Raw genomic sequence first — 57,325 nt, 5'->3', positions numbered from 1 at the left:
TTGCCAAGGTAGCCGACGGGGTTGTCGTCGGCTCTGCACTGGTGGAACTTGTCGGCAAATATGGCGCAGATGCTCCGGCCGCGCTAAGGGAGCTGACTTCGGCTCTCGCAGATGCCGTACATTCGGCTCGCTAAGGAATAGAAATGAACTGGCTCACCCGCGTCCGCAACTCGCTCCCGTTTGGCGCAAAGCGCGAAACCAATGACAATCTGTGGGTCAAATGCCCGCAGTGTCAGGAAATGCTGTTTGCGAAGGAATTTGCGGACAATCACAAGGTTTGTCCGCGCTGCGATTATCACGGCCGTATCGGCGCGGATGAACGCCTGAACCTGCTTCTCGACATGGGCTACGACCTGCTTGAGCAGCCGGAGGTCAAGGAAGACCCGCTGAAGTTCAAGGATTCGAAGAAATACACCGACCGCCTGAAAGAAGCGCGGGCGAAGAACCCGCACCGCGATGCCTTCAGCGTCGGTTCCGGCCAGATCGAAGGCCACGATGCTGTCGTCGGCGTGCAGGATTTCCACTTCATGGGCGGTTCCATGGGCATGGCCGTGGGCACCGCATTTTGTCAGGGCGCCGAACGCGCGCTGACCCGCGGCTGCGCCTATATCGTGGTCACAGCTGCTGGCGGTGCGCGGATGCAGGAGGGCATTCTCAGCCTGATGCAGATGCCCAAGGCGACCGTGATGACACGCCGCCTGAAAGAGGCCGGCCTGCCCTATATCGTCGTTCTGACCGATCCGACTACGGGCGGCGTTACAGCCAGTTACGCAATGCTCGGCGATGTCCAGATTGCGGAACCGGGCAGCCTGATCGGCTTTGCGGGCCAGCGCGTGATCCAGGATACGATCCGCGAGAAATTGCCCGAGGGGTTCCAGCGCGCCGAATATCTGCGCAAGCACGGCATGGTCGACATGGTCGTCCACCGCCATGAACTGCGCGAAACGCTGGCGACGCTGCTCGATTATCTGCAAGGCGCGAAAGCCGCCTGACAGGCCCATGAAGGATTTCGGCAAGTCGGATCATCCGGCGGTTCAGGCCCAGCTTGACCGGCTGGCGGGTCTGTCGCTGCCCGAAGGACGCCTTGGGCTCGATACCATACGCTGCCTGCTGGACCGGCTGGGCAATCCGCACCGCAGTCTGCCGCCTGTTTTTCATGTTGCCGGGACCAACGGCAAAGGCTCCACCTGCGCTTTTCTGCGCGCCATGCTTGAGGCGGATGGCAAGCGCGTTCACATGACCACCAGCCCGCATCTGGTGCGCTATAACGAGCGTATCCGGCTGGCGGGCGAACTGATTGCCGACGATCCGCTGGCCGCGCTGCTGGAGGAAGTGTTCGATGCAGCAGAAGGGCTGAACCCGAGCTTCTTCGAAGTCACCATCGCCGCCGCCTTCCTCGCATTCAGCCGGACGCCAGCCGATGCGTGCGTGGTGGAAGTCGGCCTCGGCGGCAGGTTCGACGCAACCAACGTTCTGGAGCCGGAGGCGCTGGCGGCCTGCGGGATCGCGGCTCTCGGGATCGATCACGAGCGATTTCTGCTCGCACCGGAGGAAGGCGTGCCGCAAGTGCCGCTCGCCCGTATCGCTTTCGAGAAGGCAGGCATTACCAAGCGGGCCACATCGCTGATCACGCAGAGTTATCCTGAAGAAGCGACACTGGAAATCGAACGTGCCGCGCTCGCCGCCGGGGCGCCGCTATCCATGCGCGGCAGGGATTGGCATTCGAGCATCAGCGAAACCGCGCTGCATTACGCCGACCGGTATGGCGAGCTGGTTTTACCGTTGCCGCAGCTCCCCGGCCCGCATCAGGGGGACAATGCGGCCTTGGCAATTGCCATGCTTCGTCATCAGGACCGGGTGAACGTAGCCAGCGGCGCGTTGGCGGCGGGTATCCGAAATGCGAAATGGCCTGCCAGACTTCAATTGCTTGCACCCGGCCCGCTTTGCAGTGGCCGCAAAGTATGGCTGGACGGCGGACACAACCCGGATGCCGGCAAGGCGCTGGCTGCGCATTTTGCCGGGCAGCGGGTTCATCTGCTTCTGGGCATGATAGAAGGGAAAGACCCGCAGGCTATTCTGGGCCCTCTTGCCCCATCCATCGCAAGCGTGACTGCGGTGCCGATTTCCACTCATGAATACCAGCCAGCTGCCTCATACGGCGCGGACATCATGCAGGCCGCTTCGCTGGAAGATGCGCTCAACGCATTGCCTGACGACGGGTTGCCGGTGTTGATTGCGGGGTCGCTCTATCTTGCAGGAGACGTGCTGCGGATGAACCGGGAAAGGCCGGATTAATCGACCCTACGCGGCTTCATCGTCAGCCAGCTGATAAGCCCGACCGCCAGAAACAGCCCGATAAACAGCGCGATTTTGCCCGTAATTGACGGCATTTTGTTGCTCGCGAAAGTCCACAGTACGAACGCGCCGATTGCATAAGATGCCCCGTGCCCTCTGGCGACGACCTGCGATGTTCCGCAGCGTTCGCAATCATAGGGTTTCCCCATGCCCCAGACGAGCAGGCGCAGCGGCGCTGCCTTACCGCATTCCGGGCATTTCGGTCCCTTATTCATTGATTTTCCTGATCAGCCGCCGGGCGCAACAATACCCGCAGCCTTGCCAAGCCGCGACTGCCGCCACCATTCGACCAGGCACAGCGCGACCGCAAAGAAACCGATCAGCGTCGTCAGGATGAACACGTCAAAATATCCTTGATCCTCGATCATCTTGCCCAGCGCACCGCGACCCAACGTGCCCACCAAAAGAGTTAGTGAGGAAAGGAGCGCGTATTGCACCGCGCTATAGCCTTTTGCCACAATGCTGGAGAGATAGGCGACGAAGGCCGCACCAGCGATCCCCACAGCGATATTCTCGCCCGCGATGGCCATCATCAATTTCGCCAGCCGCGGATCGCCGCCAAGCTCAGATACAAGCCAGGTGAAGCCGCTGGCATCGCTCACCGCTTGCATCACCGCGCCGCCGCGCGCGAGGTCGGCGTAAAGCAGGTTGGTCGCAGCAGCCAGAAACGCGCCCAGCGTCAACGTCATCATCCGCCCCAAAACGGTGAGCAGATATCCGCCCAGCGCGAGGCCAATCATCAGCGCGCCGACGCCGAAGAACTTGGACGCAACCGCAACCTCATCCTTCGTGTACTGCAATTCGCCGAGGTAGAATGGATAAGCGAAGCTGCCCCATATCGCGTCGGTAATCCGGTAAGTCAGCACGAGAGCGAATACGATAACCAGCGCCCAGCCTAACCGGCCGACAAAATCGGTCAGCGGCAGAACAAGCGCTCGGTAAAGGTGATCGAGCATCCGGTCCGCTGCCGAGGTCGCAGGTGCCGCCTGCTTGAGCAGGTTGGTGCCTTTTCTCTCGATCCGTACCAGCCATGCCGCGATCAGCGATGGGATGACCACAGTCGCCACAACCACCAGCGGCCCCATGGTGGAAATGAACGCCACCGAATCCGGCCGCGCGCCCGGATCGCTGGCAAGCGAGCGGACCATGAATACGCCAACCGTAATCAGCGCCCAGCCCCACAACAGGCCGACCGCGCCGAGCGCCATGAAGCGAATGCGCGGGCTAAGCTGACCTGCCTCGCGCAGGCCATGCGGGTCGCTTTCGTTGGTTTCGATTACCGATGCGTCGGTGTCAGGCGCGAACAGGCCAGCGATACCGACAACCAGCAGGATCGCCCCCATGGTGAGGTAGACTGTCGGCCAGCTGGTCCGTTCTGCCAGAAACAGGGCGAGCGCGCCGCCGACCAGCGCCGCAATCCGGTACCCCATCTGATACACAGTCGACAGGATATCGATTGTCGCGACTTCATCGGCGATATCGACGCGCCAGGCGTCAATCACGACGTCTTGCGTGGCCGAAGCGAACGCGCCCAAACCGGCAAGCAGCGAAAACCAGCCGAGCGCCGTTTGCGGATTCAGCGTCGACAGTACGACAAGGAAAATCCCCAGCATGATCTGTGCGGTGACGATCCACTGTTTGCGTTTTCCCAGCCGCCGCAGCAGCGGAATATCCACCCGGTCAAGCGCAGGGGACCACAGGAACTTGAAGGCATAGGCAAGACCGATCAGCGAGAACACGCCCATCGTTTCCAGATCAACTTCTGCATCCGAAAGCCACGCATACAAGGTGCCCAGCAAAAGCGCATAAGGAAGGCCGGCCGCGAAACCGAACAGCAGCATGAATCCGGCCTTGCGATTGCCGAGCGCCGCCAGAACCCTGCGCCAACCCGGCTTATCGTTCGCTTGTGCTGCGGCCATGAATCCTGCGTCCTCTTTGTCTTATCGCGATTTCGTGCGACACTAGCTAGGTTCGCCGAATAGGAAAGCCAATAGAGGCAAATGCCATGAACGAGATTGGAACCAAGCCGCACAAATTCCGCCCCACCGACAGCCAGTTGGCGCTGGCCGAGGCTATCGTCAGGGAGGAAGAACGCGAATCACAAGGGGTCACCCATGTGCCAGCGTCGGTCTATACCGATCCGGATCATTGGGAGCGTGAGAAAGCCGCTCTTTTCGGCCGGCTGCCGCAGGTTATCGCGCCCTCCGCGTTGCTACCGGAAGCCGGAATGGCTGTGCCGCACGACCAGACAGGCCGCCCGCTGCTGATCACCCGCGACGCAGAGGGCAAGGCGCATGTTTTCCTGAATGTCTGCCGCCACCGCGGCACTCGGCTGGTGGAAGGCACGGAAATACAGTGCGCGAAGCGGCTGGTATGTCCGTATCACGCCTGGACCTACAAGCTGGACGGGAAGCTGCTGGCCCTTCCCCGGCCCGACACATTTCCCGGCTTCGAGAAGTCGGAACATTCGCTGATCGAATTGCCCAGCTTTGAAGCGGGCGGGCTGATCTGGTTCTCGCCCGTTGAAGGCGCTGATTTCAGCGACGCCCAAACTCTGGGCGCAGATTTCGCTGCATTCGGGATGGACGATTTGCACCTGTTCCGGCGAAAAACCCACGATGTCGCCGGCAACTGGAAACTGATCATGGATGCCTTCCTTGAAAGTTACCATGTAACGCGGCTGCACGCGAAAACGATCGGGCCGTTCTTCAAGGACGGCATAACGTCGGGCGATCATATCGGCCCGCACGCGCGCTCTGCCGTTGGCCGCAAGGAAGAACTGGACCATGTCGATCTGACTGACATGGAAGCGCTGCGGCGGGTGATCACCTTTGCCTATCAATTGTTGCCCGCCACCATCATCATCCCCAGCCCTGACTATGTGAATGTGATGGTTCTGATGCCGCAGGCGCATAACCGGACACTGGTCGAAGACTTTATGCTGATCCCGGAAAAGCCCGCGACCGAAAAGGCCCGCGATCATTGGGAACGAAGCTGGGCGCTGCTCGACGGCGGGGTCTTTGCGAGCGAGGATTTCCGTGCCGCCGAACTGGGCCAGCAGGGTCTCGAGACAGGGGCAGTGCCGCAGATTACGCTGGGCACGCTGGAAACGGGCATCCTGCGCTTCCACGAAACGGTGCAGGAAGCATTGCGCGCGGCGAATTGAACGCCTAACCGCGCGCCATGGTCAAAATCACCCCCACCCCGCCCAAATCCGAAGATTCGTCGAACAGTGGCGATCGGCCGGAAGGGCACCGGATTGCGAAGCTGCTGGCCCGTGCCGGCGTTGCCAGCCGCCGCGAGGTGGAGCGGATGATTGGCGATGGCCGCGTTGCCATCGACGGCAAGGTTCTGGAAACAGCCGCCACGATCATTCCCGATCTGAAAGGCGTGACGGTTGACGGGAAGCCAGTGGGCAAGCCCGAAGCGGCACGCCTGTTCTGTTTCCACAAGCCCCCGGGACTGCTCACTGCAGAGCGTGATTTCAGCGGCCGCGGGACGATTTACGATGCGCTTGTCAATGCGATGCCCAAGGACGCGCCGCGGGTGATGCCTGTCGGCAGGCTCGACCTCAATACCGAGGGGCTGCTGCTGATGACCAATGACGGCGAACTCAAGCGGGCGATGGAATTGCCCAGCAGCGGGATCCCGCGCACCTATCGCGCCCGCGCATTTGGTGACATCAGCCAGGCGCAGCTGGAGGACCTGATGGACGGCATCACGATCGAAGGCGTCAACTACGGCCCGATCGACGCCAATCTCGAGCGCCGGACCGGGCGTAACCAGTGGATCGAGCTGACCCTGACCGAAGGCAAGAACCGCGAAGTTCGTAATGTGCTCGAATATTTCGGTCTCGAAGTGAACCGGCTCATGCGCACGGCATATGGTCCCTTCATTCTGGGCGATATCAAACGCGGCACGGTTGCCGAGATCAAACAGTCCGACGTGGAACGTTATCGCAAGCAGCTCGCACGTGAGACCAAGCGAAAATGAGAATTATCGCTGGCGAATGGCGTGGCCGCAAAATTACCGCTCCCAAAGGGGAAACGACGCGTCCGACTGCGGATCGCACGCGCGAAACCCTGTTCAGCATGCTCACAAGCCGCCTCGGCACCTTTGAGGGTCTTTCAGTGGGCGATATGTTTGCAGGGTCTGGCGCGCTCGGGCTGGAGGCGCTTTCGCGCGGCGCGGCGCACTGCCTGTTTGTCGAACAGGAAGAACAGGCGCTCAGGACCATTCGTGCCAATATCGCAGCCTTCGGCGCCCGCGAAAAATCGGACGTCAGGGCAGCATCAGTCATGGGTCTGGGATCTGCGCGGCAACCGCTCGACCTGATCATGCTTGATCCGCCCTATGATACAGGTGCGGGCATGGTGGCCCTCGACAAGATGCAACGACAGGGCTGGATCAACGAGGCAACTTGGATCGCACTTGAAACAGGCTTGAAAGAAGACGTTTCGGTCAAGAATTTCGAGATCGATGTCGAACGCAAGGTCGGCAAGGCAAAAATCACGCTTCTGCGCCTGAGTGAAGCCTAAGCCGGCGGTAGATCATATACTGCGCCAGATGGACTTGTTCTCTTCGCAAAGCTTAACATGCTCACCGCCCTGTGACAGCGCATGAAAAAGGGCAGCCGCGCCATGGCACGACCGCCCTCTGTCTGCGACCAGCACCGAACAAAAGCCGGTGCGTGCGCGACGAACCTTCAGTCCATTTGGCTGGCAGGCTTGCCCGGCCAGTAATCTAGCGGACGGTTGCCCCATTTGAGACCCGCCGCACGCGGATTGATGCAGCCATCGGTCATTCCGTCCATGCATACTGCATAGACCTTGCCTTCGATCTTCACCTTGGTGGCCACGCCCCGGGCGTTGCGCTCAACGATTTCAGGAGATTTTGCATCGGTGCCGTGATGGTTGGCCATAGCGAAACTGCCGCTTGTCATCGTTACGCCTGCAGCCACTACTGCGAGAAAAAACTTCTTCATTTCAATACCTCTTGGGTAATTTCGTTAGATGGTGGGTCAACGGAGGCGGGCCAAATCGGTTCCGAACAGGCAAAGTCAGGGCACATCTGGACACTTGCAGTTGCGGTCCATGTTCCCTAGCTGTTCACCATTCCATGACCGACCATCTTCCCCCTTCTGCGCCCACCCGAAATGGCGATATCCCCGCCTATGCGGCACGTCTGAACCCGCCCCAGAAGGATGCTGTTCTCACCACCGAAGGTCCGGTCCTGATGCTGGCCGGTGCAGGAACCGGCAAGACCGCTGCCCTGACCGCGCGGCTGGCGCACCTGGTCGCCATGCGCAAGGCGTGGCCGAGTGAGATTCTGTGCGTCACGTTCACCAACAAGGCCGCACGCGAAATGCGCGAGCGCGTCGGGCAGCATATCGGACCGTCGGTGGAAGGTATGCCTTGGCTGGGCACCTTCCATTCAATTGCTGCGAAAATGCTGCGCCGCCATGCCGAACTGGTTGGCCTGCAAAGCAATTACACCATCATCGACACTGACGACCAGCTGCGCCTGATCAAGCAATTGATCCGCGATGCGGAGCTGGACGAGAAACGCTGGCCGCCGCGCCAGCTGGCCGGTCTGCTCGATCAATGGAAGAATCGCGGACTTAATCCCGGCGATCTCGATGCAGTCGATAACGAGGCGTATGCGAACGGACGCGGCCAGGAATTTTATCGCAAGTATCAAGACCGGTTGAAAGCGCTGAATGCGTGCGATTTCGGCGACCTGCTGCTGCATGTGCTGAACATTTTCCGCCAGCACCACGATGTGCTGGATCAGTACCGCAAACGCTTCAAATACATCCTGGTCGATGAATACCAGGACACGAACGCAGTTCAGTATCTGTGGCTGCGACTGCTTGCTCAGGAGCGCAAGAATATCTGCGTGGTCGGCGATGATGACCAGTCGATCTATTCTTGGCGCGGTGCAGAAGTTGCCAACATACTGCGTTTCGACCGCGATTTTCCCGGCGCCAAAGTGATCAAGCTGGAACAGAATTACCGCTCCACCCCTCAGATTCTGGCGGCTGCATCGGGCCTGATCGATGCCAACAGCCAGCGCCTGGGCAAGACTTTGTGGACCGAAATTCCCAACGGCGACAAAGTGCGCGTGATCGGTGTCTGGGATGCGCCAGAGGAGGCTCGCCGTGTAGGCGAAGAGATCGAGCGTCTCGAACGTGAAGGTTCGCCGCTCGACGAGATCGCAATCCTTGTTCGCGCACAATATCAGACGCGCGAATTTGAAGACCGCTTCATCCAGATCGGTCTGAATTACCGGATTATCGGCGGTTTCCGTTTCTATGAACGGGCCGAGATCCGCGATGCGCTCGCCTATCTGAGGGTGATTGCTCAGCCGGCAGACGATCTGGCATTCGAACGAATATACAATCAGCCTAAACGCGGGCTCGGCGCGAAAACGCTGGAAAAAATGTATCAATATGCGCGGGCGGCGAACTTGCCCCTGGCTGCTGCGTCGCTGCAACTCGCTGACAGCGACGAATTGCCCAAGCGTGCCGGAAACACCATCGCCGCGCTGATGCGCGAGTTCCTCCGCTGGCGCGAGATGGAACCGAATGTCACACCGTCGGAACTGCTGCGCACGGTGCTCGACGAAAGCGGCTACAGCGCCATGCTGGAGGCCGAACGTTCGACCGAAGCGGCTGGCCGGATCGAGAACCTGTCAGAGCTCGCGCGGGCGATGGAAGAATACGAAACGCTTGGCGACTTCCTCGAGCATGTCAGCCTTGTGATGGACAATGATGCCTCTCCAGACGAGGAAAAGGTTACCATCATGACGATGCACGCGGCGAAGGGGCTTGAGTTTAACAATGTGTTCCTGCCCGGCTGGGAAGAAGGTGTATTCCCTTCGCAGCGCTCCCTCGACGAAGGCGGCTTGGCCAGTCTCGAGGAAGAGCGCCGGCTCGCGTATGTTGCGATCACCCGGGCGCGCAGGCGCTGCACCATCCTGCACGCTGCCAACCGCCGCATTTACGGCCAATGGACCAGTTCGATACCCAGCCGGTTCATAGAAGAATTGCCTGACGAACATATCGATCAGGAAACCACCATGACCGGCGGCGCGTCGCTGTGGCGCGCAAACTGGTCGGAAGCAGACGATCCGTTTGCCCATGTCAGCAATGCGCGCAGCCAGACCCGCGGTCCGGGTTTCCAGCGCGCGCTTTCCAGTGGGTACAGCAAGCAGCCGGCAGTGGTTAAGGAGCCTCGCCGCAGTGCTGCCAGCTTTGCCGCCAAACCGCGTCAGGACATCGCGCTGGGCGCACGCGTGTTTCACGACAAATTCGGCTACGGCACGGTCATGTCGCAAGAAGGCAACAAGCTGGAAATCAATTTCGAACAGGCCGGGACCAAGCGGGTCATCGACAGTTTCGTGACGCTAGCGGATTGATACATGCTGCTTGCGCAGTCGCCATGCTGCGACTGGCAGGCGTGCATCACGCCCGCCAAGGCGGCAGAATTTCAATCCTGACACTGATTAAGCTGTCAGTCGAACCCTACGCTCAGGAAATCAGGTTTGGGACCATTCCACTCGCCCGCGGGTACCGGCTCGGAATCCTCGTCGCGGTAATTGCGGCGTGATTTCGGCTTATCAGTGCGATCTGCCTTGTCGCGGCGCGGCTTTCTGGGTTGCTCGTCCCGTGCCTCTTTGGGGCCTTTAGCTTCGCGATCGTCGCTGTCAGCGCTTTTTCTCGAACGTGTTTCCTTCGGAGCGCCAACATCGTCCTTCTTCGGCTTTGGCGCACGCGGCGGCTTGGGCGCTTCAGTCAGCTCTACGCGGACATCGTCCTTGCCGAAGACCTTGATCTTGCTCTTGGTCAGCTTCTCGACATTGTCGATCGCTTCTGCGTCAGCGTCTGTCACAAAGGTGAAAGCCCGGCCTTTTGCCCCTGCCCGGCCTGTGCGGCCGATGCGGTGGACGTAATCATCGGGGTGCCACGGCGTATCATAATTGAATACGTGGCTGACGCCCTTGATGTCGAGGCCGCGTGCAGCAACATCCGAGGCCACCAGAATATTGATATCGCCCGATTTGAACCCTTCGAGTTCTTTCTGACGTGTCGCCTGATCGATATCCCCGTGGATCTCGCCGCTTTTGAACCCGCTTTGCTGAAGCTGTTTGTTCAATTCGCGAACGGTCGTCTTCTTGTTCGAGAAGATGATCGCCGTATCGACATGATCGTTGCGCAGCAGCCATTCGAGCGTTTCGCGCTTCTGGCGCGGTTTGACGTTGACCCTGAACGCAGTGATATTTTCGTTCGTGTTACCGGCCCGGCTCACTTCGATCTGTTTCGGGTTAGTCAGAAACTTGTCAGCCAGCTTTTTGATAACCGGCGGCATTGTTGCCGAAAACAGCATCGTCTGGCGGGTTTCAGGCAGCTTGTCGCAGATGAATTCGATATCAGGGATGAAGCCCATGTCGAGCATCCGGTCCGCTTCGTCGATTACCAGCAGTTCGCAGCCGTTGAGCATGATCTTGCCGCGCTCGAACAGGTCCATCAATCGGCCCGGAGTTGCGATCAGGACATCGACACCTTCGTTCAGCGCCTTCAACTGGTCGCCCATCTGCACGCCGCCGATCAACAGCGCCATTTTCAGATCGTGGTTTGCACCGTACTTTTCAAAGTTTTCTGCAACTTGTGCAGCCAGTTCGCGGGTCGGCTCCAGAATGAGCGACCGCGGCATCAGTGCGCGGCGGCGGCCAGCAGCCATCACGTCGATCATCGGCAAGACGAAGCTTGCGGTTTTACCCGTACCCGTTTGGGCGATGCCAATCAGGTCCTTCATCATCAGGATGGCAGGGATAGCCTGCTCCTGAATCGGCGTAGGTTCGGTGTAGCCGGCCTCTTCGACCGCTTTTAACAACTCATCGGAAAGGCCGAGATCGGCAAATGACATAGATTATCCGGATAAACGAGGGCATGGTGCCCGTTTCCGCCAAGGCACTGTGCCCAAGCGTAAAACCGCCGCAGCCTCTGCGCGCAAGGCGGCGAAAAGTCAAGAATTGCCGCACTGGAGCGGCATGGAGCCAGAGCGGCGAGCCTGCCTAGTCAGCAACCAATTGCCGGATTCGGCTCAGTTCGCACTTCGCCCCGGTCCTCGATTGCAGCTTGTCCCGGTCGATGCAAAGCCGCCCGTCTTTGCTAGGCTCGACATAAAAGCCGGAATAGAAGTCACGCGCAGAGCACGCTTTTTCCAAATTTGCCGCAATCATGCGTTGGTCGCGCATGTATAGCATCAGCCGGTTATCGCGCGTCGGCTGAACGCCGGCGATGCTGCTCATATCAACGCATTTGCCAATCTTGCGTTCTACGACTTTTGTAGGGCGCTCACGCTGGGGCAGGTCCGCCATCAGGTTCTGACGCACGCTGGGGCTGCGCGGAGACACCCGGATGATAACCCGCTGCTGGATTCGAACCTGGCGCTGGATCGGCATCGCGCCTGCATCCTCCAGCCCGAGCCAGTCATCGCTGAATACCGGTTGGTCGCTCTGAGCCTGAGGCGTAAGCGCCTGCTGATCACCCGCAGCTTCGCCGCTGGCTGCACCAGGCAGCAAAAGCACCAATGGCGCTATCAAGACGGTCAGGCTTGGCATAAATCAGTCAGGTAACTCCCCAATCCGCCCCATGTTTGCTTACTGGCAGGGCGGTGTGTGTGCCCTCTATACCTGCGAAGCTTGAATGTTGGCTTAATTGGAAACCCAAACCATGCAAGTGGTGGTGCGCAATGTATCCGCTGTGCAATAGAGTGCAGCATGGCAGAAAAGATTCCTCACCAGTTCGATCACTTCCTGAGCGAAGCAGGTTCTGTACTCGGACCCAAGGGCCTAACCTCCAACTACGAGGACATGGAACCCTGGCTGACCGACTGGCGCGGCCGTTATTCCGGATCGGCGCTGGCAATGGCCTCTCCTGCATCCACCGCACAAGTGGCTGCACTTGTCAGGATATGCACCAGGCATGGCGTCGCGATTGTGCCGCAAGGCGGAAACAGCGGAATGTCTGGCGGCGCCACCCCTGATGAAGGCGGCAAGTCGATCATACTCAGCCTGCGCAGAATGAATGCGATTCGCGCCCTCAACGAAGAAGAACGCAGTGTGACCTGCGATGCGGGCGTGATCCTGCAGACCTTGCACGAAGCCGCAGAGACGAAGCGGCTTCGTTTCCCGTTGACGCTCGGCGGTAAGGGCTCTGCCACCATTGGCGGGCTTATTTCGACCAACGCCGGGGGCACACAGGTGTTGCGCCACGGGACCATGCGCGCGCAGGTCGCCGGACTGGAAGCGGTGCTGCCCGATGGCCAGATTTTCAATTCGCTAACCCCGCTGAAAAAGGACAATCGAGGTTTCGATCTGAAGCAGCTTTTGATCGGATCGGAAGGCACATTGGGAATTGTGACTGGGGCCACCCTGCGTTTGCTCCCCGAAATCGGCGGCCGCGCCGTCATGTGGGCGGGCCTCTCCAGCATTCTGGATGCGCGCAAATTGCTACTGCACTTCCAGGATCAGGCTAACGAACAACTCGAAGGATTCGAAGTCATTCCGCAGCACAGTTTACAGGCGGTCCTCAACCATCAACCCGAGCAGAAGGCTCCCCTGGCAGAAATGCACCCGTGGAACGCGTTGATCGAACTCGCCGCGCCAAAGGACAAGCCTGATGCTCTGCCCGATTTGGCAGAGACCATTCTGGGAAGCGCTTTGGAACTCGGTCTGATTGAAGACGCAACCATCGCAGCCAGCGAAACCCAAGCCGAACAGATGTGGCATTTGCGCGATTCGATTTCTTCTGCCGAACGCGCAATCGGGCCGGCGATGCAACACGATATTTCAGTTCCGGTGGACAAAATGGCGGACTTTGTCGCGGCCGCCCTGCCCGCGGTTCAGGAACGCTTCGCAGAGACCAAGGCTGTGGCATTCGGGCATCTTGGCGATGGCAACGTCCACTTTCATGTGATCGCCCCGCCTAACGCGGTTCCCGGGCAATGGGAAAAAGCAGAAGGCAAGAAAATCAGCAGCTTCGTCCATGATCTTGTTACCGAATGGGGCGGATCGATAAGCGCTGAACACGGTATCGGACAAATGAAACTTGCCGAACTGGAACGGCTCGGAGACCCGGTTTCGATCTCGCTCATGCAAACGATCAAGAATGCGCTTGATCCGCAGTGTCTGTTCAATCCCGGAAAACTTGTTCCGCTTGCGCGCTCGGGCACGAACCCTTAAAGCGCGCGCTTCACATGGGAGGGCGCTCGAATACTGGTCGTCCACCAGACATATGTTTTCTTGATTAGATCTACCGGAGAATGTCCATGGCGAGCGCGCCGCAGCCCCAACTGCCCCTGTTTTATAAAGACCTCATGCCGCTCAACAGCCGCGATCACGCGAACTGGAAGAGCCGTCCGATGGATTCCGCCGAGTGGCTGAAGAGTGCGCACGCAATCCCGCTGACCGTCGATGAGTTTGTTCAGGCGCAGCGCTATTTTCCGATCGTCTTTTCGTCAGGCGAAAATCCACTTCCACTGGCGCTCATGGGCCTGAATGAAGGTGTAAACGTATTTGTCGACGACAGCGGCAAGGTGACCGACCCGATTTACCTTCCTGCCTACATTCGCCGTTATCCGTTCATGCTGGCCAAGCTGAAGCCCGACAGTGAAGAACTGTCGCTTTGTTTCGACCCGACCGTTGGTGCGGTGGGCGAGTACGAAGAAGGCACAGCTCTGTTCGACAGCGAGGGCAAGCCGTCTGAAACCACTCAGGGTATTCTACAGTTCTGCGAACATTTCGAAGGCGCAGGCCAGCGCACCAAGGCTTTCGTCGACGAACTGAAAAAGCACGATTTGCTAATGGATGGCGAAATCTCGATTGCGCTGAATGATAGTCCCGACAAACCGTTCATTTATCGCGGTTTCCAGATGATCAATCAGGAAAAGTTCGCCGATCTTCGCGGTGATCTGGTTCGTGAATGGAACAAGAACGGCATGCTTGCCTTGTCGCAGGCCCACATGATGTCGCTCGACCTGATGCGTTCGATCTTTGCCCGCCAAACCGGCCAGGGCAAAGGCCCGCGATTACCGACTGCGACTGAACCCGCTGCAGGCGCCTGAGCGCACGACAAACTGATACAATTTTGAAGGTGGGCCGGGGTTGAAGAGCTTCGGCCCCCTTACTATTTGGACAGTATTCGGATGGCACTCCCCCCTCATAGCCATCCGGATGGGTACGCCACGGCGTGCCTCCTCCCTGAACCTTGGCCACCTCGTGCGATTTGCACGAGGTGGTTTTTTCTTGTCTGAAAGGCTTATTCGGCGGCGAGCGGCAGCGCGCCTGAACGGCCCAGTCGGGCAACCAGTTCGCCCAGAACCCGCACAAGTGACGCAACGACCGATGCGACTTCAGGAAGCTTGTCTGTTGTCGTAGTCAAAGAACCATCGAGATAGGTCGAACGGCAAACTTCCAGCTGTATGGCGTGAATCCCGCGTCCCGGGGACGAATGCCGATCCAGTACGTAACCGCCGGCGTAGGGGCGGTTATGGGCGACAATGGCGCCCTGATCTGCCAGGTTCTGAAGTGCGGCGGCGACAATCCGGTCGTCTGCGCTGGCCCCGAACCGGTCACCGATCACGAATTGTGCCGCGCGATCATCCTCATGCATTTTGCGCAGAGGCGGCATCGAATGAAGGTCAACCAGCAAGGCCGCGCCCCATTTGTCTCTGACCCGTTCCAGCATCTCCGCCAATGCCGAGTGGTAGGGTGAATGAATGTTGGTGATCCGCGCATCCAGTTCGGCACGCTCCATCTGACCTGTCCAGATCTCCCCTAGTCCGGGAAGACGCCGGGGCACCAAGCCCAGTCCGCTTCGTGCGCGGCGATTGGCGATTGAGTGTTTTGCGGGGCTGCTCGCACCGCCAGCAACCATTTCCCAGTCCATGTCGTCGGCGGCCCGATTGAGGTCGAGCATGGCGCGCGGGGCATGAGCCAGCAACAGCCCTGCCCCCGTCTGGCGTGCAGCCGCAGTGCCGACATGATCGATGTAACGATCTTCCAGCCGCACCTGCGAATATTCGGGACGCCTCATCCGCTGAACCAAGTTTTCTGGATAAGTACGCCCGGCGTGCGGCACGGCCACTACAACCGGAATCGGAACATCGTCGGTCATGGAAAGCGAAAATGCAGCTTTTCTCGTCCCTGGAATCACTGTTCTTCGCACCTTTCGCGCGGTTCGACTAAAAGCATCGCGGGCCGGCCAGGCCGAAACCTCGATGGTCATGTTTTCAGGTCGCTGTGCTGAACCATCAAAACATTTGTGTCAAAGCAGGCCAATTGGCCGAATGCCAAAGATTTCTTAAGCCAATTGGGCTAAACGCCCTCGAATGACGGATACATCTGCACTGCGAATCCTTTTGGCCGAGGATGAAGAAGCCATGCGCGGCTACCTTGCACGCGCTCTGGAAAAAGCCGGATACGAGGTGGTTTCCGTCGATCGCGGTACCGAGGCCGTACCGCTGCTCGAAACACAGCATTTCGACCTGCTGCTGTCGGACATCGTCATGCCTGAAATGGACGGGATCGAGCTGGCCCAGCGCTGCAACGAGGTAAGCCCTCGGACCAAAGTGATGTTCATCACTGGATTCGCCGCGGTGACGCTGAAAGCAAGCCGCGAACAGCCGACTGCCAAGGTTCTTTCGAAGCCGTTTCACCTGCGCGATCTCGTGCTGGAGGTTGAGCGCGTTTTCGAGGATGCGGCAGCCGCCAGCCTCTAACGCGAATTTATCCCTTTCACCCTCTTGCGCGGCCTGTTCGGTGCGGCTAGAGGGCGCTCCTGCTGTTTCGGCAGCATTTTGATGGTGCGGGCGTATAGCTCAGTGGTAGAGCACTGTATTGACATTGCAGGGGTCGGGAGTTCAACTCTCTCTACGCCCACCATCATCTCAAAAGGCGTCGCATGTGCGGCGCCTTTCGTGTTTTCGGCTGCCTAACCTTGCCTCTAGTGCCTCCTCTGCTAAAGCGCGGCCAACTCTTGAAAAGGTAGCAGGAAGCACATGGCGAAAATCACCGTGAAAAACCCCGTTGTCGAACTCGACGGCGACGAAATGACCAAGATCATCTGGCAGTGGATCCGCGAGCGACTGATCCTGCCATATCTTGATATCGATCTGAAATATTACGACCTCTCGATCGAAAAGCGCGACGAAACGGACGACCAGATCACGATCGATGCAGCAAATGCAATCAAGGAACACGGCGTCGGCGTAAAATGCGCGACCATCACCCCTGACGAAGCCCGCGTTGAGGAATTCAGCCTCAAGAAAATGTGGCGTTCGCCAAACGGCACGATTCGCAACATTCTGGGCGGTGTGGTTTTCCGTGAACCGATCGTAATCGACAACGTGCCGCGTCTCGTACCCGGCTGGACCGACCCGATCGTCGTGGGTCGTCACGCATTTGGTGACCAGTACCGTGCGACCGACACCCTCATCCCCGGTGCCGGCAAGCTGCGCCTCGTGTTCGAAGGTGCAGACGGCAAGAACATCGACCTCGAAGTGTTCGAATTCGAATCGAGCGGCGTCGCGATGGCGATGTACAACCTCGACGATTCGATCCGCGATTTCGCCCGCGCAAGCTTCGCCTACGGGCTTGACCGCAAATGGCCGGTCTATCTCTCGACCAAGAACACCATCCTCAAAAAATACGATGGCCGCTTCAAGGATCTGTTCCAGGAAGTGTTCGAGGCGGAATACAAGGCTGATTTCGACAAGCACGGCCTGACCTACGAGCACCGTCTGATCGACGACATGGTCGCAGCAGCTCTGAAATGGAGCGGCAAATTCGTCTGGGCCTGCAAGAACTATGACGGCGACGTTCAGTCCGACATCGTCGCGCAGGGCTTTGGCTCGCTGGGTCTGATGACCTCGGTTCTGATGACGCCCGACGGCAAGACGGTAGAGGCAGAAGCCGCCCACGGTACCGTGACGCGCCACTATCGCCAGCATCAGGAAGGCAAGGCCACTTCGACCAACCCGATCGCATCGATCTTCGCGTGGACCCGCGGCCTGATGTATCGCGGCAAGTTCGATAACACGCCAGAAGTCGTCGAATTTGCCGAAACGCTCGAGCGTGTTTGCATCGAGACCGTCGAAAGCGGCCAGATGACGAAGGATCTCGCGCTGTTGATCGGCCCGGAGCAGAACTGGCTGACCACGGAACAGTTCTTCGAGGCGATTGTGAACAACCTCGAAAAGGCAATGGCTGCTTAAGCACCACTGCCATCAAATCAGAGGGCGGGTACCGGATGATCCGGTGCCCGCCTTTTTTGTGCGCGGACCAAACGAGCGCCCGGCTTCGCTGTGCGCGGGAACATTCGTCTGCTAATGGCGGTTCGGTATCAGACAGCCCAAAAGTGAAAGAATTCTGTGACCACCAGCAAATCAGCGCCAAGCACCAAGAAGCCCCGCAAAACAGCCGAAAAGTTTGGCAAGCGTCGTCTGGAAATCCGCAACGCCCGGGCGAAGGACGTGCGAGGGATCTCTGCGTTGATCCGCCGAGCCTATACAGAGCTGCCCCCCTACACCCAGGGCGAAATCCGGGGCCAAATCAACAACTTCCCCGAAGGCTGCTTCATCGCGCTGCTGGATGACGAGGTTGTCGGATACTGCGCGTCGATGCAGCTTCCCGAACCGGTGGTGTTCGCCGACCATAATTGGGACGAGATTTCCGGCAACGGTTATGGCAGTCGCCACGATCCGACCGGGGACTGGCTGTATGGCTACGAGATGTGCGTAGACCCCAAGGTTCGCGGCGTCCGCATCGGGCGCAGACTGTATGAAGAACGCCGCGCACTGGCAGAGGAAAGAGACCTCACCGGGATCGTTTTCGGCGGGAGGATGCCCGGTTATTCACGGGCGCGGAGGCGCAAGACCAACCGCGCCGAAAGTCCGCAGGATTACCTGGATCAGGTGCTGGCCACCAAGATCCACGATCCGGTCCTGCGTTTCCAACTCGCCAATGGTTTCGAGCCGGAACGCATTCTTGAAAACTATCTGCCCGAAGACAAGAGGTCGGAAGGCAATGCAGTGATGATGGTATGGCGCAACCCTTACGTGGACCGCGACCAGCCAGTGAAAAAACGCCTTCCCCGCGGTGTCGAGGCTGTCCGTGTCGCGACCTGTCAATTGCAGGCCCGTGCGGTCAAGGATTACGACGAGTTCATGGGTGCAATCGAATATTTCGTCGATGTTGCAAGCGACTACGAGGCAGACTTCATTGTCTTTCCGGAAATGTTCACGCTTATGCTGCTCAGTTTCGAGAAGAAGGAACTGTCCCCGGTCGAGGCGATCGAGCGTCTATCCGAATACACGCCGCGCCTGAAATCCGACATTTCCGATTTCGCCATGCGATATAACATCAACATCATCGCCGGATCGCACCCGACACGGATGGAAGACGGCGATATTCACAACGTAGCCTATGTCTGCCTGCGCGACGGATCGGTGCACGAACAGGAAAAGATCCACCCCACCCCGAACGAGCGTTACTGGTGGAACATCAAGGGCGGTGACAGCATCGATGTGATCCAGACCGATTGCGGCCCGATTGGCGTCCAGATTTGTTATGACAGCGAATTTCCCGAGCTGTCGCGCCGATTGGCCGACGAAGGCGCGCGCATTATCTTCGTGCCGTTCTGTACCGATAGCCGCCAGGGTTACCTGCGGGTCCGCTATTGCGGCCAGGCCCGCGCGATTGAAAACCAGTGCTTCGTTGTCCTGTCCGGCAATGTCGGCAATCTGCCCAACGTCGCGAACATGGACATCCAGTACGCACAGAGCTGCATCCTCACCCCGTGCGATTTCCCGTTTGCGCGCGATGGCATCGCGGCGGAAGCGAGCGAGAATGTGGAAACGCTGACCATCAGCGATATCAACCTCGCCGATCTGAGCTGGGCACGAGCCGAAGGCACAGTCAGGAACCTGGCAGACAGAAGGTTCGACCTTTACCGCATCGAATGGGATGAGGCTGGCGATCACCCGGGCCGCACGAAACCGCGCCGCGCACCGATCGGAACACACTCAGCAGGCGGTGGCTAAGCCGCAGCTTTGCGGTGACATAGGCAGAAGCGCACGGTAAGCTGCAGCAATGGCTGGGGAACTCGATACTTCGTCAATGGGTGACGCGCTGGTGATTCTCGGCGCTGCCGGGCTTGTCATCCCGGTGTTCACGCGTTTCCGGATTACTCCGGTGATCGGTTTCATCCTGATCGGGATTGCCGTTGGGCCATTCGGCCTGGGTAAGCTGGTCTTCGACGCACCCTGGCTCTCTTACGTGACTATCACCGACCCTGAGGCTTTGGAGCCTTACGCGGAATTCGGGATAATCCTGCTGCTGTTTACCATCGGGCTGGAACTGTCCTTCAAACGCCTGTGGCAAATGCGCAAGCTGGTGTTCGGCCTGGGCGCGCTGGAACTGCTCATTATCGGCTCCATGCTGGCGATTGCGCTGGCCATGATGGGCCAATACTGGACCGGCGCGCTGGCGCTGGGCTTTGCCCTCGCCTTCTCGTCAACGGCGATCGTCTTGCCGATTTCCGGCACATCGTCACCCGTTGGGCGCGCTGCGCTGTCCATGCTCCTGTTCGAAGACATCATGATCGTTCCGATCATCTTCATCCTCGGTGCGATGGCACCCAATGCGCAGGGCGAAGGTTGGGAAGGAATGATCACCACCCTTTGGCAGGGCGGACTGGTGGTTGCTGCCTTGCTCGTCATCGGCCGTGTGGCCCTGCCCCGGCTATTTGCGCAAGCTGCCCGCACCAAAAGCCCTGAACTGTTTCTGGCCGCCAGCCTGCTCGTCGTCATCGGTGCCAGTCTGGCGACTTCCGTGGTTGGCCTCTCGCCCATCGTCGGCGCGCTCATTGCTGGCCTGCTGATTGCCGAGACCGAATATCACGGCGAGGTCGAAGGGATCATGGAGCCGTTCAAGGGGCTCGCCCTTGGTATCTTCCTGATCACCGTCGGGATGAGCATCGACCTGACCACGATCTGGTCCAATTGGTGGCCAATTCTGGTCGCGGTCGTCAGCGTGCTGACCTTCAAGGCATTTGTCACCGGGTCGCTGCTGCGGATGATGGGCGCGCGCAGGAGCACTGCGGCAGAAACCGGTATTCTGATGGCCAGCCCGTCGGAAACGACCTTGATCGTCCTTGCTGCGGCGAGTTCAGCCATGCTGATCCAGCCGGGCACCGCGCAGTTCTGGCAAATCGTAACGGCCATCGGGCTCACCATCACTCCGCTGCTTGCCCGGCTGGGCCGTGTGATCGCGAGGCGAGTTGAACCAGCGCCAGAACTAGAAGATGTCGACCATACGACACCGCCTGTGATTATCATCGGCGCGGGGCGTGTCGGACGGCTGATTGCACAAATGCTGGATGCTCACGGCAAGCCCTATATCGCCATTGATGCAGATGCCGATCTGATCGAATCGGCCAAGCGCAAGGGCTACCGGGCGACCTTTGGCGATGCGGCCCGCGGCGACGCGATGACAAGGCTCGGCGTGGACCGTTCCCCCGCAGTGGTCCTGACCATGGACGAACCGGTTCTGGCTGAACGACTCACGCGCAAGCTGCGCAAGGAGCACCCTGATCTACTGATCGTAGCCCGCGCCCGCGACACGGAGCACGCAGCCCAGCTTTACCGCGCCGGTGCCAGCCACGCAGTGCCGGAAACGCTGGAAAGCTCGCTTCAATTGTCAGAGGCTGTGCTCGTCGATATCGGCGTTGCGATGGGTCCGGTAATCGCGTCAATTCACGAAAAACGGGACGAATTTCGCGCGCAGATCGAAGAAAAGGGCGCTCTGGATTACAAGCCGAAACTCAGGACTTCGACCGCCGAAAGCTGACTATCTCGAAACCAATCTTGCTCCAGTCCGTTGAAAAATCGAAGGAGATTTTCAATGAGCAGCAAGCAAGACCCATCGAAGCCGGTTTCGAACGACGAGAAATTCAAACCTCAGAACGTTCAGGACGAAAGCCACGGCAGCGTGAGCAGCAGTGGCCGTCAGGACCGCAACATTGGCCACGACGTCTCTCGTGGTAGCGAGCCGGAAACCGAAAACGCTTCCGGCTGATCTCAGGCAGCCAATTGGGCCCGTACGGCAGCAAGCGCCTCCTCGGCCTTGCTTCCGTCTGGTCCGCCGCCTTGGGCCATATCAGCGCGGCCCCCGCCGCCCTTCCCGCCCAATGCTTCGACACCGGCACGGACCAGTGCAACCGCATCGAACTGGCCGGTTAGGTCGTCAGTGACCGCGACTGCAAATGTCGCGCGCCCATCGTTCACTGCCACTGCGGCAGCGACACCCGAGCCGAGCCTCGACTTTGCTTCATCCAGCAGTCCGCGCAGCTCTTTTGGATTGAGACCATCCAGAACCTGACCGGAAAACTTCGTACCAGCGATCTCTTCGTCAGCCGGGCCAGCGCCCGCCCCACCCGCACCAAGCGCGAGCTGCCTGCGGGCTTCGGCCAATTCCTTTTCCAACGATTTGCGCTCATCAACCAGTGCCGCGACCCTGCCGGCCACTTCGTCAGGCGATGTTTTCAGCGTGCCGGCGACTTCTTTCAGTGCCTCTTCACGGTCGACCAACCAGTTTCGCGCTGCTTCACCGGTTAGCGCCTCTATCCGCCGCACACCTGACGATACCGCCGATTCCGACACGATGCGAAACACACCGATATCGCCAGTCGCGTTCACGTGCGTTCCGCCGCACAATTCGACCGAGAAATTGCGCTCTCCATCAGTCTTGCGCCCCATGGAAAGAACGCGGACCTCGTCGCCGTATTTTTCACCAAACAGGGCAAGAGCTCCTGCCTCGACCGCATCATCAGGGCTCATCAATCTGGTCTGGACCGGGTCGTTCGCGCGAATTTCTGCGTTCACTTCTGCTTCGATCGCAGCGATATCTTCCGCAGTCATCGGTTTGGGATGCGAGAAATCGAAGCGAAGCCTGTCCTCGGCAACCAGCGACCCCTTCTGCGTAACGTGTTCCCCAAGGCGATTGCGGAGCGCGGCGTGCATGAGATGCGTGGCAGAATGATTTGCTCTGATCCGGTCTCTTCGATCAGCATCTACATCAAGATGGACCGTATCACCGACGGCGATTTCACCCGCGTCGATTGTGGCCTGGTGGGTGTGCAAGCGGCCGAGTGGCTTGGATGTGTCCGAAACAGATGCCTTCAGGCCTTCTGGTGTCCAGATGCTGCCAACGTCACCGGACTGACCGCCGCTTTCGCCATAGAATGGCGTTTGGTTGGTAAGCACGGTCACCGTCTCGCCTTCGCCAGCGGATTGCACCTCTGCCCCATCCTTGACCAGCGCGACAACCCGGCCCTCGCCCGTGGTCGCGGTATATCCGGTGAATTCGGTGCTGCCTTCGCGTTCGGCAATGTCGAACCAGATTTCCGTCGAAGCTGTGTCGCCAGAACCCTTCCATGCGGCGCGCGCGGCGGCCTTTTGACGCTCCATCGCGGCATCGAAGCCGGGTCGGTCGACACCGATATTGCGTGTGCGCAGGGCATCTTCGGTAAGGTCATATGGGAAGCCGAACGTATCGTAGAGCTTGAACGCGGTTTCCCCGTCCAGCTCGTCGCCTTCCGCCATCTCGCCGGTGGCTTCGTCCAGCAGTCGCAGACCTTTATCCAAGGTCTGGCGGAAGCGTGTCTCCTCACGCTCCAGCACTTCCTCGATCAAAGCCTGGCCGCGTTGCAGTTCCGGATAGGCCTGCCCCATCTCGGCAACCAGTTCCGGCACCAGGCGGTGCATGAGCGGCTGTTTCGCGCCCAGAATGTGAGCGTGGCGCATGGCCCTGCGCATGATGCGCCGCAAAACATAACCGCGACCTTCATTCGATGGCAAAACCCCGTCAGCGAGCAGGAAACCGGTCGACCGCAAATGATCTGCGATGACCCTGTGACTCGCCTGATGTTCGCCAGAGGCGGCCACGCCGGTCAGGCTTTCTGATGCAGCAATCAGGCTTTTGAAGGTGTCGGTATCGTAATTGTCATGCACGCCCTGCATGACCGCAGCGATCCGCTCCAGCCCCATGCCCGTGTCGATCGATGGTTTCGGCAGAGGCGAGCGTTCTCCGTCTGCGCCTTGATCGAATTGCATGAAAACGAGATTCCATATCTCGATGAACCTGTCGCCATCCTCATCGGGCGATCCGGGAGGGCCACCCGGGATATGCTCGCCGTGATCATAGAAAATCTCGCTGCACGGTCCGCATGGACCGGTATCGCCCATCGACCAGAAATTATCATTGGTCGCGATCCGGATGATGCGCTCTTCGGGCAGTCCGGCAATCTTGCGCCACAGGTCGAACGCCTCGTCATCGGTATGATAGACGGTGGCAGTCAGCTTGTCCGCTGGCAGGCCCCATTCTTTCGTCAACAGGTTCCAGGCATTCTCGATCGCCTGTTCCTTGAAGTAATCGCCGAAAGAGAAATTTCCCAGCATTTCGAAAAACGTATGATGCCGCGCCGTGTAACCGACATTGTCGAGATCGTTGTGCTTTCCGCCTGCGCGAACGCATTTCTGCGAGCTTGTCGCACGCGGTGCCGGCGGTGTTTCGAGCCCGGTAAAAGCGTTCTTGAACGGAACCATACCCGCGTTCACGAACATCAGTGTAGGGTCGTTATACGGAACCAATGGTGCGCTGAGCACGACGGCATGGTCCATGCCCCCGAAATAATCGAGGAAAGAGCGGCGAATGTCGTTAGTCGATTGCATGGCCTGCAATTAGGGTCTCAGCGCATCAGCGACAAGCCGATAAACGCCCGGTTTGCTCCGCGTGCCGAAAATCGGCCACCTTATCCACGAGCAAGCCGGGCACTGACGATCCATGCGCCAGCACGCAGGGCGATGATACCATCTACGACATTGTTCGCGAGGAAGCGCCGCATACGGGCCAGAAAATGGGCATGGTCATGCGTGTCCAGATTGCGGGATGCCCGCGCCGCAGGCCCGATACGCTGGAAAAATTCTGCTGCATCTTCCACCGCATCCGGACCAGTGCCCGCAATATAGGCGTAATCGACCGGAATGAAGTTGATGTCGATCCAGCCGGCATCGCGCAGCACGCCATCAACGTGCGACTGGTCCGCGAATGCGAATGGACCAGGTGAAAAGCGATCTGGCGGATAGGTTGTGCCCGGTGGCAAGAAGCTTTCGATACGTTCTGCCCACAGATTGTCCTCCAGCGCGCGGAAGCAAGAAAACACCAGCCTACCGTTGGGGGCCGCGATGCTTGCAAGGTGTGAAAAACTGGCAACCGGATCGGGAAAGAACATCACCCCATGACGGGAAAAAAGCAGGTCGGGCGCAAAATTATCGCGTTGCCATTCTCCCGCATCGGCCAATTCGAAGGACACATTGCCCAGCCGCGATCCGCGATGGCGGGCGACCTCGATCAATTCCTCGCTGACATCGACGCCGACAATTTCGGCACCCGGATGGCCGCGGCCAAGCGCCAGTGACATCTCGCCGGCTCCGCATCCGATATCGAGAGCGCGCATGATCGGGCGTTCGCTCAGCTTGGCCATCAGCTGGTCGGTGAGCACGCCGAAGCTTCGGTCGGTGCGCTCCCATTCAGAGGCCCAAGAGACGCCTACTCGCGTCTGCCAATCGCTTTTGCTGGTCATTTCTTAGCGCCCCGCCACATCAACATTCTCCTGCGGCGATTGCACAGCGATTTATCTTCCGCGTCAACCCACTGGCATCGGTAACGGAAAGTAACGCTGCGAATTAGCTTACTCGCTCGATGCCTCAATTGCGTATCTCAACAAAGAAAAACCGGCGCGGGCCAGAAAGGCACCGCACCGGTTATCCATTTTCCCGGACGCTGGAGATCTAGCTCCCAACTGGTCGTCCGCTTGAAGAGATTGTGATCAGTCCTCGTCACTGGCCTCCGTGTCCGGGCCTGTCATCATCTCTTCGGCGACCTCGTCGGTGCGGCCGCGGATCGCAGCTTCCAACTTGTCGCGCATCTCTACATTCTCATCGAGGAAATTCTTCGAATTCTCACGCCCTTGTCCGATGCGGACCGAGTCATAGGAGAACCACGAACCCGATTTCTCGACCAGTCCGGCCTTGACGCCCAGATCGAGAATCTCGCCGGTCTTGGAAATACCCTTGCCGTACATGATATCGAATTCGACCTGCTTGAATGGCGGTGCGACCTTGTTCTTGACCACTTTGACGCGGGTCGAGTTGCCAATGACTTCGTCGCGGTCCTTGATCTGACCCGTGCGGCGGATGTCGAGGCGTACCGAAGCATAAAATTTCAGCGCGTTACCACCGGTGGTGGTTTCCGGATTACCGTACATCACACCAATTTTCATGCGCAGCTGGTTGATGAAGATCACCATGCACTTCGAACGGTTGATCGAGCCGGTGAGCTTGCGCAGGCTCTGGCTCATCAAGCGGGCCTGCAAACCGACATGGCTGTCGCCCATTTCGCCCTCAATCTCGGCCCGGGGCACAAGCGCCGCAACCGAATCGACGACCAGAACATCAATCGCGTTGGACCGGACCAGCGTGTCGGTAATTTCCAGCGCTTGCTCACCGGTATCGGGCTGAGAAATGATCAGCTCATCAATATCGACGCCAAGCTTCTTGGCATAAACCGGGTCCAGGGCGTGCTCTGCATCGACGAATGCAACGCTGCCACCAGCCTTCTGCGCTTCTGCCAATACATGCAGCGCGAGAGTGGTCTTGCCCGAGCTTTCCGGCCCGTAAACTTCGATGACCCGCCCCTTCGGCAAACCGCCGATGCCAAGAGCAATGTCGAGACCGAGCGAACCGGTCGAAATCGATTCGACGTTCATCGCCTCTTTCGAGCCCAGCTTCATCGCCGAACCCTTACCAAATGCGCGGTCAATCTGTGCGAGTGCCGCGTCGAGCGCCTTCTGACGGTCCACGTTCTTTTCCTTACCTTCTACCAGCTTTAGACTTGCTGCCATGACATGCGCTCCATCGGTTGCCTAGGTCGGTGATAAACTCATCAACTGTTGGAGTATGTACCCACTTTGTTCCGGTAGAACAAGGGGGGAACGAATTTTTATTGTGAAAGGCCGTTTTCCGAGCCGCCCGGCGGTGGTTATTCGCCCGGGCTACCGCGCTTTACAAATCTTCAGGCCCTAAATTGCAAAGGTGTGTCAGGCACCGGGCGTGCGGATCTGCCAGCTGAACTCACGGGTTTTCCCCGCCGGCACGCGCACTTCCATGATCTGCGCACCATCCTTGATCCGGACCTTCGCAGGTGTTCGGCGGGTTTCCCATTGGCCAGCTGCGCCCAGCACGAGACGGAGGCGAACCGGCTCTGAATTGGCATTGGAAATCTTGGCCTTCATATTATGCCATTTGCCGGTATCAGGGTCGCCTCGTGTCGTCGCAGAGCATTCAGCAAACACATTGGTGCTTTGCGCCAGAGTAAGTTCGATCTCCTGACCTTTGGCATAATCGCGGATCGTCTGTTCATTGACCAACAGATCACCGGCAGAGGATGGTTCGAACAGGGTGAAACCGCCCATCGGCATTGCCACACCCAGCCCATGCTCATCATCGTTCTTGGTAAAGAACATCAATTCTGCCGGTTCGAGCTCGTCGTCAAAATAGTCAAAGGGTGCGCAGCTTGTCCGGTAGAAGAATTCCCCGCGAACCTTGTCCTTATTCAGGAACGCGACCTGCTTCAGGCCCTTCGCTGAAACGCTCACCCTTTCCGGCACGCGGTACAATTTGAGATCGCCCAACTGCTCTTCGCCCGCCTGCATTCCGATTGCTGCAAGAGCGAGGGGAGATTCCATCATCTTGCGTTGGACACGTGATCCGGTCACCACAATTGTATCGGATGCATACATTGGCGGAGCGGGAGGAGGCGGCGGAGACGGCATCATCTGGCGGATCGGAGTGCCATCAGCGGTGCTGCCCAGCGGATAGCAGGTCAGACGCATCGGCCGCGCCTGCGGCGGATCTGAGAGGCTTTGAAAATCGCTTTCAACGTTCAGCTTCCCGGCGACCGCCATCAGGTTTGCGTCATTAAAACTCTGCCCGTTGTCATTGAGCAGCGTCAGCCACGACAGCAGCCGCAAGCCAACCTCGCCCTTGGCACCTGACCTGTCCAGTGTGGCGACGTAATGCGCCTCCCAGTCAAAGCCCCAAGCCAGATAAGTCAGCGTGACCTGATAGGTGCCGCCCGTATCGTCGCGCGTGTCGATGCTGAAAACCGGGCGCGCGGAAAGGCCCGCGGGCACTTTATCGAAAGTCAGTTTTTCCGGCAGACCCGAACACCGCACTGCTTCGAAGCCATCGTCTGTCTGAAGCACGAGGCCGCCATCGGCACGCGTGCGGACGATGGCGGATTGTGAGGCGCTGATACCTGTCGCAGGGTTTGTACGCGTGATCCGGACCCGGTTGCCCAGTGTGCCATCGAGCAGCGCCGCAGGGGAAAGAAGGTCCGCGTTGCGGTTCTTCTCGATCGTGCCGCCCGGCAGACCGGTAACAATCGCGGTGACAGCAACCATCCCTTCTGCCACGCCTTCGAACCGGATAGTCGATTGCCCTTGCGGCAAAGTTACCGTCCGGACCTCCGAAATCATGGCGAAGCCTTCCGGCCAATCACCGTCCATCGCTTCATCCGCACCCCGGTCGGGATCGCGGTACATGGTGACCGATATATCGGCGGGCTCTGACGCTCCGACTATCTGGCGCGCGCCAGCCGGTGATGCGGCCACAAGCGCCAAGGCGCCGAGCAGCGCGAGGAAAGATGATGCCAGGAAAGACAATGTCCGGGCCACGGCGCTGTGCCCTTAATACCGGGTTGCAAAAATTACGCGGAACTCGCGTTCACCATTGGCCGGAACCGGCACGACCCATTTTCGCCGGTCGGCATTGATCTGGACCCCGGATTCGTCTTCGCTGACGATGCGGTAGTCGCGCGACCACCAGCCGCGATCGAGCCCTGCCTGCACCAAATCGATCTCGACAGCCTCATCCTTCGCGTTGGTGATCGTGTAACGCATGGCTGTTTGCCAAAACTTTTCGGGCCTCTCTTCATCAAGACGCGCGGTTTCGTTGCCGTCCTGATAGACAACATAACGCCGGGTCTTGATCCACTCGCCAGAGGTTATTTCTTCGCGTTTTTCCACCTCGGCCTGAACAAATATGTCAAACGCATCGCCGGTGCGAAGCGAAAGCTCGCTGCCGGTCGGCGTGTGGCCAATGGTGTTCTCGCCGATAAATTGCGGAGTGCCCTGGCTGTCGCGCTGATAGAAACGGACTGTGCCTGCTGGCAGGGCATCGCCCAGCCCGCCCTGGCTAGACGTGTTGAAGGATATCTCGCTCGAAACGTTCTGCGGATTGCTGTCATTGCTCAGCCAATTAACCGTCCGCCGATAGACCTTTTTCGCCGTTACGCCCTGCACGTCGAGGAAACTGACCTGCTTGGTCTGCTGATTGGCAATCGTCGTTCGTGCATCGATTGGATAGAGATAGAAATCTCCGACCTGCTCGCGGCCCGAAGACTCAGTCCCGGCACGCAACATATTGCGCTGGCTGCGCCCGCCGCCGAACCGGCCATTGGGGCTACCGGCAACCAGCAATGTGTCGGCGTTGTGAAACGTCGTACCGGTCGTGTTTGTCAGCGTGACCCAGCCCTGCATATCGATGGTGCTGTCCCCATCATCGAACAGCGCAACATAGTCTGCGGTCCAGCCAAGGCCGGGCGTCAGATACCGGATCGCTGCCGGGCGCACACCGGAACGGGTGCTTTCGACATTGACCGATAACGTCGGGCGGGCGCGCAGGTTCGGCGGCACCCGGTCGAACACTGCGCGGACAGGCAAACCGTCATCACGCAGCACCTCGATCCGGTTGCCGATTTGCACGACCACGCCGCCAGCCGTGGAGAGGATCTTTGCTCTCTCGCGTGTTTCTGCGCCGGTTGCAGGGTTGGTGCGTACAAGCGTGATCGTCTGGCCAATGGCTTTTTCCATCAGCTTGCCGGGGGTGAGCAGGTCGAAGTCGAAATTCTGTTCGATGATAGCAGTGTCGCGCGCGGCAAAACTCAGGGTCTGAGCACGGATCTGGGCCGACACATCGGGAAACTCAATCCGGCTGCGGCCACGTGCAATATCGAGTTGCCGGATGTCCTGCACCAGCGACTGGCCATTCTGGTAAATCGTGACCGAAACATCGCCCTGTGCGGTCTCGTCTGGATCGGGGACCGATTGCGCAGCACCCGCCGCAGCTGCCATCAAACCAATCAGGCCAATTCCGCAGCTAAACTTCCGTGCAGTCCGCATGTTCGATCCCTTCCCCTGTTTGCGGGTCAAGCCCGCGTAGTATCGCAGCACCTTCTCCAATTCCCGGGCCGTAGTCAATCGACTGACCTCCCGCAAAAAAGGGCGCGCAAACAAAGCTGCACGCCCTTTCCTGATTGCCACCTGAACGTTAGGGGCGTGGCGGGTACGGCCCTTGTGTGACGACACAGAAACGCAGGACCGTGTACGGGCTGATCGCCGTAACCGGTTCCCCTTCACCGGTATTGCCAATCACTACCGAGCCAGAGTGCAGCGCATTGGCGGCGACCGGTGCTTCTACATTGGTGTAGATATCGGCATCGGTCGAACGGCCGAGGGCATTTCCGCTGGGGTTTCCGGAATCGGCAGCCACTGTCGCATTGGAAAGTAGCTGGGCCGGATGCGAATGCGCAGGGATGTTATCGGTGATCAGTTGAAAGTTCTCAGCCCCTCCGGTCTCACCGACGCTGCGGCCGGAAAGGTCCGGGCCCGCGCCGGCATGCATCGGCATACGGCCGCGCAGATCGGGCACGTTGAAACTGGTCTGGCCATCACCGCCGAACTGAACTCCCATGACCGAGAACAGCGAAGCATTCTGAGTAATTGGTAATGCCTGTCCACTGGTTTCCACGCTGCCCGCCGGGCAGAATGAGCCGGTAAACATGAATACCTGACCAAGATACATTTCTGACTGCGCTGCGGCAGGTGCTGCCGCAAGCTGGGCGGCGGTTCCAATTGCCGCAACATGTATGATTGATTTTAGAAATTTCATAAGCGCTCCGTACAGGCAAGCGAAGGGGTTCTGGGCAGCAGGTCGCCGTCCAGCTCAAAACCGAATTGATATAATGCAAATAATGTGGAGGCGCGAAAATCGCCGCGCCTCCTACCAATTCACCAAATCAGTTGCGCGAAGGGAAGATACCCTGAGTTACGACGCAGTAGCGCATGCCGAGATACGGGCTGCGCTTGCTGACAGACTGACCCCCGCCATTGTTGTTGATGAACAAGGTGCCCGGGTGCATCGCACCTGCCGCGGTCGGCGGGGAATTGTTCGAATAGATCGTCAGAGTTGACCGGGCGAGAGCGTTGCCGCCAGGATTACCGGTGTCCGCCTGAACCGCGTTTTCGGACCTGACTTCACCTGTGTGATTGTGCGACGGCATCTGTGCAACACTCAGGGTGAAACTGGTCGAACCGCCGCGTGAACCCTGTGGAACGGTCGGAAGACCTGGACCCGAACCCTGTCCGATTGCTGCCCTGCCCCGCAAATCGGGTAGGGCAAAAGTCGTACGGCCATCCCCGCCATAGATCGTCCCATAGAGCGAGAAGAGCGCAGTATTCGAACTGATCGCCAACAGCTGCCCTGCGGCTTCGGCGCTTGCACGCGGGCAGAAATTGTATCCGACCAGCATCAGTTCACCGATGTACTCATCGGTGCCCGCTGCGGCCGGTGTTGGCGCGGACAGCAAGGCAGCAGGTGCTGCGGCCAGTGCTGCGATTTTAAGAATGTTCTTCATGGAAAATTCCTTATCAATTGGTTGCCCGCCAGAACCAAGCTGCGGGCTGTGCGTTCAGCGAGTGCCTTTGCGGCGCGTCAATTGCGCGACGGGAAGACGCCCGAATTCACCACGCAGTAACGCATGCCAACATACGGGCTACGCTTGTTAACGGGCTGATTTCCGCCAGTGTTGTTGATGAACAAAGTGCCCGGATGCATCGCACCTGCAGCGGTTGGCGGGGAATTGTTCGAATAGATCGTCAGGGTCGAACGCGCGATGGCGTTGCCGGCAGGATTGCCGGTGTCCGCCTGAACCGCGTTTTCGGACCGAACTTCGCCAGTGTGATTGTGCGAAGGCATCTGGGTAATGTTCAGAGTGAAGCTGGTCGAACCGCTCTTTTCACCCCACCGAACAGTGGGAAGACCGGGGCCTGAACCTTGGCCAATCGGTGACCTGCCGCGCAAATCGGGAAGACCGAAACTGGTACGTCCGTCACCACCAAATGTCGTGCCGTATAGGGAAAACAGCGCCTGCCACTGCGCGATGGGCAGCAACGCACCATTCGCCTCAAAACTGCCGCGCGGACAAAAATTGTAGCCGACAAGCATCAGCTCACCAAGATATTCATCTACACCCGCACTGGCCGGAGTTGCAGTGCTCATCAGGGCTGCTGGCGCTGACGCGATTACAGCCAGTTTTGCTATTCGTTTCATGATGTTCCCCCATCAAATCGATAAAAGATCGAAGCCGAGTTCCCCGATCTCGTCAGACATTTGTACTGGAGGACCCGCAAACCACAAGGCGCGGGCCGCATTTTGTCGGTTTCATACAAGCCGCACAAACTTCGTGCGCGCTCCGAACCGAAACGCTCAGTCGGAACAATTTCATGAGGGGCGCATGGCTCAATGCGCCCCTCACTTTTACCAATTCCGCGTGATCAATTGCGTGACGGATAGATGCCTTGCAATGCGACGCACCAGCGCAGCGTAAGATAGGGCTGGACGTTGTAATGCGGCTGTCCGCCGCCCCCACTTGCCACGGCAATCGATTGTGGATGCAGCGCATCCGCCGCGTCGGGCGCGCTGTTATTTGAATAAATCTGCGCGCCGCGAGCCAAGGCATTTCCAGCCGGATTGCTGGAATCAGCCACAGTCTGACCTTCAGCCCTTAGCAGCGCTGTGTGGCTATGCGGGCCGACTTCGGCGCCGGTCAGTGCGACACGCTCAACTCCGCCGCGCGAACCTTGCGGATAGGTGGAAAGGCCCGGCCCGGTGCCAGTGTGGATCGGCACGCGGCTGCGCAAATCCGGCAGCGCAAAAGTGGTCCGGCCATCGCCGCCGTAAATCGTCCCGAGCAAGGAAAATAACGCCGTGTTCTGCGAAATCGGCAGCAATTGGCCGTCTGCATTTGCCCATTCACGCGGACAAAAGGTCGATCCATTTAGCATCAGCTGGCCAATGAATTGGGTGCCTCCCGCTTGCGCGTTTGCCTGGGTGGTAGGCAGCAAAGCCAACGAAGCAGTTGCTGCGGCAATCATCGATATTTTCTTGAAGGTCATCTGACCATCTCCTGAAAACTGGTTGTGACGAGTGTTAGTCTGAGAATCTGCGTCAGTTGCGCGATGGGAATATGCCTTGCAGCGAAACACACCAGCGCAGCGTCAGATAGGGCTGGACATTGTAATGCGGCTGTCCGCCACCCCCACTTGCCACGGCAATCGATTGCGGGTGCAGCGCATCCGCCGCGTCGGGCGCGCTGTTATTCGAATATATCTGCGCGCCGCGCGCCAAGGCATTTCCGGCCGGGTTGCTGGAATCAGCCACAGTTTGACCTTCAGCCCTTAGCAGCGCTGTGTGGGTATGCGGGCCGACTTCGGCGCCGGTCAGTACGACACGTTCAACTCCGCCACGCGAACCTTGCGGATAGGTGGAAAGGCCCGGCCCGGTGCCAGTGTGGATCGGCACGCGGCTGCGCAAATCCGGCAACGCAAAAGTGGTCCGGCCATCGCCGCCATATTGCGTACCCAAAAGCGAAAAGAGTGCCTGATACTGGCTAATCGCAAGCAAAGTGCCATCTGCATTGGCCCAGCCGCGCGGACAGAAATTGAACCCCACCATGGCCAACTGGCCAAGCAAGGGTTCAGACGCCTGCGCATTCGCAGATGTTACCGGTAGTGTCATGGAAAGCGACAATGCTGCCGCGCCGAAAGTGATCTTCAATTTCTTCATCGAGTTAATCCCCCTAAGCAGTGGTGATCACAACCCGATGATTGCCAATTCTTCCGCTAGAAGCGGCGCTGGCCTGACACGAAACTCTCGCAAGAGCTCAAATAATGCAAGGCCGCTCAACAATAATTTTCGGTTCTGGTCAGGAAATCTTGCCCATGACGGACCCGACGCACTCACTAATTTCCTGCACGCTGAATGGCTTAGCTATGAAATGCATGTTTTCGACATTAATCTCGCGGCGCAACTGTTCTTCGGCATATCCGGACATAAACAGCACAGGCATGTCGGGATTGGTCTTGCGCAGTGCCTTGACCATGGTTGGGCCGTCCATTCCGGGCATCACCACATCCGACAGGATCAGGTCGAACTCGCCGCCATTGGCCATCGCGGCCAGACCTTCCTCACCATCGCTTGCAGTGGTGACGGTGTAACCGGAGCGGGTAAGCGCGCGCTCTGCAACCGCGCGAACCATGTCTTCGTCCTCTACCAGCAATACGCGTCCCCCGCCGGACCATTCGCTGGCCGGTTTTTCAGGGTTGGCTTCTGCTTTTTGCGGAACTGCGCCGTGGTGGACCGGCAGGTAGATCGTAAAGCGGGCGCCGCTGGGCCGCCCATCGGCGCCCGCAATGTTGTCTGCAAAAATGAACCCGCCGGATTGCTTGACGATCCCGTAGACCGTCGACAGACCTAGGCCGGTGCCCTTACCCTGTTCCTTCGTTGTGAAGAACGGTTCGAATATCTTGCCGAGCGCTTCTGGCGGAATGCCGCCCCCTGTGTCGGTCACGACGAGCACGGTGTAATCCGACACCGGGATAATCTCCGAACCCATCTTGCGCACGTCCTTGGCCATCACACGGCGCGTAACCATCGACAATTCGCCGCTGCCATCCCCGCGGGCCTGCATCGCATCGCGTGCATTGACCGCCAGATTGACGATCACCTGCTCCAATTGCTGCGGGTCTGCACGAACCGGGCCCAGATCGCGGTCGTGGCGCACCTTGAAGGTGATCTTGGCGCCCATCAGGCGGCGCAGCAATTGGCTCACCTCGCTCAACACATCCGGCAATTGCAGAACTTGCGGCCGCAGCGTCTGCTGGCGGCTGAAGGCCAGCAACTGCCGCGTCAGGCTGGCAGCGCGGTTCGAATTCGCGCGGATTTGCTGGATATCGTCATAATCGCTGTCGCCCGGCGTGTGGCGCAACAGCATAAGGTCGCAGTAACCGATAATCGCGGTGAGGACATTGTTGAAATCATGCGCCACGCCGCCCGCCAGCTGGCCAACGGCCTGCATTTTCGTAGCCTGCGCGACCTGGCGTTTGAGACGGGTTTCCTCAGTGGAATCGGTCAGGCTCAGCAATACTGCCGCTTCTCCCAATCCGCGCACACCGGCTAGGCCCAGCGAAACCGGGTCGTCGGGCTGGGTTTTCAGGCGGATCGCCATATCGCCATTGCTGGCCGGCCCCTTGCCGAACCGGCGAACCGCGTCGGAAAGCGCCGTCTTGTCTTCGCGCACCACCAGATCGGAGGGATATTGCGGTACGCCCTGACCGTCGCGGTCCACGGCGCGCAGAAAAGCATTGTTGCCGAACAGGAAACGCCCGTCCCGATCAGTCATCGCGAGCCCTAGCGGCAAGGCACCCAGCAGCGCCTCCAATTGCGGGGTCGCTGCGGTGTTGGCAGGTTCGCCGCCAGCCCCGATGCCAACGCCGCTTTCGATCAGCAGCATCAGCGATGCATCGCGCCCCCCAGCCGAAAGTGCAGGAGACGGCACAGCCGGGTCGTGCAGCGGCACCTGCACCAGTTGCTGCGGCGGCCCTTTGCGCCCCTCTCGCGCGAAAAAGATCCGGTCGCGGTCGTCAGTGCGCAGATAAGTCACGAATTCCTGACCGGCCAGAGTGGCCGAAGAATCCCCTGCCGCACGGTCGGCAAATCCCGCGCTGGCGGCAATGATGATGCCGTCATTTCCGACAAGTGCAGCCTCGATCCCGGCGCGGGAAAGCAATTGCCCGGTCAGCCCGCCAATCCAGTCGAGCACCGCGCCTGATGTATCCGCGCCGTCCACCCTGGTGAACCGCCAGATAAGATAGTCATCGCCGCGCCCGGCGCGTTCAGCCTGCGCGTGCCAGCCTGGATTACCGTCGGTTCGAACAAGGTCCGAAGCATCGGCCTTGCCATCGCGCCATGCCTCACGCGCGGTTCGCGTCAGCGCCTCCAGCGATGGACGGTCAAGCGGAAGGTTCGGCGGGGCAATGCCGGTGCCGAACCATTCGCTGAATGCAGTGTTGGCGCAGGTCAGGCGGTTGGCACGGTCTGTCACCGCGACCGCGACACCGTCCTGCTCGATTGCTGCGACGGTCACCGACCAGTCGGGCGGCGCGAGCTCTTCACTGGCAGGTACTGTCTGAAGCCGGCCAAAGGCAAATACCGCAGCGATCAGCGCCAGCACGCCGCCGCCATACACCGCGGCCAGCACGGTGCTGCCGCTGGCGAGCCACAAGATTGCGGTGCTGATTACAAAGGCCAGCGCCAACCCCGCAATGTAAACCAGTGAGCGGTTATCCAGCGTGCCGTCAGCCTGGCGCAGCAATTGCGCCTCCCCCGATTTTGTCATCCTTCTGAAGCCCCAAGACGTTCGTCCAGCCGTGCTTCCATCCTTTTAAGCCGCTTCTTGCGCTTTCTTGCAACTACGAACCGCCAAATGAGGCCCGCGATCAGATATCCGAGCGCCGCACCGATAACCGCGAGCACGACAAAACCGAAGATCGTCACCAAGACAGTTACGCCCGCGCCTTCGAACAATTCGATCAGCCATGCCCAACGGCCGCTGGCCATCTCGGTTTCAGCGGCCCCGCCAGTTGCCACCTTGTCAATCTTCAGGATGAAGCTGCCGATACGGTTGGCAACGACAGCCCAGAGAGGGAAGGTAAACGGGTTCGTGATGAAGGTCACAAGCGCGGAAAGCGGTACGTTTGCACGCGCCGGCAAAGCCAAAAACGCGGCGAGAAATATCTGTCCGACGGGAATGATGAAGCCGGCAAAAACGCCCAGCGCCACCCCGCGTGGGACGGAACGGCGCGTAAACCGCCACAGTTCCGGCGCAAGAAAACGATGCGCGATCGGCGCAAGGTACTTGTTGCGCGCCATTTCCTCACGCGTCGGCGTGTATTTGCGGATAATGTCCGCAAGGAAAGTCTTGGAGCGAAAATTTACCATTTGTGCGGGCGCCCAATGCGCTCGGTACCGCGCAAGCGCAAGGGTCCAGATGGGATTTTCGGCGAAGCGGTCATGTCAGGCGATATGGGTACCTGAACCCGGAAAGACCAGCGCGCGGATCAGCCTTTTTCGCGCAGCACGCGCTGCTTGTCGCGCTTCCAGTCGCGGTCCTTGATATATTCGCGCTTGTCCTGCGCCTTGCGCCCCTTGGCGAGGCCCAGCTCGACCTTGGCACGGCCGGTTTTGTTGAAATAAATCGATAGCGGCACCATCGTCATGCCCTTCCGCTCGACAGCGCCCATCAACTTGTTGATTTCGCGCTGGTTGAGCAACAACTTACGTGGCCGCTTCGGTTCGTGGTTGAGCCGGTTGCCGTGGCTGTATTCGGGAATGTTGGCATTGATCAGCCAGACTTCGCCATCCTTAGCCTCGGCGTAACTCTCGGCAATCGTCGCCTCGCCGGCGCGCAGGGCCTTTACCTCAGTGCCTTGCAGAGCAAGACCCGCTTCGAACTTGTCCTCGACCGCATAATCGAACCGCGCCCGCCGGTTTTCGGCGACCACCTTATGCTTGTCGAAGGTTTCAGGTTTGGGACGTGCCATGATGGGTGCGCATGTAGGGAGCAGTCCCCACTAAACCAACCCCGCATGTTCGAGCGCTTCGTCAACTGCCTTGCGGCTGGCATCGCTGGCATTCACCAGCGGCAGGCGCACATCGCATTCCACCCAGTCATGTACGCGGGTCAGCGCATATTTGACCGGCGCCGGGCTGGCATCGGAGAACATCGCATAATGGAGCGGAAACAGCCGGTCGTTGATCTCGCGCGCCTTCACCAGGTCATTCGCAGCAATTGCCTCGTGAAATTCGGCGCAAAGGGCGGGCGCTACGTTGGCGGTTACCGAAATGCAGCCCGCCCCGCCCGCTGCGGAATGCGGTAGCCACAACTCGTCATTGCCCGACAATTGGCAGAAATTCGCATCCAGACCCATTCGGTGGTCGGCCACGCGCGAAAGGTCGCCGCTGGCATCCTTGATCGCGACGATCCGGTCAGGATATTTGCTGACCAGTTCAACAACCGTCTCATCCTCGATATCGGTGACCGTCCGGCTCGGCACATTGTACAGAACGATCGGCAAATCGCTGTTTTCTGCGAGGAAGCTGAAATGCGCGATCAAACCCGCCTGACTTGGTCGATTGTAATATGGGGCAACGCACAGCCCCGCCGCAGCGCCAGCTTTCTGCGAGAAGTTCATATGCAACAGGGCATTGCGCGTATCATTGCTGCCGCAACCCGCGATCACCGGAACGCGGCCAGCCGCCTGTTCGATGCAAATTTCAATGACCCGGTGATGCTCCGCATTGGACAGGGTCGATGCTTCGCCGGTGGTGCCGCAGGGCACCAATGCCTTGCTGCCGGATTCGATTTGCCAGTCGACCAGCCTGCGAAAAGCAGCCTCATCAATCGATCCATCGCGAAACGGTGTCACCAGAGCCGGAATTGAACCCGAGAACATTTGCGTAATCCCATCTAAAGGCGCAAAAGAATCGAAAGAAAATTCGAACTTTCCCTGCGCACAGGCGTTTCATTCAGCGCCTGATAAGGAGCCGCCCCCTACTATGTCCAGCATGGACCTCAAACGACTGCCTCTAATCGCACTTCTCACCGTTCCGGCGCTGACCGCGTCTGCCCCCGCTTTTGCCCAGCCTGCAAGCAGCTGGGATCAAGCCCGCGCAGAAATGGTGGCCAAGGCACCAACCCGAATGGCCCAGGCTATCGACCGGTGGGAATTCCTGATCGGCAACGACCGGATGGGTTTCGATGACTATGCCGGTTTCGTGCTCGCCTATCCCGGTTTTCCGCAGGAAGCGAAACTGCGCATCCGTGCGGAAGATGCGCTGGACAACGAACCTGTCAGCTCGGAACGGCTGGTCGCCTATTTCGACGCAATGCCGCCGCTGACCAACAGTGCGAAGGCGCGGTACGCGCTTGCCCTTTCTGCCGTTGGACGAACGGAAGCCCGCGAAGTCGCGCTAGAGGCGTGGCGCGGCGGTGAAATGTCCGGACCATCCTCCGCCTATCTGGAGGGGCTTTTCGGTTCGCAGTTCACACAGGCCGACCACGACGCGCGGATGGATGCGCTGCTTTGGCAGGGTGATGTAGAGAGTGCACGGCGCCAGATCGCCAAGGTTTCGCCGGGCAAGCAAGACCTCTACATGGCGCGCCTTGCCTATTTGAAACGGGAAGAACCCGATAGCGTGGGCATCGCTGTTCCGGCAGAGGCCGCCCGCGACCCGGGCTATCTTTACAACCGCATCCGCCATCTCCGCGCCTCGGGACAGGGCAGCACTGCGGTGAACCTGCTTGCGAGCCGGCAAAGCTTCAGCGAAATTCCGTTCGATTCCGAAAGCCTGCTGACTGAGATGCTGCGCCTTGCCCGTACCGGCAATGCGCGCCAGTCACAGCAAATCGCGGCTAAGGTCGACGATATGTTCGTACAGGGCGCCGACATCAGCACGCTGAGCTATCGCATCCGCGACGATTACACGTCGCTCATGTGGCTTGGCGGAACCGACGCCATGTGGAAGCTGGGCGATCCGGATTCTGCAGCGCCGCTGTTCTACCGTTATGGTGCTGCCGCACAAACGCCGCAGACCCGGTCGAAAGGTTTCTATTGGGCAGGTCTGGCTGCACAGCGTGCGGGCGATATTGACGGCGCCAACCGGTATTACGAAATGGCCGCGAGCTATCCCGACCGTTTCTATGGCCTGCTTGCGCTGAACAAGCTGGGCCGCGATGTCCCTGCCCTTGCAAATAACGCCAACGCTGCACCGACCAGAGAACAAGCCGCTGCATTCAGCGCATCTCCGCTGGCCAATGCAGTGCGTGAGGTTTCCCGCGGTGCCCCGTGGCGCACCGGCATCCAGTTCTACCGCGCCGTTGCACAGCAGGCCGATACACTGGCTGAGCATGCGCTGGTGGCTGATCTGGCCCGCGAAACCGGACGGCGCGATCTTGCCGTAAACGTTGCAGAAGCGGCTGCGGCAGACGGTCATGATGAATTCGTCGCCCAGGGTTTCCCCACGCTCCAGACGCCTCCGGGCACGAACTGGACGATGGTTCACGCGATCTCGCGGCAGGAAAGCCAGTTTGCCCAGAACGCCATCAGCCACGCCGGTGCGCGAGGGCTTATGCAACTGATGCCGGGCACCGCCCGCGAACAGGCCGGAAAGCTGGGTATGCAATACATGTCGGCCAATCTGATCGACAGCCCGAGCTACAACATCCAGCTTGGTGATGCCTATTTTGCGCGGATGCTCGCCTATTATGATGGCGCCTATCCGCTGGCGATTGCGGCCTATAATGCGGGTCCGGGCAACGTGAACAAGTTCCTGCGCAGGAATGGCGATCCGCGGACCGGCAGTGTCGACTGGATCACCTGGATTGAACAGATTCCGATCTACGAAACCAAGAACTACGTGCAACGGGTGCTCGAAAACGCGGTCGTTTATGAACATCTCTATCCTGACAAGGCGCGCTATGGCACGCCGCGCAAACTAGAGACCTATCTGAACTGAGATAGCTCGGTGAAACCCGGCAACAATCCGATTACGCCAGCCGGAATGGCTGCGCTTAAGGCGCGCTATGACCATCTGCTCGGCACCGAAAGGCCCGAGATCGTGGAGATCGTCAGCTGGGCCGCCGGTAATGGCGACCGCAGCGAAAACGGCGATTACCTGTATGGCCGCAAGCGGATGCGCGAGATCGACCGCGAGCTAAAGCACCTCTCACGCCGGATGAAAGACGCGCGTGTGCTTGATCCGGCAGACCAGCCGGACAAGACGCGCGCGTTTTTCGGTGCCGTGGTGGAATTGGCGGACGAGCACGACAACCGCAGAACCGTGACCCTGGTCGGTGACGACGAACAGGACGCTGGCGCTGGCCTGATAGGATGGAGTTCGCCCATGGCGCGCGCGCTACGCGGGGCGGCGCTGGGCGACCTGCGCACGGTCAAGCTGCCGGCAGGGGACAAGGAATGGGAAGTCGTCGCGATTGACTATCCCGCGAAGTTGGACACTATCGCTTCGTGATCAACCACCGCGTCATGATCTTGCTGGCCATTGCGGCGTTGGCTGCTCCGGTTTCTGCAAGGGACAGCCTGGGCATTTTTGCCGATTGGGGTGCATTCCGGGACCCCGGTGTGCCGCGCTGCTATGCCATTGCCAAAGCCGCCCCCAGCACGCTGCAGCGCGACCAGCAACCCTATGCAAGTATCGGCACATGGCCAAAACGTAATGTACGCGGCCAGGTGCATCTGCGGCTCAGCCGGAACATTGCTGAAAATGCGCCGATCAGGCTCAGCGTCGGCGATAGCAGTTTTGAGCTTACCGGGTCCGGCGCGAATGCCTGGGCGCGCGACAAGACCATGGATGCAGCCATCGTCGCGGCGATGCGGTCTTCGCGGCGCATGACCGTCCGCAGCCGCGATGCGAGCGGCCGGAATTTCTCGAATACATACGATATGGACGGCGCTGCAACCGCGATGGATGCCGCCACAGTAGGCTGCGCCAGCATCCGCTGATCGCCCGCTTATCGCAAAGCTGGCAAAACCGTCTCAGCCGCACTATATGGCGCCCTCTCATGGCCGATACAGCACTCATGTCGATTCCGGGGCAAGTTGATCCCGTTCCTGTCGCGCGCGACATCACCCCGCGCAGCGACGGACGTACCGACTTGCTTGGCCTGCCGAAGGCGCGCATCCGCGAACTGTTCGAAGAGGCCGGTTTGGACCCGAAGCAGGCAAAGCTGCGTTCGAAGCAGGTCTATCACTGGCTCTATCACCGCGGCGTAACCGATTTCGACGCCATGACCGATATCGGCAAGACCATGCGCCCGTGGATGAACGAGCGTTTTGTCGTTGGCCGGCCCAACATTGTCGAGGCTCAGCATTCGTCCGACGGCACCCGCAAATGGCTGCTCAAGACCGATGACGGGCACGAGTTTGAAATGGTTTTCATCCCCGATGAAACACGCGGCACGCTGTGCGTTTCCAGCCAGGTCGGGTGCACGCTCAATTGCCGTTTCTGCCACACTGGCACGATGCGGCTGGTGCGCAATTTGACCCCCGGCGAGATTGTCGGCCAGGTCATGCTGGCACGCGATGCACTGGGCGAATGGCCAAAGGGCCGGATGGACATTGGCGACGACGAAAGCGAAACCGAATACCGTGCTGACGGGCGTCTCCTGACCAACATCGTGATGATGGGCATGGGCGAACCACTCTACAATTTCGATCATGTGCGCGATGCGCTGAAACTGGTGATGGACGGTGAAGGGCTTGCCCTGTCCAAGCGCCGGATCACGCTGTCGACCAGCGGCGTGGTTCCAGCAATGGAACGCTGCGGTGAAGAGATCGGCGTGAACCTGGCTGTATCGCTTCACGCCGTGACCAAGGAAGTTCGCGACGAGATCGTACCGATCAACAAGAAGTATGGGATCGAACAACTGCTGGAGGCATGCGCAGCCTACCCCGGCGCGTCCAATGCCCGCCGCATCACCTTCGAATATGTGATGCTCAAGGACAAGAACGACAGCGACGAAGATGCGCACGAACTGGTCCGCCTGCTCAAGCATTACGACCTTCCTGCCAAGGTAAACCTGATCCCGTTCAATCCCTGGCCCGGCGCACCGTATGAATGTTCCGCCCCGGACCGGATCAGGAGCTTCAGCAACATCGTGTTCGAGGCCGGGATCAGCGCGCCAGTGCGCACCCCGCGCGGACGCGACATCGATGCGGCTTGCGGCCAGCTGAAAACCAGCGCGGAGAAAAAGAGCCGCGCCCAGCGCGACCGTGAGGCTGAGGAGGCCGCATCGGCCGAGGCTCAGTCCGGCGAGTGAGCGACGAGGCGACTCTCGCCTATTACGAGCGTCAGGCGCCTTACTACACAGCGTCTACCGGCGAATTTCACCACCGCCACCTCGACCCATTCCTCGATCGGCTGGCCGAAGGCGCACGAATTCTCGAACTAGGCTGCGGCGCCGGGCGCGATGCCAGCCGGATGGCCGAACGTGGGTTCGATGTCGACGCGACCGATGGCGCAGCAGCAATGATCAAAAAAGCGAAAGAGCGGTTTGGCATCGATGCACGCCAGCTGCGTTTCGATCAGATTAGTGCCGTATCTGAATATGACGCGATCTGGGCCCATGCCAGCCTGCTCCATGCGACGAGAGCCAGCCTTCCCCAAATTTTGCAATCAATCCTGACGGCGCTGAAACCAGGCGGCTGGCACTTCGCCAATTTCAAGCTCGGAGATGCTGACCATCCCGGCGAAGGGCGAGACAAGCTGGGCCGGTGGACCAATTTGCCCGATGCAGATTGGCTTGTGGGCCGCTACCAGGATGCAGGCTTTATCATCGCAGAAACCGAACGCTATGAAGGCGGAGGCTGCGACGGGGTCCAGCGCGACTGGCTGGCCCTGACGGTGTGCAAGAACGAAATCTGACGCCGCACACCACGGGGAGGATAAAGAGGGGAGACAAGACGATGGAAGTTGAAGTCACGCATCTGCTCGCCGGAAAATCCCGCCCCTTTCGCGGCGAAGAAACGAGCGCGATCGCCAAGCTCCCCCTCACCGGGCCGCAGCATATCACCGAACTCGGGCTGGAAGCGGATGAGCAGGCCGACACCAAGGTGCATGGCGGGCCGCACATGGCGGTTCACCTGTATCCACTGGACCACCATGATTTCTGGCGCGGTGAAATCGGCGACCATCCATTGCTGAACGATGCTGGTGCATTCGGCAGCAACCTGGCCGTCAGCGGACTGACCGAAGATGCGGTCCATATTGGCGACCGGTTCCGCTTGGGTAGCGCGCTCCTTGAAATCAGCCAGCCCCGCCAACCCTGCTGGAAAATCGAGCACCGGTTCCGGCAGAAAAACATGGTTGCCACCATCCTGAAGTCGGGCCGATGCGGCTGGTATTTCCGCGTGATCGAAGCCGGGACCGCCGAGGCGGGGGACGCACTCCGAAGGGTAGTGACTGGATGCAGTGATTGGACTGTGGAACGCACTTTTTCAGCGATCTGGGGCAATCCCAATGCTTTTGGCGATAGCGAAATCGAACAACTCGCGGATTTGAAAACACTGACACCCAAATTACGCGAGAAAATGGCCGCGCGGATCGCGCATTGAGCCGCCCTTCCTTTCACGGCTGATCGGATTAGCGGCTCATTTCGGCGCAGAGTCCGCCCACAGCAGCGCCGTTCATCTGGCGTTGTGGACCTGATTGCCACCCCGCCCGTTACGATAGGCACAAGCATATCACCGGAAAGGCCATGCAATGAAAAAGACAATGATCGCAATCGCCGCAGCATCGCTGACGCTGCCCATATCTGCCCCGGCTCTGGCCGATCCACCCGCGCACGCCAAGGCATATGGCAAACGCGCCAAGGACCGCGCCAGCATTTATGATGACCGCGGGCGTTACTACGAACCGCGCCGCCTGAGCCGCAACGACCGGGTATGGCGCGGCGACAATGGCCGCTATTACTGCAAGCGCGACAACGGCACGACCGGTCTGATTATCGGCGCAGGCGTCGGCGCGCTGGCTGGTTCGGAACTGGCCGGCCGGGGCGACAAGACCCTTGGTGCAATCATCGGCGCGGTTGGCGGCGGCCTGATCGGGCGCGAGATTGACCGCGGCGAGCTACGCTGCCGCTAAGTCCGGCCGGCCGTTTCAGGCCCGTCTGTGAACGAATTGCTCCCCGCCGCGGCTTTGCCCGCTGCGGGGAGTCTTCGTTTGCCCCCTTCCCACGGCAATCAAACTATGGTGGAAGAATTCCATGAACCGGCCCGCCGTATTGATTACAGGAGCAGCCAAACGCATTGGCGCGGAAATCGCACGGGCATTCGGGAACGCCGGATGGCATGTGGTCATCCATTATGGCAGCTCGGCTGAAGAGGCCGAGGCCCTGAGCAGTGAGCTGCCGTCTGCCGAGGCGATCCACTGCGATCTGGCCGATAGCGACGCAGGCGTTGCGTTGATCAAACGTTTGTCGCAGCAGCTGGGTGACTGGCGTGTGCTGGTCAATTCGGCCGCGATATTTCGCAATGATGATGTAACCGCCCTCGATTCCCAAACGTATGACCGGGTTATGCGGATCAATGCCAAGGCACCGGCAAGGCTGGCACAGGCATTCCTGGAATATGCGCGGTCAGATGCCGGGCGAAGGGTGATCAATGTGACCGATCAAAAGCTCGAAAATCCCAATCCGGATTTCTTCAGCTATACGATGAGCAAGCACGCCCTTTCTGCCACCATCCCGATGCTGGCCCAAGGTGCGGCTGGCCCTGATGACCGTGTCTATGGCCTTGCCCCCGGGGCTATCCTGGCCAGCCACGATCAGACTGAAGAAGAAACAGAACGCTCGCATGTGATGAACCTGCTTGAACGGAAAACCGGCGCATCGGAGATTGCCGATGCCATGCTGTTTCTGGCGGAAGGCCATCTCGCTTCGGGCCAAACGCTGTTTATCGACAGCGGGCAGCATCTGTTGAACCAGCCGCGCGATGTGATCTACCTAGCCCGCGAAGATCGCGCCGAATGATGCAGCCGGAACGCAAACGCCACGGCCTGGTCACCCGCATCTGGCACTGGCTGAACGTGGTGTGCGTGATCGTGCTGTTCATGTCAGGCCTGAACATTTCGAACGCGCACCGGTATCTTTACTGGGGCAATTACGGGTTCGAGCCCGCCGATGCCTGGGCCTCTGTCATCCGCTTTCCCGGATGGGCCACCATCCCGGGATATTACGACCTAGCGGCGGCGCGCGACTGGCACATCCTGATGGCATGGCCGTTTGCATTCGGGCTGCTGGTGATGTGGGCCGCCATGCTGGTGAGCGGGCATTTCTGGCGCGATATCAGGACCACGCGGCGCGAATGGAAACCAGCGGCCATTCGCCGCGACATCGTGCAGCACCTTAAACTGAATTTCGATCACTCAAGCGGGCAGTATAATTTCCTGCAAAAGCTTGCCTACGGCCTCGTGCTGGGGGTGTTCTTACCGGGTATGATCCTGACCGGATTGGCGATCAGCCCGGGTTTCGAACCGAGCGCCCCGTGGCTGGTCGATGCGTTCGGCGGGCGGCAGAGTGCGCGCTCAATCCATTTCATATTTTCGTGGGCGATTTTCGCATTCTTCCTCGTCCATGTTTTGCTGGTCATCCTGTCCGGCCCGATCGGGCAGCTTCGTGGCATGATCACCGGCGGAACGGCCGGACCGGAGGAAACGCCATGAACGGTTCTATCGGCAGGCGCGGCGTACTCTCGGGAATGGGCCTGTTGTTTTTGGGCGCCTGTTCGAAAGTGGCCGACACCAAAATCGGCGGTTCAATGCTCGATTCAGCCGAGAAATGGCACCGCAAGATCCATCGCTCACTATCAGACAGGATGGCCCTCGCCCGCGAATATACGAAAGCCGATATTTCGCCGAATTTTCGCGGCAACGGATCACGCACCGTCGACACGCCTGAATATGCGGCCGCAATTGAAACCGGCTTCGCGGATTGGCGGCTTGAGGTTCGCGGACTGGTGGACCACCCGATGTCGCTCAGCCTCGATAACATACGCCGTCTGCCGCAAAGGACGCAGATCACCCGCCATGACTGCGTCGAGGGATGGAGCGCGATCGGTGAATGGACCGGCCCACAGCTATCGACGATACTGGAGGCTGCCGGGGTTCAGGACAGTGCGAAGTTCGTTGTCTTTCGCTGCGCGGACACGCTAGCGGGCAGCCGGTATTACGAGAGCGTCGACATGGTCGATGCCTATCACCCGCAAACCATCGTCGCACACGCGCTGAATGGAGAGCCACTGCCGGTCAAAAACGGCGCGCCGCTAAGGATGCGGATCGAACGCCAGCTGGGTTACAAGCACGCCAAGTATCTTACCGCGATCGAACTGGTCGATAGTCTCGAAGATATTGGCGACGGCGAAGGCGGCTATTGGGAAGATCGCTCCGGATATCAGTGGTACGCGGGTATCTGACCGGTCAGTCTGGATAGAGGCGGTTCATGACTGCCCAATCCTCTGCAATAATGTCTTCCAGAACGCTCAGGTCCACATCAGCCAGCTTGTTGATGTAAAGGCAGCTCTTGCCGCGCGAATGTTTTCCCAGCCGCGCAAGCTGTTCGTCGCGGCGTTTTCCGGCCTGCTCATCGCAGTAACCGCCCATCAGATACAGCGAATGCTTTGCCTTGCGGGGACTGAACCCGGCCCGCATCCATGTGACATCGCGCCCGCTGGCATACTTGGTGCTGTAACTGCCATAGCCAATGATCGACGGGCCCCACATTCGCGGAGCTTCGCCCGTAACTCGGCGAAATATCTCGTCCAGCCGCCTCGCATCTTCCTGTTTCGCGTCAGGCTGCACTGCGGCGATGAACTCTTCAGGCGCTACATCGGTCGGTGCGGTTTTGGCGTCGCTCATTCCCTGCTCCTCTTCCCGTTCGGCAGAGTAGCGCGCCTAGTATTTGCAGCAACCCCTACCTCCCGGACACGATGGCTACGTAAATGACCGGAGCGCAGCACATCGATTGCGGCGTTAACCAACGCATTCAAATCACAGCAAATGCGCCGCCGCCAAAGGATCCGCATCGATGTCGAAGAAGTTGATGACCGCCTTTCTGAACAAGAGCGTGACCGTGGGGCGGCTGGACGTGACCTTTGCCGACCAAGATACTGCCAGTTTCGGCCAGCTCAACCCTGACTACCCCGACATCGCGATCCATCTGACCGATCATAAGGTGCCGCGTGACATTATCGTTGATCCCCGTCTCGGCGCTGCCGAAGCATTCATGGCCGGACGCATGAATGTGGACCGCGGTGACATAATGGGCCTTGTCCAATTGCTGCGCGCGAATGCACCATGGGATCGCGGCGGGGCTTTGGGCAGGCCAAGCACTTTGCGGCGCCTGCGCAACAGGCTCGGTTTCGCAATGGAATCGCTGAACGGGTCAGGTGCTGCGAAGCGCAATGCAGCGCATCATTACGATATCGGCAACGACCTTTACCAACTGATGCTCGACCAGCAACATATGCAATACAGCTGCGCCTATTGGCCATCGGACGACATGACCTTGGACGAGGCTCAGACCGCCAAGCTGGCTCACATTGCCTCGAAACTTGCCCTGTCGCCCGGTCAGGAAGTGCTCGACATCGGTTGCGGCTGGGGCGGAATGGCAATCTATCTGGCCAGTCACGCGAATGTCTATGTGCGCGGGATCACGCTGAGCGAGGAGCAGCTGGAGCTTGCAAAACTGCGGGCTGCACAGGCAGGGGTCAAAGACCTGGTCACTTTCGAGCTGGCGGATTACCGGACATTGCCGAAACGGGGCAAGAAATACGACCGGATCGTTTCAGTCGGAATGTTCGAACATGTCGGGCGGCCGCAATTCGACACGTTTTTCCGCTGCTGCGCGAACCTGCTCAAGGCCGATGGCGTGATGCTGCTGCATACTATCGGACGCATGGGCGGCCCTGGGGTCACCGATGCTTTCACGCGCAAATACATCTTTCCTGGCGGTTATATCCCGGCCTTGTCCGAAACCCTGGCGGCAAGCGAGAAATACCGCCTGATCGCGAGCGACATCGAGACGCTGCGCCTTCATTATGCCAAGACTTTGCGCGAATGGTATGCGCGGTGCCTGCAGAACCGCGACCGCATTACCCAGATGTATGACGAGCGCTTTCTTCGCATGTGGTTGTTTTACCTATCCGGTGCCACCGCTGCGTTCGAGGGCGGCGGGATGTGCAATTACCAGGTCCAGTTTTGCCGTAGCCGCCATGCATTGCCGCTGACCCGCGATTACATGGCTCAGGCCGAAAGCGCGTTGCTGACCCAGCCTGCCCGCGCCCTTCCCAATGCGGAAAATTAACTAAGACCGGCTACTCCTGAAATCACTCGAGCCGCAGCCAGGCCCCAAATGTGCCGGCTGAAAAAAGCGCTCGTATAACAGGTCGCATGAGGAAAGTCGGTTCACTTGCCGCAAAGGTTTGTCACCCTTGATTTATTTCGCGGTCTCGCCGCGATAGCCGTGCTGCTTTTCCATGCAGAGCGAGTGGTTCCGCGCGGATATCTGGCGGTTGATCTGTTCTTCATGTTGAGCGGATTCGTGCTTTATCGGGCCTATTCGGACCGCCTCGGGGACTGGAATCAGATCGGTGATTTTATTATTCGCCGGATAATTCGCCTGTATCCGCTGATGCTGGCGGGCGCGGCGATCGGGCTGCTCGTCAAAGGCGGGTCGTGGTGGGTCTTGCTGCTGGTTCCGACCGGGACGAATCTGCTCTATTTCGAAAACGTCGTGCTTTGGTCGCTTCTGCTAGAGGTGTTCGCCAGCATCGCGTTCGCCCTGCTCTTCCGGTTTGGCAAACCCATCGGCATTGCGTTTGTGCTGATCGGGGCCATTGCGCTTGCATCCAGCGTGCAGTTCCATGGCGACGCCAATCTTGGATTTCGGTGGGAAACGTTCTGGCCCGGTGTGGCGCGGGTGATGTTCGGTTTCACCCTTGGGGTTGGAATTGGCGCGTTCTTCAAGCCTGAGAGGATCAGAACCAGTGGCTGGGGTTATGCGCTCGCCCTGCCGCCTGTCCCATTCCTGATGATGCCGGCTGGCTCAATCATGCCCGACCTTATCGCCATATTTTTCGTATTTCCGGCAATTACGATACTGGGTGCCAACATTCAGGTACCAGAAGCCAAATCGGCCATCTGGCTCGGTTCGATGTCATACGCATTCTACGTCATTCACTTCCCGTTGCTCCGCCTGGCGCAGCAATATCAGGTTGCAACCATCTGGGTTCTGGCGGGATGCGTCATCGCGGCATGGCTGCTCGAACGCTTCTATGACCGAAATGCCCGGCGTTTTCTCACGATGGGGCTAGATGCCCTGCAACGGCGATACCGGACGCGGTCCGGGCTAGCGAATTCAGCTGCCTGAGATCACGCTCCGGTTCGTTTGACCATCCGGTAGACGGGTCCGAAACCGACGAAAGCCGCGCCCAGAAATGGCAGGGCCACCGCCCACAGCCTGACCCCGGTCACACCATCCGGGCTGGCGATGCTGATCGCTGCGGTCATCGCCAGACCAAGGCAGATCAACAAGAGCCCCAGGACCAGCCGCCAGTGCGGCACCGGATAATCCCGCTTGGCCGGCCCACTACCCCGTTCGAACCTGACGAAAATCATGATCAGCGGCAGCGTCACCACAATATAGAGGGCAAACCAGATTGGCCGTGCCAGCCACCAATCTGCGGTGCCGGGTTCAACGCCGAGCCCAACCCCGCCCATTAGCCAGGCAGCAATCATCACCAGCACAAATGCGGTCAGATGCCACAGATAGATGCTCATGATCATCCCGTTCATCAGGACCACCCCGGTCCAGATGCCAATTCTATCAAGCATCCGCCGTGCGGGCTTTTCGAAAGAAAGCGCGAGGCCCGTCTGCATGATACCAAGCGCCATCAAAGCGATTGTGGGCGGCATCGAATTGGTAATTTCCGCCCCGGGAACCCCGATCATCGCGACCGGATACGGGCCAATGCCAACGAGCAGCAAGAGCAGCGCCAACCCGCCAAGGAACCACAAAAGCGCCGTGGCCCTGCTGTCGAACCGGCCCTCGCGCCAGGCATAACCGAGTTGGTGGATTCCCACCCAAACGAACAGGAAGTTCAGGAAATTGACATAGGGCACGCCGTAGAACAGCGTGAGAATATCGATCAGTGCAGCGCACGCCGCCAACCACGCAAAGCTCCACAATCTCGCCTTGCGCCAGAACGCATATGTGAGCGGCGCCAAGGCGGTCACCAGCAGATAAACCGCCAGAAACCACACAGGGATCAGCGCCAGTTCGGTCGCCATTCGGACAATCGCGCGCTCGATTCCCAATTGCGTGCCGAAAAACGCGATAATGCCCCAGACCAGCAAGACCGGAAACACGGGATTGATCAGGCGCTGCACGCGGCTGGCGAACCAATCCGAATAGTGACCGTTTTTCGCGCGGGTCGCGGCCCAGCTGACTCCATTGGAATATCCGCCAACGAGGAAGAAGATCGGCATGACCTGAAAACCCCAGGTCAACCACTGGCTCCACGGCAAGATGCCCAGCAAATGGCCGCCCTGCACCGCTCCGCTTTCATCAAGATACGGTGCCGCAACCAGCCAATGTCCGATCACGACTGCCAGAATAGAGAACGCCCGCAGGAAATCGACATATCGGTTGCGTTCAGGCGGTGCCTGCTCGGCCATCGCCCGCGCCCTGGCCCAAAGTCCCGCCATATGCTTAAACCCCCTCTGGCGCGCCAACAATTCCGCAGCGCACCGCGGGATATAGCAAGCAAATCCGGTTTTCCTACTCCTGATCAAGGCGATACGTGCAGCGTATGTCCTGCGCTAACACCTTCAGCAATGCCGTCTCCGCCAAGCCATTCAGATTGCAGATCACGAGTGCGCGCAGCGGTGGGAAACTTGCTTCTGGACTGTGTTCCATGTGTTCCAAGCTGTTGGATTTGTGGCGATCGAAAGCGCATGGCCCCATAGCTTCACCCGCCCTTAGCGCTTCTTCATTGCAGCGCGGTGGCGGGGCTGATACCCGCCAGCCCAAATTGCATGAAGGTTGAACAATGTCCGACGTAAAAAAAGTGGTTCTGGCCTATAGTGGCGGCCTCGACACCAGCGTAATTGCCAAATGGCTGGAAGTTGAGCGTGGCTGCGAAGTGGTTACCTTTACAGCCGATCTCGGACAGGGTGAGGAAATCGAACCGGCCCGCGAAAAAGCCCGTGCGATGGGCATCCCCGACAAGCATATCTTTATCGAAGACCTGCGCGAAGAATTCGTGCGCGACTTCGTTTTCCCGATGATGCGCGCCAATGCCCGCTACGAAGGGGATTATCTGCTTGGCACCAGCATCGCGCGCCCTCTGATTTCGAAGCGTCTGATCGAAATCGCACGTGAAACCGGCGCTGATGCGATCGCCCACGGTGCGACCGGAAAAGGCAACGATCAGGTGCGTTTCGAACTGAGCGCATATGCTCTTGATCCCGACATCACTGTAATCGCTCCGTGGCGCGAATGGGATCTGGCCAGCCGGACCGCGCTCATCGCATGGGCAGAAAAGCACCAGATCAAGGTTCCGCAGGACAAGCGCGGCGAAAGCCCCTTCTCCACCGATGCGAACTTGCTTCACACTTCGTCGGAAGGCAAAGTGCTGGAAGATCCGTGGGAGGAAACACCCGACTACGTCTATTCGCGGACCGACAATCCGGAAAACGCGCCGGACACTCCGAAATACATCACGATCGACTTCGAAGCCGGCGATGGCGTGGCACTGAATGGCGAGGCGATGAGCCCGGCTACATTGCTGACCGCACTGAACGATCTCGGCCGCAAACACGGTGTTGGCCGGCTCGACCTGGTCGAAAACCGGTTTGTCGGCATGAAGTCACGCGGGATGTACGAAACGCCGGGCGGCGAAATCTACGCACGTGCCCACCGGGGTATCGAACAGATCACTCTGGATCGCGGCGCAGCCCACCTGAAAGACGAGCTGATGCCGAAATATGCAGAGCTGATCTATAACGGTTTCTGGTTCAGTCCCGAGCGCGAGATGCTGCAGGCGGCAATCGACCTCAGCCAGGAAAAAGTCAGCGGCACCGTTCGCATCAAACTCTACAAGGGCAACGCAGACGTTGTCGGCCGGAAATCTCCGAACTCGCTGTATTCGGAACGGCACGTCACGTTTGAAGACGATGCCGGCGCCTATAACCAGCAGGACGCCGAAGGCTTCATCAGGCTGAACGCGCTGCGTTTGCGGTTGCTCGCCAAGCGAGACAGGTAAACTTGCGACGAGCTGTTGAGTTTTCCACCCGTGTCCACAGGGAATATTGGACAAAGTGGATAACTCAGCCGTTGATCTCTTGCGCGACTCGTTTTCGAGGAGCAGCTTTAAGTCATCGGAAGGGCAAGAAAGCTTCCTCGGTTGACGGTCTAACGACCTGAAAACGAAGAAAATTTCAAACCATTCTGAGGTAGCGGCGACTGTCCGCGCGGCTCTTGAGGGATACCTGCAGAAGGTTTCGACCGGAAGCAAGTACACCGCTTGAAAGAGACGCGATAGCAAGCCGCTGCGGGCCGGAAACTCCGGTTCAAAATCGAAGAGCATGCCAGAGCTTCGGCAAAGGTATTCTCGTTTGAGATGGCGAACCATTATGGGGTTGAAGGCTGCGGAACCGGAAGAAAACGCAGACGATCTTCGGATGGAATGCGAAATCGGAAGGAACCGGATGCCGGTGCGAGCGCCGGTGACAGAACCGAACCGAAGGCAGGCCGGAAGGCTGAAAGTAGGTCCGGGAAAACATCGGAGGCCAAGTGCTTTCCAGAAGATAGGTCGCAAGACCGGTCATCAGGAAAGCCCACGCTTCGGTAAGAGTGGGGTCGGTAGCAATACCGGCCCCATTTGCTTTTCGGGCTGCCAAGAGTCGCCGGATGGAGCCCAAAACGCGACAAATTGCCTGTTTTGAGGCAGATTTGGTATTCGCTGCAGTGTAAAAGCCCCACATGCAGAGGGTTCTGATAAAGAAGAGCGCCGCCGGCCGCTTCATCGCGGCATCGCTCGTCACCGCCTTGACGGTTTGTGGTTCGCTCGGCGGCCCGGCAATGGCCGACCCGGGTTTCTCCCCGGTCTCCGACGAGATCTTCGAAGATCGCTTCGCCCGCTTCGAAGACCTCCCGCCAGCACCCGACCCATCAGGCAACGTGGTTGACCTCACTCAAATCGACCCGCCGCTAGAGATAGAGGAAGCGAAGGACGCACGTTCCCTTGGTTCGGGCGTTGCATCCTATTACGGACGTCGCTTTCATGGCCGCAAGACAGCCAATGGCGAACGCTTCAACATGAACGCTCTCACAGCCGCGCACCGAACGTTGCCTTTTGGGACCGAGGTGCGCGTAACAAACCCTCGAAATGGCAAGTCAGTCACCGTCCGGATAAACGACCGAGGGCCCTTCGCACGTAGCAGAACGATTGATCTCAGCCGTGCTGCAGCGACGGAGATCGGCCTCATCAAACGGGGACACGGTACCGTGGAACTGGAAGTTCTGAATCCTTAAGCCTCGCCAGGCTATCGCAAATCCATTGCGAAAGTGAGCATCACTCCCTTGCGGCTGAACCCGTCGCTCCCGGCGTCGATCACCTCGTCAAGATAGCGAACTTCATAGTCCGAACTGTTCAGGTTGACCTGCATCTCCAGCGCGAGATGCATATCATCACGCTGCAATCTGCGCTGCAGGACAGGTGACATGTCGATGCGCAATTCGGCCTGAACGCTGCTATCTCTCAGCGTAAAATCATTTCCGCCATCGCCGAATTGCAGCTGATCCTGCCCCAAACGCAATTCCACTTTCGGCCCGCCCTTACTTCGGTAAGAAGCGCTGGCGCTGTAGAATGCGCTCTGGTCCCCGGAACCCACTGAAGATCGCTGATCCACCACCAAGGCATCGCCGGAGATGGCCCAATCACCCAGATTGAAGCTGTGAGAGACCAAAAACTGTGTGCTGCTGCTATCGCCGCGCAATTGGTCGGCGGTATTTTCCGAAGTGAAGTTGACCAGGCTATCGCCGATTGGCGTCGTCCACAGGCCCATTACGTCCAGGCTTTTGCGAACCGATGTCGCTGGCGAGGCAGAGCCGAAACGCATGCCGTGCCGGGTTTCGAAACCAACCGAAAAATGCTTGGGCAGGAGCGACTTAAACCCGGTGTCCTCCATCGCCAGCAGCGGTGCCGCGCTATAGAGGTCGAATTCCAGATTGATCCGCTGCGAGCGCGAACGCGACTGCGAAATCGTGACAAATTCATTCGGGATCGAAGCGCGGTCGCTTTGCGAAAAGCCTATTCCGACACCGGCATAACTCAGGCTCAGCTTCCTGCTTTGCGAGCGGGTGAACTGGAACCGGCTGGAATTGAACGACGCCTTCACCTTGACATCGCCAGCGCGGAATGTGGTGCGTAACCGGTCGCTCGAGCCCGGCGCGGCGAACAGCCGGTCAAAGCGTGATACGTGGTCGAGGCGGTAGTCATCGCTCGCCCGGCGCATTTCGGCGGAAACCGTCCAGCCCAGTTTGCGCCCGTCGATCAGCTTTGCATCGATCTTGTGCGCCTGAGCAAATCCGGTCGCCTGGTTCTCACGCGCCGGGCTCAGCACGGTGGCAGCGATCGGGGTTTCCCAATTGCGGCTCCACCCGATTTCGCTTTCGATCTTGAGGTTTTCGTCAAACAGCGAGCTTTTCATGCCCAGCGAAGCCAGCGTGCCTTCGCGCACGAAGCCTGGGCGGTATGACTGCATCTGCCGGTCGAGCGTGAGGCTTTCGTCGGTTCCGCGGGCGAACGCGGCACTCACGCGGATATCGCCGCCGGGCAAGTCAAAGCGGCTCGCGACATCCAGCCCGGCCGAGGTGTCGGCATACGGGCAGAGCGTCTGCCCCAATCCGCCGCCAGCGCCAATTTGCAAGCCTGCGCCGGTCCCGCACGCCGCGCCGATTTCGGCGGAGGGCGTTACTTCGAACTGTTCGGGCGCTGCCTGCGTCCCTTGCGGAAGCTCAACCGCCTCCTGCGCCAGAGCCGCAGCGGGACAGCACATCGCGGCCAGCGCCGCACCGCCCAGCATGGCCGCATTCACCCTGCGCCGCGCATTGGCAGCGGGGCTGGCAGCCTCATTGGCGGACACTGCCGCCTTGTTCAGAATTTCGAGCCTGTGCACGGGGTGAGTGCGGCCAGCCAGGCATTACCGCCCGGCCAGCCGCCCTGCACTTATTCCGGGCGCACGCGGCAAACGGCGGTTGCCTTGCCGCTGGGCGTGATCACCATGCGCGTGTCGCGGGTGAAGCCGCCTTCGAAGTTGCAGCCAAAGCCTTCCAGCTTGACCGCTTTCGTCAGTTCCGGCCCGTCGACAACATCCATGTTGCACACCAGCATGGCGTTGCCGCTGCTGGTGATGACGCGTGTCGCGCCGTCATCGGTCTGGATCACAACGGGCTGTCCGTCGATCTCCACAATCCCGCCGCAACTCGACTGGTTGATTACCAGCGCGGCATTATCGGATTTCGCAGCCGCCGGCGCGGTGCCAATTGCTGCAGTCATTGATACCGCGAATGCGGCCAAAATAGTCTTCTTCATAGTGTCCTCCTATCATGCGAATGCAGACAGGTGACGTTGCGCTGTTTTGTTGTCCCCCCGGCAAGTCACCTCATCTTCGACTCGCGACCGGGGACCATGGTAAGCTGATATTCACCCTGTTATTGGCGAAATGCGACACACGCGCATTGGACCGCCCGCTAGCCGGACGCGGCCGCCCCGGCCCGCAGCCGCGCCGCAAGATCATCCTCGCTGCACAGGGTCCACCATTCCCCCACCCCGGCCTCGAACGCTTCGAGCTGGAGGGATTCGACATCGCCCGGCTGCGTTTCAGGGGGCAAGGCCATGGCATGAGGGGCCGCCGCGCCGCGCGGGCGGGCATTTTCCATCCGTTGAAGCCGGTTGCCCAGCCACTGGCAGTCACGCGGCCCCAGATCGGCACGCGGATCGGCGCAGGCCCCGCCGCAATCGGGGCACCGTGCCCCCGCCGCCGCCCCAAACGCCGGTGCGCTGGTTTGCCGAGGGGAAACCCTACAGCTTGGAACACATGGAACACTGTCCTGATGATGATTTTCCGAGAGGGTTTGCGGCCCGGTTTCCGGCAATTCCTCCCCCTGGCGCAAGGCGGCGATCTGTTCGTCAAGCAGGGGCAAGGCCGCCGCCACTTCGGCGCGCTCAGCCAGCCGGTCGAGCCGCGCAAGATGCGCCAGCAGCAACCGGTCTGAATAGCGCCGCCGCCGCGCGATCTCCTCCCCGTGATAGAACACCGGCTCCTCCACCCCGTTCAGCGCGCGGTCGGCCAGCACCTGCTCGGCATGATCACGCGCCGCCAGCAAAGCCGCATCCCACGCCCCCGCAAAAGCCGCAGAGCCCCGCCGCGCCCGGTAGGCTGTCTGCGCAGAGACCGAAGCCGCACGGCACGCCAGCCGGACATTGCCCGACAGCTGGAGACTGGCCAGAAAATCAGCCTTGCGCCGAGCGGTAAGAATAGTGCCCCCCGCCCCATGCGGGCCAGCGGTGGGGGCAGGAGTGATGGCGACGAGAGCGTTCATGCGACACCTCCCACGCTTCCTGCTGGCGCTGCCCGGCGCGGGGCGCCGCAAGGGCGACCGCCCGCCGGCCGGTTAGGCCGCAAGCCAAGCGAACGGACGTGAGCGCCGGCGCTTGAGGCTAAACAAACAAATGCGTTCATGGTTCACCTCTGTGGAATGGAGTGAACCGGGTTAGTTATACTGAGGATGGGAATTAGGAAAATTTAAAATGCCTTCGCGACCTTCGCAAAAAAGACCTTGAACCCGACTAGATCTTTCTCCTCTTGTGGGTGGTGTCGCAAATATTCGAGATACGCGCGCTTTAGTTTTTGCCGAGCATTCTTCCGTACTTTATGGTCGCCCGACATCATCGCATTCACATCATCCACATTTATTGCGTTGACTGACACCTTCAAGGCATCTGGCAATAAGCCCTCAATACATTCGCAAC

54 protein-coding genes and 1 tRNA gene (2 of these 55 running past the window's edge) are annotated in these 57,325 nt (G+C 59.4%); 29 read left to right on the top strand and 26 right to left on the bottom strand.

All coding sequences use genetic code 11. The features are described from left to right. The 3 genes in view from trpA to GRI43_RS02960 are tightly spaced (at most 9 nt apart) and all read left to right on the top strand, a layout consistent with a single transcriptional unit that may run on beyond the window. Positions 1-134, top strand: partial view of a tryptophan synthase subunit alpha gene (gene trpA / locus GRI43_RS02970; RefSeq protein WP_160729599.1) — the 3' portion only. 655 nt of this gene lie to the left of the window's left edge; only the last 134 of its 789 coding nucleotides appear in the window; its start codon lies off the left edge, out of view; it ends in the stop codon at positions 132-134. Positions 135-143: 9 nt separating this feature from the next. Continuing rightward, entirely contained in the window at positions 144-992 is an 849-nt protein-coding gene (accD, locus tag GRI43_RS02965; protein WP_160729598.1) for an acetyl-CoA carboxylase, carboxyltransferase subunit beta, read from the top strand. Positions 993-999: 7 nt separating this feature from the next. Further along, a complete protein-coding gene (locus GRI43_RS02960) occupies positions 1,000-2,295 on the top strand; it encodes a bifunctional folylpolyglutamate synthase/dihydrofolate synthase (RefSeq protein ID WP_160729597.1) in 1,296 nt (431 codons plus the stop codon). On the opposite strand, the gene GRI43_RS02955 is transcribed toward GRI43_RS02960, so the two are convergent. Continuing rightward, a complete protein-coding gene (locus GRI43_RS02955; protein ID WP_160729596.1) occupies positions 2,292-2,570 on the bottom strand; it encodes a hypothetical protein in 279 nt (92 codons plus the stop codon). The genes GRI43_RS02960 and GRI43_RS02955 overlap by 4 nt on opposite strands. A gap of 12 nt (positions 2,571-2,582) precedes the next feature. Further along, entirely contained in the window at positions 2,583-4,274 is a 1,692-nt protein-coding gene (locus tag GRI43_RS02950; protein ID WP_160729595.1) for an AmpG family muropeptide MFS transporter, read from the bottom strand. Positions 4,275-4,360: 86 nt separating this feature from the next. Between GRI43_RS02950 and GRI43_RS02945 the strand changes: the two genes are divergently transcribed. Genes GRI43_RS02945 through rsmD form a run of 3 tightly spaced genes read left to right on the top strand, consistent with a single transcriptional unit; the run spans position 4,361 to position 6,893 of the window. Further along, positions 4,361-5,521, top strand: coding sequence for an aromatic ring-hydroxylating oxygenase subunit alpha (locus GRI43_RS02945; protein ID WP_160729594.1), 1,161 nt, complete (start codon positions 4,361-4,363; stop codon positions 5,519-5,521). Between the two features lie 17 nt (positions 5,522-5,538). Next, a complete protein-coding gene (locus GRI43_RS02940; protein WP_160729593.1) occupies positions 5,539-6,348 on the top strand; it encodes a pseudouridine synthase in 810 nt (269 codons plus the stop codon). Continuing rightward, positions 6,345-6,893 (top strand): 16S rRNA (guanine(966)-N(2))-methyltransferase RsmD, encoded by a 549-nt coding sequence (rsmD, locus tag GRI43_RS02935; protein WP_160729592.1) that lies wholly within the window; start codon positions 6,345-6,347, stop codon positions 6,891-6,893. Before GRI43_RS02940 ends, rsmD begins: the two co-directional genes overlap by 4 nt. 167 nt (positions 6,894-7,060) lie before the next feature. Here rsmD and GRI43_RS02930 read toward each other — a convergent pair whose 3' ends face one another. Further along, positions 7,061-7,339, bottom strand: coding sequence for a hypothetical protein (locus GRI43_RS02930; RefSeq protein ID WP_160729591.1), 279 nt, complete (start codon positions 7,337-7,339; stop codon positions 7,061-7,063). A 134-nt stretch (positions 7,340-7,473) separates the two neighbouring features. Here GRI43_RS02930 and GRI43_RS02925 point away from each other — a divergent pair, with 134 nt between their 5' ends. After that, positions 7,474-9,774 carry a UvrD-helicase domain-containing protein gene (locus GRI43_RS02925; RefSeq protein ID WP_160729590.1) on the top strand — a complete coding sequence of 767 codons (2,301 nt, stop codon included), beginning with the start codon at positions 7,474-7,476 and terminating at the stop codon, positions 9,772-9,774. 95 nt (positions 9,775-9,869) lie between these two features. On the opposite strand, the gene GRI43_RS02920 is transcribed toward GRI43_RS02925, so the two are convergent. Beyond that, complete coding sequence (locus GRI43_RS02920) at positions 9,870-11,282, bottom strand: DEAD/DEAH box helicase (protein ID WP_160729589.1); 1,413 nt, start codon at positions 11,280-11,282, stop codon at positions 9,870-9,872. A 148-nt stretch (positions 11,283-11,430) separates the two neighbouring features. Further along, the gene (locus GRI43_RS02915) at positions 11,431-11,979 is read right to left on the bottom strand and encodes a hypothetical protein (RefSeq protein WP_235903586.1); all 549 of its coding nucleotides are present in this window, start codon (positions 11,977-11,979) and stop codon (positions 11,431-11,433) included. Between the two features lie 159 nt (positions 11,980-12,138). Between GRI43_RS02915 and GRI43_RS02910 the strand changes: the two genes are divergently transcribed. After that, the gene (locus tag GRI43_RS02910) at positions 12,139-13,602 is read left to right on the top strand and encodes an FAD-binding oxidoreductase (protein WP_160729588.1); all 1,464 of its coding nucleotides are present in this window, start codon (positions 12,139-12,141) and stop codon (positions 13,600-13,602) included. A gap of 86 nt (positions 13,603-13,688) precedes the next feature. Continuing rightward, positions 13,689-14,483 (top strand): SapC family protein, encoded by a 795-nt coding sequence (locus GRI43_RS02905; protein ID WP_160729587.1) that lies wholly within the window; start codon positions 13,689-13,691, stop codon positions 14,481-14,483. 194 nt (positions 14,484-14,677) lie between these two features. Here GRI43_RS02905 and GRI43_RS02900 read toward each other — a convergent pair whose 3' ends face one another. Continuing rightward, positions 14,678-15,535, bottom strand: coding sequence for an N-formylglutamate amidohydrolase (locus GRI43_RS02900; protein WP_160729586.1), 858 nt, complete (start codon positions 15,533-15,535; stop codon positions 14,678-14,680). Positions 15,536-15,749: 214 nt separating this feature from the next. Between GRI43_RS02900 and cpdR the strand changes: the two genes are divergently transcribed. The 6 genes from cpdR to GRI43_RS02870 all read left to right on the top strand — a co-directional run bounded on the left by cpdR (position 15,750) and on the right by GRI43_RS02870 (position 21,495). Further along, positions 15,750-16,139 (top strand): cell cycle two-component system response regulator CpdR, encoded by a 390-nt coding sequence (gene cpdR / locus GRI43_RS02895; protein WP_160729585.1) that lies wholly within the window; start codon positions 15,750-15,752, stop codon positions 16,137-16,139. 88 nt (positions 16,140-16,227) lie between these two features. Further along, positions 16,228-16,302 (top strand) — tRNA-Val (locus GRI43_RS02890). Between the two features lie 116 nt (positions 16,303-16,418). Beyond that, complete coding sequence (locus tag GRI43_RS02885; protein WP_160729584.1) at positions 16,419-17,633, top strand: NADP-dependent isocitrate dehydrogenase; 1,215 nt, start codon at positions 16,419-16,421, stop codon at positions 17,631-17,633. Positions 17,634-17,861: 228 nt separating this feature from the next. Next, positions 17,862-19,460: a bifunctional GNAT family N-acetyltransferase/carbon-nitrogen hydrolase family protein gene (locus tag GRI43_RS02880; protein ID WP_202391638.1), complete on the top strand. Its 1,599-nt coding sequence runs from the start codon at positions 17,862-17,864 to the stop codon at positions 19,458-19,460. Positions 19,461-19,509: 49 nt separating this feature from the next. Beyond that, complete coding sequence (locus GRI43_RS02875; protein ID WP_160729582.1) at positions 19,510-21,267, top strand: cation:proton antiporter domain-containing protein; 1,758 nt, start codon at positions 19,510-19,512, stop codon at positions 21,265-21,267. A 54-nt stretch (positions 21,268-21,321) separates the two neighbouring features. After that, positions 21,322-21,495, top strand: coding sequence for a hypothetical protein (locus GRI43_RS02870; protein WP_160729581.1), 174 nt, complete (start codon positions 21,322-21,324; stop codon positions 21,493-21,495). Between the two features lie 2 nt (positions 21,496-21,497). On the opposite strand, the gene alaS is transcribed toward GRI43_RS02870, so the two are convergent. The 14 genes from alaS to dapA all read right to left on the bottom strand — a co-directional run bounded on the left by alaS (position 21,498) and on the right by dapA (position 38,170). Further along, positions 21,498-24,149, bottom strand: a complete 2,652-nt coding sequence (alaS, locus tag GRI43_RS02865) for an alanine--tRNA ligase (RefSeq protein WP_160729580.1) — start codon at positions 24,147-24,149, stop codon at positions 21,498-21,500. Between the two features lie 80 nt (positions 24,150-24,229). Further along, positions 24,230-25,060, bottom strand: coding sequence for a class I SAM-dependent methyltransferase (locus GRI43_RS02860; protein WP_160729579.1), 831 nt, complete (start codon positions 25,058-25,060; stop codon positions 24,230-24,232). A gap of 246 nt (positions 25,061-25,306) precedes the next feature. After that, positions 25,307-26,380 carry a recombinase RecA gene (recA, locus tag GRI43_RS02855; protein WP_160729578.1) on the bottom strand — a complete coding sequence of 358 codons (1,074 nt, stop codon included), beginning with the start codon at positions 26,378-26,380 and terminating at the stop codon, positions 25,307-25,309. Positions 26,381-26,575: 195 nt separating this feature from the next. Then, the gene (locus GRI43_RS02850; RefSeq protein WP_160729577.1) at positions 26,576-28,213 is read right to left on the bottom strand and encodes a DUF4139 domain-containing protein; all 1,638 of its coding nucleotides are present in this window, start codon (positions 28,211-28,213) and stop codon (positions 26,576-26,578) included. Between the two features lie 12 nt (positions 28,214-28,225). Next, on the bottom strand, positions 28,226-29,719 hold the full coding sequence (locus GRI43_RS02845) for a DUF4139 domain-containing protein (protein ID WP_160729576.1): 1,494 nt from the start codon (positions 29,717-29,719) through the stop codon (positions 28,226-28,228). Between the two features lie 148 nt (positions 29,720-29,867). Beyond that, entirely contained in the window at positions 29,868-30,488 is a 621-nt protein-coding gene (locus GRI43_RS02840) for a phage tail protein (RefSeq protein ID WP_160729575.1), read from the bottom strand. A gap of 127 nt (positions 30,489-30,615) precedes the next feature. Further along, positions 30,616-31,233: a phage tail protein gene (locus GRI43_RS02835; RefSeq protein ID WP_160729574.1), complete on the bottom strand. Its 618-nt coding sequence runs from the start codon at positions 31,231-31,233 to the stop codon at positions 30,616-30,618. Between the two features lie 77 nt (positions 31,234-31,310). After that, positions 31,311-31,928 carry a phage tail protein gene (locus GRI43_RS02830; protein ID WP_202391577.1) on the bottom strand — a complete coding sequence of 206 codons (618 nt, stop codon included), beginning with the start codon at positions 31,926-31,928 and terminating at the stop codon, positions 31,311-31,313. A gap of 224 nt (positions 31,929-32,152) precedes the next feature. Further along, complete coding sequence (locus tag GRI43_RS02825) at positions 32,153-32,773, bottom strand: phage tail protein (RefSeq protein WP_235903585.1); 621 nt, start codon at positions 32,771-32,773, stop codon at positions 32,153-32,155. Positions 32,774-32,825: 52 nt separating this feature from the next. Next, complete coding sequence (locus GRI43_RS02820; protein WP_202391576.1) at positions 32,826-33,443, bottom strand: phage tail protein; 618 nt, start codon at positions 33,441-33,443, stop codon at positions 32,826-32,828. Positions 33,444-33,582: 139 nt separating this feature from the next. Next, positions 33,583-36,054: a hybrid sensor histidine kinase/response regulator gene (locus GRI43_RS02815; protein WP_160729573.1), complete on the bottom strand. Its 2,472-nt coding sequence runs from the start codon at positions 36,052-36,054 to the stop codon at positions 33,583-33,585. Next, positions 36,051-36,656, bottom strand: a complete 606-nt coding sequence (locus GRI43_RS02810; RefSeq protein WP_160729572.1) for a DUF2062 domain-containing protein — start codon at positions 36,654-36,656, stop codon at positions 36,051-36,053. Before GRI43_RS02810 ends, GRI43_RS02815 begins: the two co-directional genes overlap by 4 nt. A 119-nt stretch (positions 36,657-36,775) precedes the next feature. Continuing rightward, positions 36,776-37,258, bottom strand: coding sequence for an SsrA-binding protein SmpB (gene smpB / locus GRI43_RS02805; protein WP_160729571.1), 483 nt, complete (start codon positions 37,256-37,258; stop codon positions 36,776-36,778). Positions 37,259-37,288: 30 nt separating this feature from the next. Next, the gene (dapA, locus tag GRI43_RS02800; RefSeq protein ID WP_160729570.1) at positions 37,289-38,170 is read right to left on the bottom strand and encodes a 4-hydroxy-tetrahydrodipicolinate synthase; all 882 of its coding nucleotides are present in this window, start codon (positions 38,168-38,170) and stop codon (positions 37,289-37,291) included. Positions 38,171-38,273: 103 nt separating this feature from the next. On the opposite strand from dapA, the gene GRI43_RS02795 reads away from it, so the two are divergent. From GRI43_RS02795 to GRI43_RS02750, 10 genes are all read left to right on the top strand, one after another. Further along, the gene (locus tag GRI43_RS02795; protein ID WP_160729569.1) at positions 38,274-40,232 is read left to right on the top strand and encodes a lytic transglycosylase domain-containing protein; all 1,959 of its coding nucleotides are present in this window, start codon (positions 38,274-38,276) and stop codon (positions 40,230-40,232) included. A gap of 9 nt (positions 40,233-40,241) precedes the next feature. Further along, positions 40,242-40,745 carry a GreA/GreB family elongation factor gene (locus tag GRI43_RS02790; protein ID WP_160729568.1) on the top strand — a complete coding sequence of 168 codons (504 nt, stop codon included), beginning with the start codon at positions 40,242-40,244 and terminating at the stop codon, positions 40,743-40,745. Further along, positions 40,742-41,236, top strand: coding sequence for a hypothetical protein (locus GRI43_RS02785; protein WP_338089998.1), 495 nt, complete (start codon positions 40,742-40,744; stop codon positions 41,234-41,236). Before GRI43_RS02790 ends, GRI43_RS02785 begins: the two co-directional genes overlap by 4 nt. A gap of 59 nt (positions 41,237-41,295) precedes the next feature. Continuing rightward, positions 41,296-42,552, top strand: a complete 1,257-nt coding sequence (rlmN, locus tag GRI43_RS02780; RefSeq protein ID WP_160729567.1) for a dual-specificity RNA methyltransferase RlmN — start codon at positions 41,296-41,298, stop codon at positions 42,550-42,552. Beyond that, a complete protein-coding gene (locus GRI43_RS02775) occupies positions 42,549-43,157 on the top strand; it encodes a class I SAM-dependent methyltransferase (protein ID WP_160729566.1) in 609 nt (202 codons plus the stop codon). Before rlmN ends, GRI43_RS02775 begins: the two co-directional genes overlap by 4 nt. A 41-nt stretch (positions 43,158-43,198) precedes the next feature. Then, the gene (locus GRI43_RS02770; RefSeq protein ID WP_160729565.1) at positions 43,199-43,846 is read left to right on the top strand and encodes an MOSC domain-containing protein; all 648 of its coding nucleotides are present in this window, start codon (positions 43,199-43,201) and stop codon (positions 43,844-43,846) included. A gap of 148 nt (positions 43,847-43,994) precedes the next feature. Then, positions 43,995-44,375, top strand: coding sequence for a glycine zipper 2TM domain-containing protein (locus GRI43_RS02765; protein WP_160729564.1), 381 nt, complete (start codon positions 43,995-43,997; stop codon positions 44,373-44,375). A gap of 121 nt (positions 44,376-44,496) precedes the next feature. Then, positions 44,497-45,261 (top strand): SDR family oxidoreductase, encoded by a 765-nt coding sequence (locus GRI43_RS02760; protein WP_160729563.1) that lies wholly within the window; start codon positions 44,497-44,499, stop codon positions 45,259-45,261. Further along, entirely contained in the window at positions 45,258-45,953 is a 696-nt protein-coding gene (locus tag GRI43_RS02755; protein ID WP_235903584.1) for a cytochrome b/b6 domain-containing protein, read from the top strand. Before GRI43_RS02760 ends, GRI43_RS02755 begins: the two co-directional genes overlap by 4 nt. Then, positions 45,950-46,702: a molybdopterin-binding protein gene (locus GRI43_RS02750; RefSeq protein WP_160729562.1), complete on the top strand. Its 753-nt coding sequence runs from the start codon at positions 45,950-45,952 to the stop codon at positions 46,700-46,702. The genes GRI43_RS02755 and GRI43_RS02750 overlap by 4 nt, the downstream gene beginning before the upstream one ends. Before the next feature lie 4 nt (positions 46,703-46,706). Here the strand turns inward: GRI43_RS02750 and GRI43_RS02745 are convergent, their stop codons facing one another. Further along, on the bottom strand, positions 46,707-47,144 hold the full coding sequence (locus tag GRI43_RS02745; RefSeq protein WP_160729561.1) for a DUF1801 domain-containing protein: 438 nt from the start codon (positions 47,142-47,144) through the stop codon (positions 46,707-46,709). 169 nt (positions 47,145-47,313) lie between these two features. Here GRI43_RS02745 and GRI43_RS02740 point away from each other — a divergent pair, with 169 nt between their 5' ends. Next, entirely contained in the window at positions 47,314-48,591 is a 1,278-nt protein-coding gene (locus GRI43_RS02740) for an SAM-dependent methyltransferase (protein ID WP_160729560.1), read from the top strand. Between the two features lie 105 nt (positions 48,592-48,696). Continuing rightward, positions 48,697-49,656, top strand: a complete 960-nt coding sequence (locus GRI43_RS02735; RefSeq protein WP_160729559.1) for an acyltransferase family protein — start codon at positions 48,697-48,699, stop codon at positions 49,654-49,656. Positions 49,657-49,658: 2 nt separating this feature from the next. Here GRI43_RS02735 and GRI43_RS02730 read toward each other — a convergent pair whose 3' ends face one another. Beyond that, on the bottom strand, positions 49,659-50,993 hold the full coding sequence (locus tag GRI43_RS02730; RefSeq protein WP_160729558.1) for an acyltransferase family protein: 1,335 nt from the start codon (positions 50,991-50,993) through the stop codon (positions 49,659-49,661). Between the two features lie 344 nt (positions 50,994-51,337). Between GRI43_RS02730 and GRI43_RS02725 the strand changes: the two genes are divergently transcribed. Both GRI43_RS02725 and GRI43_RS02720 read left to right on the top strand, forming a co-directional pair. Further along, positions 51,338-52,552: an argininosuccinate synthase gene (locus GRI43_RS02725; protein WP_160729557.1), complete on the top strand. Its 1,215-nt coding sequence runs from the start codon at positions 51,338-51,340 to the stop codon at positions 52,550-52,552. Between the two features lie 719 nt (positions 52,553-53,271). After that, complete coding sequence (locus GRI43_RS02720) at positions 53,272-53,823, top strand: septal ring lytic transglycosylase RlpA family protein (RefSeq protein WP_235903583.1); 552 nt, start codon at positions 53,272-53,274, stop codon at positions 53,821-53,823. An 11-nt stretch (positions 53,824-53,834) separates the two neighbouring features. Here the strand turns inward: GRI43_RS02720 and GRI43_RS02715 are convergent, their stop codons facing one another. From GRI43_RS02715 to GRI43_RS02700, 4 genes are all read right to left on the bottom strand, one after another. Then, entirely contained in the window at positions 53,835-55,469 is a 1,635-nt protein-coding gene (locus GRI43_RS02715; protein ID WP_160729556.1) for a hypothetical protein, read from the bottom strand. A 50-nt stretch (positions 55,470-55,519) separates the two neighbouring features. Next, entirely contained in the window at positions 55,520-55,885 is a 366-nt protein-coding gene (locus GRI43_RS02710; RefSeq protein ID WP_160729555.1) for a hypothetical protein, read from the bottom strand. A gap of 158 nt (positions 55,886-56,043) precedes the next feature. Continuing rightward, positions 56,044-56,895: a hypothetical protein gene (locus GRI43_RS02705; RefSeq protein ID WP_160729554.1), complete on the bottom strand. Its 852-nt coding sequence runs from the start codon at positions 56,893-56,895 to the stop codon at positions 56,044-56,046. Positions 56,896-57,098: 203 nt separating this feature from the next. Further along, positions 57,099-57,325: the 3' portion of an ATP-dependent nuclease gene (locus GRI43_RS02700; RefSeq protein WP_160729553.1), read on the bottom strand. 1,456 nt of this gene lie beyond the right edge of the window; the window shows 227 of its 1,683 coding nt (coding positions 1,457-1,683); its start codon lies off the right edge, out of view — the gene reads right to left on this strand; it ends in the stop codon at positions 57,099-57,101.

The organism is Pontixanthobacter luteolus, from assembly GCF_009828095.1.
Lineage (GTDB): Bacteria > Pseudomonadota > Alphaproteobacteria > Sphingomonadales > Sphingomonadaceae > Pontixanthobacter > Pontixanthobacter luteolus.
Note: the sequence above shows the minus strand (reverse complement) of the source record. Positions and strands in the feature narration are given on the sequence as shown.

What these genes read in the sequence shown, in the direction of transcription:
- GRI43_RS02710 (WP_160729555.1), bottom strand. Translation starts at nt 55,885, where the DNA reads ATGAAGAAGACTATTTTGGCCGCATTCGCGGTATCAATGACTGCAGCA.
- rsmD (WP_160729592.1), top strand. Translation starts at nt 6,345, where the DNA reads ATGAGAATTATCGCTGGCGAATGGCGTGGCCGCAAAATTACCGCTCCC.
- GRI43_RS02730 (WP_160729558.1), bottom strand. Translation starts at nt 50,993, where the DNA reads ATGGCGGGACTTTGGGCCAGGGCGCGGGCGATGGCCGAGCAGGCACCG.
- GRI43_RS02930 (WP_160729591.1), bottom strand. Translation starts at nt 7,339, where the DNA reads ATGAAGAAGTTTTTTCTCGCAGTAGTGGCTGCAGGCGTAACGATGACA.
- smpB (WP_160729571.1), bottom strand. Translation starts at nt 37,258, where the DNA reads ATGGCACGTCCCAAACCTGAAACCTTCGACAAGCATAAGGTGGTCGCC.
- GRI43_RS02840 (WP_160729575.1), bottom strand. Translation starts at nt 30,488, where the DNA reads ATGAAATTTCTAAAATCAATCATACATGTTGCGGCAATTGGAACCGCC.
- GRI43_RS02705 (WP_160729554.1), bottom strand. Translation starts at nt 56,895, where the DNA reads ATGAACGCTCTCGTCGCCATCACTCCTGCCCCCACCGCTGGCCCGCAT.
- accD (WP_160729598.1), top strand. Translation starts at nt 144, where the DNA reads ATGAACTGGCTCACCCGCGTCCGCAACTCGCTCCCGTTTGGCGCAAAG.
- GRI43_RS02945 (WP_160729594.1), top strand. Translation starts at nt 4,361, where the DNA reads ATGAACGAGATTGGAACCAAGCCGCACAAATTCCGCCCCACCGACAGC.
- GRI43_RS02795 (WP_160729569.1), top strand. Translation starts at nt 38,274, where the DNA reads ATGTCCAGCATGGACCTCAAACGACTGCCTCTAATCGCACTTCTCACC.
- GRI43_RS02765 (WP_160729564.1), top strand. Translation starts at nt 43,995, where the DNA reads ATGAAAAAGACAATGATCGCAATCGCCGCAGCATCGCTGACGCTGCCC.
- rlmN (WP_160729567.1), top strand. Translation starts at nt 41,296, where the DNA reads ATGGCCGATACAGCACTCATGTCGATTCCGGGGCAAGTTGATCCCGTT.
- GRI43_RS02750 (WP_160729562.1), top strand. Translation starts at nt 45,950, where the DNA reads ATGAACGGTTCTATCGGCAGGCGCGGCGTACTCTCGGGAATGGGCCTG.
- GRI43_RS02760 (WP_160729563.1), top strand. Translation starts at nt 44,497, where the DNA reads ATGAACCGGCCCGCCGTATTGATTACAGGAGCAGCCAAACGCATTGGC.
- GRI43_RS02925 (WP_160729590.1), top strand. Translation starts at nt 7,474, where the DNA reads ATGACCGACCATCTTCCCCCTTCTGCGCCCACCCGAAATGGCGATATC.
- GRI43_RS02720 (WP_235903583.1), top strand. Translation starts at nt 53,272, where the DNA reads ATGCAGAGGGTTCTGATAAAGAAGAGCGCCGCCGGCCGCTTCATCGCG.
- GRI43_RS02830 (WP_202391577.1), bottom strand. Translation starts at nt 31,928, where the DNA reads ATGAAACGAATAGCAAAACTGGCTGTAATCGCGTCAGCGCCAGCAGCC.
- GRI43_RS02960 (WP_160729597.1), top strand. Translation starts at nt 1,000, where the DNA reads ATGAAGGATTTCGGCAAGTCGGATCATCCGGCGGTTCAGGCCCAGCTT.
- GRI43_RS02755 (WP_235903584.1), top strand. Translation starts at nt 45,258, where the DNA reads ATGATGCAGCCGGAACGCAAACGCCACGGCCTGGTCACCCGCATCTGG.
- recA (WP_160729578.1), bottom strand. Translation starts at nt 26,380, where the DNA reads ATGGCAGCAAGTCTAAAGCTGGTAGAAGGTAAGGAAAAGAACGTGGAC.
- GRI43_RS02870 (WP_160729581.1), top strand. Translation starts at nt 21,322, where the DNA reads ATGAGCAGCAAGCAAGACCCATCGAAGCCGGTTTCGAACGACGAGAAA.
- GRI43_RS02905 (WP_160729587.1), top strand. Translation starts at nt 13,689, where the DNA reads ATGGCGAGCGCGCCGCAGCCCCAACTGCCCCTGTTTTATAAAGACCTC.
- GRI43_RS02950 (WP_160729595.1), bottom strand. Translation starts at nt 4,274, where the DNA reads ATGGCCGCAGCACAAGCGAACGATAAGCCGGGTTGGCGCAGGGTTCTG.
- GRI43_RS02900 (WP_160729586.1), bottom strand. Translation starts at nt 15,535, where the DNA reads ATGACCGACGATGTTCCGATTCCGGTTGTAGTGGCCGTGCCGCACGCC.
- GRI43_RS02745 (WP_160729561.1), bottom strand. Translation starts at nt 47,144, where the DNA reads ATGAGCGACGCCAAAACCGCACCGACCGATGTAGCGCCTGAAGAGTTC.
- GRI43_RS02885 (WP_160729584.1), top strand. Translation starts at nt 16,419, where the DNA reads ATGGCGAAAATCACCGTGAAAAACCCCGTTGTCGAACTCGACGGCGAC.
- dapA (WP_160729570.1), bottom strand. Translation starts at nt 38,170, where the DNA reads ATGTTCTCGGGTTCAATTCCGGCTCTGGTGACACCGTTTCGCGATGGA.
- GRI43_RS02820 (WP_202391576.1), bottom strand. Translation starts at nt 33,443, where the DNA reads ATGAAGAAATTGAAGATCACTTTCGGCGCGGCAGCATTGTCGCTTTCC.
- GRI43_RS02915 (WP_235903586.1), bottom strand. Translation starts at nt 11,979, where the DNA reads ATGCCAAGCCTGACCGTCTTGATAGCGCCATTGGTGCTTTTGCTGCCT.
- GRI43_RS02955 (WP_160729596.1), bottom strand. Translation starts at nt 2,570, where the DNA reads ATGAATAAGGGACCGAAATGCCCGGAATGCGGTAAGGCAGCGCCGCTG.
- GRI43_RS02740 (WP_160729560.1), top strand. Translation starts at nt 47,314, where the DNA reads ATGTCGAAGAAGTTGATGACCGCCTTTCTGAACAAGAGCGTGACCGTG.
- cpdR (WP_160729585.1), top strand. Translation starts at nt 15,750, where the DNA reads ATGACGGATACATCTGCACTGCGAATCCTTTTGGCCGAGGATGAAGAA.
- GRI43_RS02920 (WP_160729589.1), bottom strand. Translation starts at nt 11,282, where the DNA reads ATGTCATTTGCCGATCTCGGCCTTTCCGATGAGTTGTTAAAAGCGGTC.
- GRI43_RS02940 (WP_160729593.1), top strand. Translation starts at nt 5,539, where the DNA reads ATGGTCAAAATCACCCCCACCCCGCCCAAATCCGAAGATTCGTCGAAC.
- GRI43_RS02910 (WP_160729588.1), top strand. Translation starts at nt 12,139, where the DNA reads ATGGCAGAAAAGATTCCTCACCAGTTCGATCACTTCCTGAGCGAAGCA.
- GRI43_RS02875 (WP_160729582.1), top strand. Translation starts at nt 19,510, where the DNA reads ATGGCTGGGGAACTCGATACTTCGTCAATGGGTGACGCGCTGGTGATT.
- GRI43_RS02860 (WP_160729579.1), bottom strand. Translation starts at nt 25,060, where the DNA reads ATGACCAGCAAAAGCGATTGGCAGACGCGAGTAGGCGTCTCTTGGGCC.
- GRI43_RS02770 (WP_160729565.1), top strand. Translation starts at nt 43,199, where the DNA reads ATGGAAGTTGAAGTCACGCATCTGCTCGCCGGAAAATCCCGCCCCTTT.
- GRI43_RS02835 (WP_160729574.1), bottom strand. Translation starts at nt 31,233, where the DNA reads ATGAAGAACATTCTTAAAATCGCAGCACTGGCCGCAGCACCTGCTGCC.
- GRI43_RS02845 (WP_160729576.1), bottom strand. Translation starts at nt 29,719, where the DNA reads ATGCGGACTGCACGGAAGTTTAGCTGCGGAATTGGCCTGATTGGTTTG.
- GRI43_RS02825 (WP_235903585.1), bottom strand. Translation starts at nt 32,773, where the DNA reads ATGACCTTCAAGAAAATATCGATGATTGCCGCAGCAACTGCTTCGTTG.
- alaS (WP_160729580.1), bottom strand. Translation starts at nt 24,149, where the DNA reads ATGCAATCGACTAACGACATTCGCCGCTCTTTCCTCGATTATTTCGGG.
- GRI43_RS02810 (WP_160729572.1), bottom strand. Translation starts at nt 36,656, where the DNA reads ATGGTAAATTTTCGCTCCAAGACTTTCCTTGCGGACATTATCCGCAAA.
- GRI43_RS02725 (WP_160729557.1), top strand. Translation starts at nt 51,338, where the DNA reads ATGTCCGACGTAAAAAAAGTGGTTCTGGCCTATAGTGGCGGCCTCGAC.
- GRI43_RS02815 (WP_160729573.1), bottom strand. Translation starts at nt 36,054, where the DNA reads ATGACAAAATCGGGGGAGGCGCAATTGCTGCGCCAGGCTGACGGCACG.